57 protein-coding genes, 1 tRNA gene and 1 riboswitch (2 of these 59 only partly in view) are annotated in these 57213 nt (G+C 43.0%); of the genes, 9 read left to right on the forward strand and 49 right to left on the reverse strand.

Features of this window, described 5'->3' with window-relative positions:
- From rpsI to ACVC7S_RS07145, 9 genes are all read right to left on the reverse strand, one after another.
- Positions 1–54, reverse strand: partial view of a 30S ribosomal protein S9 gene (gene rpsI / locus ACVC7S_RS07105; protein ID WP_000075973.1) — the start only. Its footprint begins 339 nt before the window's first position; 54 of the gene's 393 nt are visible here — the first part of the coding sequence; the start codon lies at positions 52–54; its stop codon lies off the left edge, out of view.
- 18 nt (positions 55–72) lie between these two features.
- Positions 73–519, reverse strand: a complete 447-nt coding sequence (gene rplM / locus ACVC7S_RS07110; RefSeq protein ID WP_001044624.1) for a 50S ribosomal protein L13 — start codon at positions 517–519, stop codon at positions 73–75.
- Between the two features lie 214 nt (positions 520–733).
- Positions 734–1933 carry an ABC transporter permease gene (locus ACVC7S_RS07115; RefSeq protein WP_447266663.1) on the reverse strand — a complete coding sequence of 400 codons (1200 nt, stop codon included), beginning with the start codon at positions 1931–1933 and terminating at the stop codon, positions 734–736.
- Positions 1930–2823, reverse strand: coding sequence for an ABC transporter ATP-binding protein (locus ACVC7S_RS07120; RefSeq protein ID WP_447266664.1), 894 nt, complete (start codon positions 2821–2823; stop codon positions 1930–1932). Before ACVC7S_RS07120 ends, ACVC7S_RS07115 begins: the two co-directional genes overlap by 4 nt.
- Before the next feature lie 251 nt (positions 2824–3074).
- Positions 3075–5480, reverse strand: coding sequence for a phenylalanine--tRNA ligase subunit beta (gene pheT, locus ACVC7S_RS07125; protein WP_447266665.1), 2406 nt, complete (start codon positions 5478–5480; stop codon positions 3075–3077).
- A gap of 119 nt (positions 5481–5599) precedes the next feature.
- Positions 5600–6646: a phenylalanine--tRNA ligase subunit alpha gene (pheS, locus tag ACVC7S_RS07130; protein ID WP_447266666.1), complete on the reverse strand. Its 1047-nt coding sequence runs from the start codon at positions 6644–6646 to the stop codon at positions 5600–5602.
- 273 nt (positions 6647–6919) lie between these two features.
- Positions 6920–7570 carry a phosphatase PAP2 family protein gene (locus ACVC7S_RS07135; RefSeq protein WP_447266667.1) on the reverse strand — a complete coding sequence of 217 codons (651 nt, stop codon included), beginning with the start codon at positions 7568–7570 and terminating at the stop codon, positions 6920–6922.
- Positions 7560–8123, reverse strand: coding sequence for an ECF transporter S component (locus ACVC7S_RS07140; RefSeq protein ID WP_447266668.1), 564 nt, complete (start codon positions 8121–8123; stop codon positions 7560–7562). Before ACVC7S_RS07140 ends, ACVC7S_RS07135 begins: the two co-directional genes overlap by 11 nt.
- A gap of 153 nt (positions 8124–8276) precedes the next feature.
- Positions 8277–8495, reverse strand: a riboswitch (FMN riboswitch).
- A gap of 40 nt (positions 8496–8535) precedes the next feature.
- Positions 8536–9039, reverse strand: a complete 504-nt coding sequence (locus tag ACVC7S_RS07145; RefSeq protein WP_242747135.1) for a tRNA (cytidine(34)-2'-O)-methyltransferase — start codon at positions 9037–9039, stop codon at positions 8536–8538.
- Positions 9040–9439: 400 nt separating this feature from the next.
- On the opposite strand from ACVC7S_RS07145, the gene trkA reads away from it, so the two are divergent.
- Positions 9440–10786 (forward strand): Trk system potassium transporter TrkA, encoded by a 1347-nt coding sequence (trkA, locus tag ACVC7S_RS07150; protein ID WP_447266669.1) that lies wholly within the window; start codon positions 9440–9442, stop codon positions 10784–10786.
- Positions 10787–10789: 3 nt separating this feature from the next.
- Positions 10790–12229, forward strand: a complete 1440-nt coding sequence (locus tag ACVC7S_RS07155; RefSeq protein ID WP_447266670.1) for a TrkH family potassium uptake protein — start codon at positions 10790–10792, stop codon at positions 12227–12229.
- 88 nt (positions 12230–12317) lie between these two features.
- On the opposite strand, the gene ACVC7S_RS07160 is transcribed toward ACVC7S_RS07155, so the two are convergent.
- From ACVC7S_RS07160 to ACVC7S_RS07180, 5 genes are all read right to left on the reverse strand, one after another.
- Positions 12318–13247 carry an ATP-binding cassette domain-containing protein gene (locus ACVC7S_RS07160; RefSeq protein WP_001291306.1) on the reverse strand — a complete coding sequence of 310 codons (930 nt, stop codon included), beginning with the start codon at positions 13245–13247 and terminating at the stop codon, positions 12318–12320.
- Positions 13248–13257: 10 nt separating this feature from the next.
- On the reverse strand, positions 13258–14325 hold the full coding sequence (locus ACVC7S_RS07165; RefSeq protein WP_045593583.1) for an ABC transporter ATP-binding protein: 1068 nt from the start codon (positions 14323–14325) through the stop codon (positions 13258–13260).
- A gap of 8 nt (positions 14326–14333) precedes the next feature.
- Positions 14334–15260, reverse strand: a complete 927-nt coding sequence (gene oppC, locus ACVC7S_RS07170; protein WP_084948444.1) for an oligopeptide ABC transporter permease OppC — start codon at positions 15258–15260, stop codon at positions 14334–14336.
- Positions 15260–16756 carry an ABC transporter permease gene (locus ACVC7S_RS07175; protein ID WP_049484569.1) on the reverse strand — a complete coding sequence of 499 codons (1497 nt, stop codon included), beginning with the start codon at positions 16754–16756 and terminating at the stop codon, positions 15260–15262. The genes oppC and ACVC7S_RS07175 overlap by 1 nt, the downstream gene beginning before the upstream one ends.
- A 66-nt stretch (positions 16757–16822) precedes the next feature.
- Complete coding sequence (locus tag ACVC7S_RS07180; protein WP_447266671.1) at positions 16823–18802, reverse strand: peptide ABC transporter substrate-binding protein; 1980 nt, start codon at positions 18800–18802, stop codon at positions 16823–16825.
- A gap of 308 nt (positions 18803–19110) precedes the next feature.
- Here ACVC7S_RS07180 and ACVC7S_RS07185 point away from each other — a divergent pair.
- Positions 19111–19181, forward strand: a tRNA-Cys gene (locus ACVC7S_RS07185).
- Between the two features lie 80 nt (positions 19182–19261).
- Here ACVC7S_RS07185 and ACVC7S_RS07190 read toward each other — a convergent pair.
- From ACVC7S_RS07190 to ACVC7S_RS07240, 11 genes are all read right to left on the reverse strand, one after another.
- Positions 19262–20593, reverse strand: coding sequence for a hemolysin family protein (locus ACVC7S_RS07190; protein WP_000390004.1), 1332 nt, complete (start codon positions 20591–20593; stop codon positions 19262–19264).
- 140 nt (positions 20594–20733) lie between these two features.
- Positions 20734–21558: a DNA/RNA non-specific endonuclease gene (locus ACVC7S_RS07195; RefSeq protein WP_447266672.1), complete on the reverse strand. Its 825-nt coding sequence runs from the start codon at positions 21556–21558 to the stop codon at positions 20734–20736.
- 40 nt (positions 21559–21598) lie between these two features.
- A complete protein-coding gene (locus tag ACVC7S_RS07200) occupies positions 21599–21793 on the reverse strand; it encodes a DNA-directed RNA polymerase subunit beta (protein WP_000739700.1) in 195 nt (64 codons plus the stop codon).
- A complete protein-coding gene (gene murA, locus ACVC7S_RS07205) occupies positions 21780–23063 on the reverse strand; it encodes a UDP-N-acetylglucosamine 1-carboxyvinyltransferase (RefSeq protein ID WP_447266673.1) in 1284 nt (427 codons plus the stop codon). Before murA ends, ACVC7S_RS07200 begins: the two co-directional genes overlap by 14 nt.
- A gap of 23 nt (positions 23064–23086) precedes the next feature.
- Entirely contained in the window at positions 23087–23317 is a 231-nt protein-coding gene (locus ACVC7S_RS07210; RefSeq protein ID WP_002892633.1) for a DUF1146 family protein, read from the reverse strand.
- Between the two features lie 55 nt (positions 23318–23372).
- Complete coding sequence (locus ACVC7S_RS07215; RefSeq protein WP_447266674.1) at positions 23373–24410, reverse strand: SepM family pheromone-processing serine protease; 1038 nt, start codon at positions 24408–24410, stop codon at positions 23373–23375.
- Positions 24394–24882 carry a pantetheine-phosphate adenylyltransferase gene (gene coaD, locus ACVC7S_RS07220; RefSeq protein WP_447266675.1) on the reverse strand — a complete coding sequence of 163 codons (489 nt, stop codon included), beginning with the start codon at positions 24880–24882 and terminating at the stop codon, positions 24394–24396. Before coaD ends, ACVC7S_RS07215 begins: the two co-directional genes overlap by 17 nt.
- A complete protein-coding gene (gene rsmD / locus ACVC7S_RS07225; protein ID WP_447266676.1) occupies positions 24872–25411 on the reverse strand; it encodes a 16S rRNA (guanine(966)-N(2))-methyltransferase RsmD in 540 nt (179 codons plus the stop codon). The genes coaD and rsmD overlap by 11 nt, the downstream gene beginning before the upstream one ends.
- A 64-nt stretch (positions 25412–25475) precedes the next feature.
- A complete protein-coding gene (asnA, locus tag ACVC7S_RS07230) occupies positions 25476–26468 on the reverse strand; it encodes an aspartate--ammonia ligase (RefSeq protein ID WP_000748000.1) in 993 nt (330 codons plus the stop codon).
- 109 nt (positions 26469–26577) lie between these two features.
- On the reverse strand, positions 26578–27261 hold the full coding sequence (locus ACVC7S_RS07235) for a Bax inhibitor-1/YccA family protein (protein WP_001076870.1): 684 nt from the start codon (positions 27259–27261) through the stop codon (positions 26578–26580).
- 54 nt (positions 27262–27315) lie between these two features.
- Positions 27316–28056 carry a TrmH family RNA methyltransferase gene (locus tag ACVC7S_RS07240; RefSeq protein ID WP_447266677.1) on the reverse strand — a complete coding sequence of 247 codons (741 nt, stop codon included), beginning with the start codon at positions 28054–28056 and terminating at the stop codon, positions 27316–27318.
- A gap of 33 nt (positions 28057–28089) precedes the next feature.
- On the opposite strand from ACVC7S_RS07240, the gene ACVC7S_RS07245 reads away from it, so the two are divergent.
- On the forward strand, positions 28090–28368 hold the full coding sequence (locus ACVC7S_RS07245; RefSeq protein ID WP_001174609.1) for an acylphosphatase: 279 nt from the start codon (positions 28090–28092) through the stop codon (positions 28366–28368).
- 77 nt (positions 28369–28445) lie between these two features.
- Positions 28446–29375 carry a membrane protein insertase YidC gene (gene yidC / locus ACVC7S_RS07250; protein WP_447266708.1) on the forward strand — a complete coding sequence of 310 codons (930 nt, stop codon included), beginning with the start codon at positions 28446–28448 and terminating at the stop codon, positions 29373–29375.
- 71 nt (positions 29376–29446) lie between these two features.
- On the opposite strand, the gene pflA is transcribed toward yidC, so the two are convergent.
- From pflA to ACVC7S_RS07310, 12 genes are all read right to left on the reverse strand, one after another.
- Complete coding sequence (gene pflA / locus ACVC7S_RS07255) at positions 29447–30241, reverse strand: pyruvate formate-lyase-activating protein (protein WP_001288281.1); 795 nt, start codon at positions 30239–30241, stop codon at positions 29447–29449.
- A gap of 120 nt (positions 30242–30361) precedes the next feature.
- The gene (locus ACVC7S_RS07260; protein ID WP_447266678.1) at positions 30362–31618 is read right to left on the reverse strand and encodes a diaminopimelate decarboxylase; all 1257 of its coding nucleotides are present in this window, start codon (positions 31616–31618) and stop codon (positions 30362–30364) included.
- Positions 31619–31684: 66 nt separating this feature from the next.
- Positions 31685–32512, reverse strand: a complete 828-nt coding sequence (gene purR / locus ACVC7S_RS07265; RefSeq protein ID WP_002874197.1) for a pur operon repressor — start codon at positions 32510–32512, stop codon at positions 31685–31687.
- Between the two features lie 104 nt (positions 32513–32616).
- Positions 32617–33558 (reverse strand): 3'-5' exoribonuclease YhaM family protein, encoded by a 942-nt coding sequence (locus tag ACVC7S_RS07270; protein WP_447266679.1) that lies wholly within the window; start codon positions 33556–33558, stop codon positions 32617–32619.
- Entirely contained in the window at positions 33548–34804 is a 1257-nt protein-coding gene (gene rmuC / locus ACVC7S_RS07275; protein WP_447266680.1) for a DNA recombination protein RmuC, read from the reverse strand. Before rmuC ends, ACVC7S_RS07270 begins: the two co-directional genes overlap by 11 nt.
- Position 34805: 1 nt before the next feature.
- Entirely contained in the window at positions 34806–35468 is a 663-nt protein-coding gene (locus tag ACVC7S_RS07280; RefSeq protein WP_447266681.1) for a thiamine diphosphokinase, read from the reverse strand.
- Entirely contained in the window at positions 35431–36087 is a 657-nt protein-coding gene (gene rpe, locus ACVC7S_RS07285) for a ribulose-phosphate 3-epimerase (protein WP_447266682.1), read from the reverse strand. The genes ACVC7S_RS07280 and rpe overlap by 38 nt, the downstream gene beginning before the upstream one ends.
- 10 nt (positions 36088–36097) lie before the next feature.
- Positions 36098–36976 carry a ribosome small subunit-dependent GTPase A gene (gene rsgA / locus ACVC7S_RS07290; protein WP_447266683.1) on the reverse strand — a complete coding sequence of 293 codons (879 nt, stop codon included), beginning with the start codon at positions 36974–36976 and terminating at the stop codon, positions 36098–36100.
- Between the two features lies 1 nt (position 36977).
- Positions 36978–37850 (reverse strand): 16S rRNA (adenine(1518)-N(6)/adenine(1519)-N(6))-dimethyltransferase RsmA, encoded by an 873-nt coding sequence (gene rsmA, locus ACVC7S_RS07295; protein ID WP_447266684.1) that lies wholly within the window; start codon positions 37848–37850, stop codon positions 36978–36980.
- Positions 37847–38179, reverse strand: coding sequence for a hypothetical protein (locus ACVC7S_RS07300; RefSeq protein ID WP_447266685.1), 333 nt, complete (start codon positions 38177–38179; stop codon positions 37847–37849). Before ACVC7S_RS07300 ends, rsmA begins: the two co-directional genes overlap by 4 nt.
- Positions 38180–38286: 107 nt before the next feature.
- Positions 38287–38853 carry a ribonuclease M5 gene (rnmV, locus tag ACVC7S_RS07305; RefSeq protein ID WP_447266686.1) on the reverse strand — a complete coding sequence of 189 codons (567 nt, stop codon included), beginning with the start codon at positions 38851–38853 and terminating at the stop codon, positions 38287–38289.
- Positions 38853–39626: a TatD family hydrolase gene (locus ACVC7S_RS07310; protein WP_447266687.1), complete on the reverse strand. Its 774-nt coding sequence runs from the start codon at positions 39624–39626 to the stop codon at positions 38853–38855. Before ACVC7S_RS07310 ends, rnmV begins: the two co-directional genes overlap by 1 nt.
- Positions 39627–39783: 157 nt before the next feature.
- Here ACVC7S_RS07310 and ACVC7S_RS07315 point away from each other — a divergent pair, with 157 nt between their 5' ends.
- Complete coding sequence (locus tag ACVC7S_RS07315; protein ID WP_447266688.1) at positions 39784–41628, forward strand: APC family permease; 1845 nt, start codon at positions 39784–39786, stop codon at positions 41626–41628.
- 242 nt (positions 41629–41870) lie between these two features.
- Here ACVC7S_RS07315 and ACVC7S_RS07320 read toward each other — a convergent pair whose 3' ends face one another.
- From ACVC7S_RS07320 to ACVC7S_RS07330, 3 genes are all read right to left on the reverse strand, one after another.
- On the reverse strand, positions 41871–43835 hold the full coding sequence (locus tag ACVC7S_RS07320; RefSeq protein WP_447266689.1) for a peptide ABC transporter substrate-binding protein: 1965 nt from the start codon (positions 43833–43835) through the stop codon (positions 41871–41873).
- A gap of 143 nt (positions 43836–43978) precedes the next feature.
- Positions 43979–44113, reverse strand: a complete 135-nt coding sequence (gene rpmH, locus ACVC7S_RS07325) for a 50S ribosomal protein L34 (RefSeq protein WP_000831905.1) — start codon at positions 44111–44113, stop codon at positions 43979–43981.
- Between the two features lie 145 nt (positions 44114–44258).
- Positions 44259–45473, reverse strand: a complete 1215-nt coding sequence (locus ACVC7S_RS07330) for a pyridoxal phosphate-dependent aminotransferase (protein ID WP_447266690.1) — start codon at positions 45471–45473, stop codon at positions 44259–44261.
- 341 nt (positions 45474–45814) lie between these two features.
- Between ACVC7S_RS07330 and ACVC7S_RS07335 the strand changes: the two genes are divergently transcribed.
- A complete protein-coding gene (locus ACVC7S_RS07335; protein WP_000079162.1) occupies positions 45815–46267 on the forward strand; it encodes a universal stress protein in 453 nt (150 codons plus the stop codon).
- A 37-nt stretch (positions 46268–46304) separates the two neighbouring features.
- Here the strand turns inward: ACVC7S_RS07335 and ACVC7S_RS07340 are convergent, their stop codons facing one another.
- On the reverse strand, positions 46305–47690 hold the full coding sequence (locus ACVC7S_RS07340; RefSeq protein WP_000453132.1) for a Cof-type HAD-IIB family hydrolase: 1386 nt from the start codon (positions 47688–47690) through the stop codon (positions 46305–46307).
- 65 nt (positions 47691–47755) lie between these two features.
- Here ACVC7S_RS07340 and ACVC7S_RS07345 point away from each other — a divergent pair, with 65 nt between their 5' ends.
- Positions 47756–48718: an asparaginase gene (locus ACVC7S_RS07345; protein WP_447266691.1), complete on the forward strand. Its 963-nt coding sequence runs from the start codon at positions 47756–47758 to the stop codon at positions 48716–48718.
- A gap of 249 nt (positions 48719–48967) precedes the next feature.
- Here ACVC7S_RS07345 and ccpA read toward each other — a convergent pair whose 3' ends face one another.
- Positions 48968–49978, reverse strand: coding sequence for a catabolite control protein A (gene ccpA / locus ACVC7S_RS07350; RefSeq protein WP_001090640.1), 1011 nt, complete (start codon positions 49976–49978; stop codon positions 48968–48970).
- 204 nt (positions 49979–50182) lie between these two features.
- Here ccpA and ACVC7S_RS07355 point away from each other — a divergent pair, with 204 nt between their 5' ends.
- Positions 50183–50500, forward strand: a complete 318-nt coding sequence (locus tag ACVC7S_RS07355) for a DUF960 domain-containing protein (protein WP_000886038.1) — start codon at positions 50183–50185, stop codon at positions 50498–50500.
- A 50-nt stretch (positions 50501–50550) separates the two neighbouring features.
- On the opposite strand, the gene ACVC7S_RS07360 is transcribed toward ACVC7S_RS07355, so the two are convergent.
- From ACVC7S_RS07360 to ACVC7S_RS07390, 7 genes are all read right to left on the reverse strand, one after another.
- A complete protein-coding gene (locus tag ACVC7S_RS07360) occupies positions 50551–51834 on the reverse strand; it encodes a DUF308 domain-containing protein (protein WP_447266692.1) in 1284 nt (427 codons plus the stop codon).
- Positions 51827–52648 (reverse strand): 2-amino-4-hydroxy-6-hydroxymethyldihydropteridine diphosphokinase, encoded by an 822-nt coding sequence (gene folK, locus ACVC7S_RS07365; RefSeq protein ID WP_447266693.1) that lies wholly within the window; start codon positions 52646–52648, stop codon positions 51827–51829. The genes ACVC7S_RS07360 and folK overlap by 8 nt, the downstream gene beginning before the upstream one ends.
- 158 nt (positions 52649–52806) lie before the next feature.
- Entirely contained in the window at positions 52807–53361 is a 555-nt protein-coding gene (gene folE / locus ACVC7S_RS07370) for a GTP cyclohydrolase I FolE (RefSeq protein WP_000380916.1), read from the reverse strand.
- A 3-nt stretch (positions 53362–53364) separates the two neighbouring features.
- Entirely contained in the window at positions 53365–54666 is a 1302-nt protein-coding gene (locus ACVC7S_RS07375) for a bifunctional folylpolyglutamate synthase/dihydrofolate synthase (protein ID WP_447266694.1), read from the reverse strand.
- Position 54667: 1 nt separating this feature from the next.
- A complete protein-coding gene (gene folP, locus ACVC7S_RS07380) occupies positions 54668–55612 on the reverse strand; it encodes a dihydropteroate synthase (protein ID WP_447266695.1) in 945 nt (314 codons plus the stop codon).
- 109 nt (positions 55613–55721) lie between these two features.
- Complete coding sequence (locus ACVC7S_RS07385; RefSeq protein ID WP_447266696.1) at positions 55722–56423, reverse strand: CPBP family intramembrane glutamic endopeptidase; 702 nt, start codon at positions 56421–56423, stop codon at positions 55722–55724.
- A gap of 53 nt (positions 56424–56476) precedes the next feature.
- Positions 56477–57213, reverse strand: the 3' portion of a protein-coding gene (locus ACVC7S_RS07390) for an NCS2 family permease (RefSeq protein WP_125425106.1). Its footprint extends 682 nt past the window's final position; 737 of the gene's 1419 nt are visible here — the last part of the coding sequence; its start codon lies beyond the right edge, outside the window; it ends in the stop codon at positions 56477–56479.

A 57213-nucleotide genomic window follows, 5' to 3' on the forward strand; every position in this document is an offset into this window, starting at 1 on the left:
GCGTGCAACAGCGTTTTTACGACGTCCAGTACCTGCATATTGTGCTTGTGACATACTTTATTGTTCCTTTCCTTAGATAAGTCCTGAAATATCAAGAACTTCTGGTTGTTGTGCAGCGTGAGTGTGCTCAGCTCCAACGAATACTTTCAATTTCATACCTTGAGCGCGTCCAAGAGTATTGTGTGGAAGCATACCTTTAACTGATTTCTCGATTAAACGAACTGCGTTTTTAGAACGAAGTTCACCAGCAGAGATTTGTTTCAATCCACCTGGGTGGTTTGAGTGAGTGTAGTAGATCTTATCAGTTGCTTTTTTACCAGTCAATTTAACTTTTTCAGCATTGATAACGATTACGAAGTCACCTGTATCAGTGTGTGGTGTGAATGTTGGTTTGTTTTTTCCGCGAAGTACGCTAGCAACAACAGCTGAAAGGCGTCCAAGAGGTACATCAGTTGCGTCAACAACGTACCATTTGCGTTCTACTTGGCCTGGTTTAGCCATGAATGTAGTTTTGTTCATGATTTCTCCTATATGAATATCGTTTTTGTTTACTGGGCGGATGTTCCGGTCCGCGGGGTATTTGAAAGGTTCCGGGGCCTTACAAATGGGGTAAACAATACCGTCTACTATCATACCAAATTTTACTACTAAAAGTCAATAGATATGAAAAATAATTTTCCTGATTTGACTTTTAAAATATCACAAAAACCTCGTGAAAACGAGGTTTCTATTGCTATTTGTAAGCCAAGGCACGTTTAAAGCTTTTCCATAGACCTAAGTCATCTGTCTGAAGGACTAGGCTGGCATACATACGCCCGATAAAGGCTGTTGCAGTGACTGCAAAAACGACTGTAATCGCTAGTGAAATCCAAGCTTCTAAATCACTTGCATAACCATTGATGGCTCTAAATGGCATAAAGAAAGTCGAGATGAAAGGAATATAGGAACCAATTTTCAGAACTAAATTGTCCCCTGCAGCACCTAGAGAGGTCACACCGACAAATCCTGCTATAATCAAGATCATCAATGGTGACAAGGCCTTTCCTGAATCCTCAGGGCGAGAAACCATAGATCCTAGGAAGGCTGCTAAAACAACGTACATAAAGAGGCTAACCAAGACAAACAATAAGGTATTGAGCGAGAAGGCCTCTCCTATATGGTTTAAAATTCCAGATTGTGCCAAGATTGGTAGGTCTTTAAAGAGCAGAATGGCAGCCAAACCACCCACGACGTAAATGCCAATATGGGTCAAAATCACAAGAAGTAGAGCCAGCATGCGAGCGTAGAAATAATGACTTGCTCGGATACTAGAGAAGACCACCTCCATGATTTTGGTTCCTTTCTCGCTAGCTACTTCCTGAGCAGTGACACTAGCATAGGTAATCAAAATCATATAAAGGAAGAAACCAAGCCCCGCAGCCGCAATGGTTTGGACCATCTTTTTGTTTTCCTTAGATTCGTCAATCTTCTCAGTAAAGTCAACAGTTTGAGCCAGCCGTTTTTCCTGCTCTTGGGATAAATTAGCCGCTGAGCGATTGAGTTGGTATTGCAGTTCGTTTAGTTTATTGGTTACTGCTAGCTTGATGCCTGTTTCAAGAGAAGTTTCACCATGATAGACGGCCTTGAGGACACTGTCCTCTTGGTCAATGGTTAGGTAACCCTTGATTTTTTCATCCTTGATAGCAGCTTGGGCACTGGCTTCATCCTTATAATCAAAGTTGATACCATTGGTACCCTTGAGCCCTTCTTCCACAGATGATACAGTTGTTACTACTGCTATCTTACTATTCTTGGCCATAGAAGACCCTTGGAGAAAACCGATTCCTACAGATAAGGCTAAAAAGAGGAACGGCGAAATCACCATAAAGAAGAAACTCCATGACTTAACATGTCGAAGATAGGTTTCCTTCATTACAACCCACATATTTCTCATACTTCCACCCCTGATTCTAGTTTAAAGATTTCATCGATTGTTGGAGCTTGTTGGTCAAAGGTCGCGATGTATTGACCTTGAGTGAGGATTGGGAAGAGTTCTCTTCCAGCGCTCTCATCATCTAGGATCAATTTCCAACTACCTTGCTTGGTTAAGCTCACCTGTTTGACATGAGGAAGTTTTTCCAGTTCTTCCTTGCTTCGTTCACTTGAAACAAAAAGACGTGTTTTTCCGTATTGATTGCGAACTTCTTGGACCGGTCCATGCAAGACTACACGCCCATCTCGAATCATCAGAATATCATCGCAAAGCTCCTCGACATTGGTCATGACATGGTCTGAAAAGATAATGGTCGCACCACGCTCTTTCTCTTTCAAGATGACCTGCTTGAGCAGTTCAGTATTGACTGGATCCAGTCCACTAAAAGGCTCATCCAGAATAATCAAGTCTGGTTCATGGATTAGAGTAATAATCAGTTGGATTTTCTGCTGATTCCCTTTTGAGAGACTCTTGATTTTGTCGGTCAACTTGCCCTTCACTTCCAATTTTTCCATCCATTGAGGGAGTTTTTCCTTGACCTCCTTGGCATCCATGCCCTTTAGAGTCGCCAAGTAGCGAACTTGTTCAAGGACCGTCAGCTTGGGCATGAGGCTGCGTTCCTCAGGCAGATAGCCAATCCGAGCATAGGTTTCCTGACGAATCTCCTGCCCATCCAGACTGATCTCTCCTTGATACTCTAAAAATTTCAACATACTGTGGAAAATCGTTGTTTTCCCAGCACCATTTTTCCCGACCAAGCCCAGAATCCTTCCTGGACTTGCCTGAAAATCGACACCAAACAAGACTTGCTTGGAACCGAAACTTTTCTCTAGATTTCTTACTTCTAACATTTTCCACCTCCGAGATATGTTGCACTTATTATACTCCTTTTTGACAGCCTTTACAACGATTTATGTCTATTTTCAACATGATAATTTATAGTAAATAATATCGTCTCTAAGGGTTTTAGGTACTTCAGTGATAGCTTTAGTATAACCCATTAAAGACTATCTGGGAGGACTTTTTCCTCAACTGTCGCTTTTTATTCCTGAACGGGCATTTTAAGAATTTAAAAATCCACCCCGAAGGATGGATTGATGAGTTAACGTACTTCTGCATTCACTTTTTCTTCAAGTGATGCTTGGATTTTTTCCATATAGCGTGCGACTTCTTCGTCCGTTAAGCTGTCTTCTGGATTTTGGAAGGTTAAGCTATAGGCCATTGACTTCATGCCAACTCCCAGTTTTTCGCCTGAGAAGACGTCAAAGAGTTTGATATCTGTCAAACGTTTCACGCCTGTAGCTTGGATAGCGTCTACAACTTCTTGGTGAGTGACTTCTGCCTTGAGGAGTAGAGCCACGTCACGGCTGACTGCTGGGAATTTGGTGATTTCCACAAATGGAGCAGCTGGCTGAAGCGCTGCTTCGATGGCTGAAAGGTTGAGCTCCGCTACATAAGTTTCTGGGATATCGTAAGCCTTGGCAGTAACTGGATGCACTTGGCCAAGGAAACCAAGAACTTGGTCACCGAGTGAAATCACGGCTGTACGTCCTGGGTGAAGGCTAGCAATCTCAGCTGTTGCTGTATAAGTTACTTGGAGTCCCAAACGAGCAAAGAGGGATTCAAGGATTCCCTTAGCATAGAAGAAATCAACTGGAACCGCTGCTGTTTGGAAGTCTTTTTCAGCAACCAAGCCTGTCAAGGCAAAGGCAAAGCTGTTGATCTCGTTTGGTAGGTCTTCTTTGGGATTGCCTGTTTGTTCAAAGACTTTTCCAATCTCATAAAGAGCCAAGTTTTTGTTCTTACGCGCTACGTTGTAGGAAACTGTATCAAGGATACCAGAAACCATATTTTGACGGAGAACTGAACGATCCACGGTCATTGGCCACATGAGCTCTGTAAGGTTACTTGGTTGAACCGTAAACTCAACTGCTTTTTCAGGAGTTGTCAGAGCGTAGGTGATGATTTCTGTCAAACCTGCCCCTTCAGCGATGGTACGAACTTGACGGCGCAATTTTTGTGTAGCTGTTAATTCACCTGCTGTACCATCGTCTTTTGGAAGACTGGTTGGCAAACGGTCATATCCATAGATACGAGCGATTTCTTCAAAGAGGTCTGCTTCGATAGTAATATCCCAACGACGACGTGGAACGCTGACAGTGAAAGCTTCCGCATTTCCAGAAAGCCCAAAGCCAAGACGACGGAAAACGTCTTCTACATCTGCGTATGAAAGCTCTGTACCAAGGACACGGTTAACGTCTGCAAGGGTTGAAGAAACTTCTACATCAGAAGTATCAAGCTCACCTGCTGAAACAATACCCTTACGCACCGTCGCACCTGCAAGTTCTGCAATCATACTAGCTGCCGCATCAAGGGCTTCGTTAACAGTTGCCACATTGATCCCTTTTTCAAAGCGAGAAGATGACTCAGAACGAAGATTCAAGCGACCGCTAGTCTTGCGGATAGATTTGCCATTAAAGACTGCAGCTTCAAGGACAACGCGACTAGATTTTTCAGAGATTTCTGTTGCTTGACCTCCCATGACACCTGCAAGGGCTACTGGCTTGTCTGCAACAGTGATGACTAAGTCATTTGTTTCCAAGTCACGTTCTTCACCGTCCAAGGTCACCAATCTTTCACCCGAACGCGCTTCACGTACGCGGATATCAGTCCCTTCAAAGGTATCCAAGTCAAAGGCATGCATCGGTTGCCCAAAGTAAAGCAGGATGTAGTTTGTCACGTCCACTACGTTATTGATTGGACGGATGCCTTCGTTCATAAGAATGTTTTGCAACCATTGTGGACTTGGTACGATGGTCACATTGTCCAAGATACGGGCAGCATAGTAAGGCGCCTTGTCTGTCTCAATGCCTACAGAAAGGGCATCTGCTGCAACTTCATTGGTTTCTGTTAAACTGAATTCTTTAAAGTTGACTGCCTTGTCATAGATGGCTGCTACTTCGTGAGCTACGCCACGCATAGATAGAGCGTCTGCACGGTTTGGCGTGATAGAAAGTTCGATGATTTCATCATCCAAGTCTAGATATGAGAAGACTTCCTCACCTGGTACTGCATCTTGAGGCAAGATTTGAATACCATCTGCGAATTCCTTCGGTACAACCGAGTCAGAAATACCTAATTCACCAAGCGAACAGATCATTCCAAGTGACTCCAAGCCACGGATTTTCCCTTTTTTAATCTTGTAATTATCAGCAATACGAGCTCCCGGAAGTGCCACCATGACCTTGATACCAGCACGCACATTTGGGGCACCACAAACGATTTGACGGGCTTCTTCTTCGCCAACGTTAACCTGACAGACATGCAAGTGAGTTTCTGGCACATCTTCGCAAGACAAAACCTCACCGACGACAATTTTTGAGAGACCGGCAGCCAGTGATTCGACACCTTCGACCTCAATCCCTGTAGTTGACATTTTTTCAGCCAACTCTTGTGATGGCACATCAATGTCCACCAATTCTTTTAACCATTTATAAGATACAAGCATAATTCTGATTGTAAGATCCCACCAAGTGGGACCTTTTCAATTCCTTTCTTTTTCTTCGAGTCAGTCCTCACCATTCTCATCGAGAGAAAATGACTAGGACTGTATTTCAGGTTCCAATCTTATTTAAACTGTTCTGAGAAGCGGACATCTCCTTGGTAGAATCCACGGATATCGTTAATTCCGTAACGGAGCATGGCTACACGCTCTTGACCAAGACCAAAGGCAAAGCCAGAGTAAATAGTCGCATCGATTCCACTCATTTCAAGGACACGTGGGTGAACCATACCGGCACCCATAATCTCGATCCAACCTGTTTTCTTACATACGTTACATCCTTCTCCACCACACTTGAAGCAAGAAACATCCACCTCAACAGATGGCTCTGTGAATGGGAAATAAGATGGACGCAAACGAATTTGACGCTCTTCACCGAACATCTTTTGCACAATCAACTGAAGCGTTCCTTGAAGGTCTGCCATAGAGATGTTTTTCCCAACAACCAAACCTTCGATTTGGTGGAATTGGTGACTGTGGGTCGCATCGTCTGTGTCACGACGGAACACACGCCCTGGTGAGATCATTTTCAAAGGACCTTTAGAAAAATCATGAGCATCCATAGCACGCGCCTGAACTGGAGACGTGTGAGTACGAAGCAAGATTTCTTCTGTGATGTAGAAAGTATCCTGCATATCGCGAGCTGGGTGATCTTTTGGAAGATTCATACGCTCAAAGTTGTAGTAGTCTTGCTCCACTTCAAAACCATCCACGACTTGGTAACCCATCCCGATGAAAATATCTTCGATTTCTTCACTGGTTTGTGTAAGAACGTGACGATGACCAACCGCAACTGGACGACCTGGAAGAGTCACATCGATGCTCTCACTTGCTAGTTGAGCTTCTACTTTCTTTTCTTCCAAGAGCTTAGCTGTTTCTTCAAAGGCTGCCGTCAAGACATCACGAGCTTCATTGACGTGTTTCCCGATGATTGGGCGCATCTCAGCAGAGACATCTTTCATCCCTTTGAGGATTTCCGTAAGCGACCCTTTTTTACCAAGGACAGAGACACGCAAATCTTGCATCTCTTTTTCATTTTCAGCAGTAATCTGCTGCAAGCTAGCCAGCGTTTCTTCGCGAAGCGCTTTTAATTGTTCTTCAATAGTTGACATAATTCCTCCATCAGTCACTTAACAGATAAAAAGAAAACCACATGCCAAAAACTCCACTCGGAGCGTTGACACGCGGTACCATCCGTTTTCATCTGACAAGTCAGACCTTCATTTCTAAATCCATGCGCAAGTGAATCCACCCAGCTTTCGTATAGAGAGCTTGCAGTCACGGCTCTCCTCCCTAATATACTTCCCTTGAGTTACTAGTCTTGCGGATTTCTATTCAATTACTACTTAGTTTATCAGATTTTTACCATTCTTGCAAGACCTATCTCACTTCTGCTTGCCTTTAAATCGCCATTGGAAGCGGAGCTTGTCATAGAAGGGAAATTCAATAAACAGGACTCCCAAACCCACACAGAGACTGGCAAGAACATCTGATGGGTAGTGAACTCCCAGATAGACCCGAGATAGCAGCACACTGACTAGGTAGAGACCTAGCACGATTTGTACGATTTTTCTCCAAACCGGATCTTTCATCCGTTGACTGAGAATGACAATCAAAGTCCCTACCATCAGCGTTACTGCAAGAGAATGCCCACTTGGAAAAGAAAATCCTTTTTCCTCTACCAGATGTAAGATAGCTGGTCGTGGGCGCTGGTAAATGTTTTTAAAGGTCACGATTAAAAGACCGGCTAAGGCCAGATTGCCCGCCATAAAGTAGCTTTCTATCTTCCACTGCTTACGATAAAAGATAACGGCTGCAATGGCAACCCAGGTGATAATCACCGGGATATCAATCAAATGCGTAAGGGCTCGGAACAGAACTGTCAAATAATCTGGCAAGTCCCCACGAATAGCTGTCTGAAGCGGTTGGTCAAAACCGACCAGCATTTCGGGGTAAAATTTGACCATATAGCCAAGAAGAACGAAAAGTAAAAGGGCAAAACTGCCCTTCATTAAAAATGTTTGTTTATCTCTCATAATGTTTTAAGGTTGGTTTCAAGAGGACGTATAACAACCAGAATGAAACGGCAAAGATTACACCCTCAATCAAGTTAAAAGGTAATACCATAGTCATTAGGTAGTTGGAAAGTCCCAAAATTTTTCCAATATCAAAGTTGGCAAACTGCGCGTAAAAAGGAACAGCATAGACATAGTTAAGAACCAACATAGCCGCAGTCAATCCAATAGTTCCCGCTAGAGATGCTAGTAGAAAACGAAGGGTGCTGCGTTCCTTTTTCCAAATCAAACCAAAAGCGATCACAAAAACTCCCAAGGCTACGATATTCATTGGCAAGCCAATGTAAGTATTCACTCCCTGGCTATTGAGAAGCAACTTCAAGAGTGATCGCAGCAAGAGAATCCCGAGAGCAGCAGGCAAATCCATGACCACCAAGCCCACAAGGACTGGCAAGATACTAAACTCGATCTTGAGGAAGGTCGCCGCTGGCAAGAGCGGAAAGTCAAAGTACATCAGCACAAATGAAATGGCTGATAAAATCGCAATGGTCGAAAGTCGACGTGTGTTTGTCATAACAGGTTCCTCCAATTTTCTATAAAATCAGAAGAAGTTGGAAAGGATTCCTCTATCTATTCTCACTTTTTATATCCCAAAAGTCCCCCCTCACTCTTTTGAGCAAGCGGTTGCAATTTATCTATAAACTCATCAGAACAGACAAAGCTATTCTTTCGTCTTCTCCCATCCAGACTATACTGTCGGTTGTGGAATCGCACCACATCAGCTTGCGCTCGCGGACTTATTTGGCTAAGATATTTTAGATTTACCTAGGCGTCGCAGTCGAAGATAATACTTAAAGTATATCGAGACAAGACAACGACGAGAAAGCTAAAATAGCTAGTCAAATTTACCGCCGGTCGGGAATCTCACCCTGCCCTGAAGACCCTTTAATCATAACAAAAAACGCTTGCAAGTGCAAGCATTTTGTTTATTTCAATTTATCCGCTTCATAGGTGTGAACGAGCTCTAAACCAGCAAAATGTTGCTGACGGAGGGCTTCATAAACAATCATACAGACCGTATTGGAAACATTGAGACTGCGGACATGTTCATCGTTCATAGGAATACGGAGAGCTTTCTCAGGATGTTCACGCATAAAATCCTCTGGTAAACCCTTGTCTTCACGTCCGAAGAGAAAATACTGATCTTCACCACTTGCCAAATTTGCCTCAGAATAGACCTTTTCTGCAAATTTCGAAATCAGATAGACTTGCCCTTTCATCTGAGACATAAAGTCTGCCAAGTTATCATAAAAATGAATCTCTAACTTATCCCAATAATCCAAACCAGCCCGCTTCATCTTGCGATCATCAATGGGAAAACCCATTGGTTTGATGATGTGGAGGGGAGAATTGGTCGCAGCGCAAGTACGCGCGATGTTGCCAGTATTTTGTGGAATCTGAGGTTCAAATAAAACAATGTGATTTGTCATAATTGGCTTCCTTTTATCATTGCAAAAAAATAGCCACACTGCCCGGAGTCAAGCTCAGCAAACAGCGTGGTTAAGGCGTCGTTAACTTACCTCACAACAGGTTTGAAGTAAATCAGCGAAACTACTTTCTTAGTATAACACTTTCAGAACCAATGTCAATAGAAACGACTTGAATTTTTTACTTTTTTTAATGATATTTTCATACTCGGACATTCACTTTCAGAATAGTCTTATCAAGAGAGGTTAATCACTTCATCCGAGAGACATTTTTATAGAAGATAAGCATATTTATCTTCAAAAACGTGAAAAAGTTCTTTCTTCCTGCAAAAATCGGTTTGGCAAGTGCATTTTTTGTTAAAAAAGGGTATGATAGTTACATCATGAAAAAGTAGGTTTTTATATGAAAATTGTCCTTGTTGGTGGAGGGAAAGTTGGTTTTGCCCTCTGTCGTTCACTAGTTGCGGAAAACCATGATGTTGTCCTCATCGAGCAAAATGAAGCTGTACTGAACCATATTGTCAGTCGCTTTGACATCATGGGCCTCCTTGGAAATGGTGCCGACTTTACTATCTTAGAGCAAGCCGGTGTTCAAGAGTGTGATATCTTTATCGCACTAACCGAACACGATGAAGTGAACATGATTTCAGCAGTTCTTGCCAAAAAAATGGGAGCTAAAGAAACCATCGTTCGGGTTCGAAATCCAGAGTACTCCAACTCCTATTTTAAGGAAAAAAATATTCTTGGATTTTCCCTCATTGTCAACCCTGAGCTTCTGGCTGCCCGTGCAATTGGAAATATTATCGATTTCCCAAGTGCCCTTTCAGTCGAACGTTTTGCTGGAGGTCGAGTTAGCTTGATGGAGTTTGTTGTCAAAGATGCTAGTGGTCTTTGCCAGATGCCCATTTCTGAATTTCGGAAAAAGTTTGATGTGATTGTGTGTGCTTTGGAGCGCAACCATGAGTTGATCATTCCAGGTGGTGAGATGACCCTTCAAGATAAGGATCGCATCTTTGTTACAGGAAATCGGGTCGATATGATGCGCCTGCACAATCATTTTAAAGCTCGGACTGTTAAGAGCTTTCTGATTATCGGAGCAGGAAAAATTGCCTACTATCTCGTCGGTATCTTGAAAGACAGCCGGATTGACACCAAGGTTATCGAAATCAATCCTGAAAGAGCCCGTTTCTTTAGTGAAAAATTCCCAAATCTCTATATCGTTCAGGGAGATGGGACAGCCAAAGATATCTTACTAGAAGAAAGTGCTCCTCACTACGATGCGGTCGCAACCTTGACTGGAGTTGATGAGGAAAATATCATCACCTCCATGTTCCTTGACCGTGTTGGCGTCCAGAAAAACATCACCAAGGTCAACCGGACCAGTCTCCTAGAAATTATCCATGCACCTGATTTTTCAAGTATCATCACGCCAAAAATCATCGCAGTGGATACCATTATGCACTTTATCCGAGGACGGGTTAACGCCCAATACTCAGACCTTCAAGCCATGCACCATCTTGCAAACGGCCAGATTGAAACCCTACAATTCCATATCAAGGAAGCTAATAAAATGACTGCCAAGCCTCTTTCTCATCTGAAATTGAAGAAGGGTATTCTCATCGCAGCCATTATTCGAAAAGGAAAAACAATCTTCCCGACCGGAGAGGATACGCTAGAGGTCGGAGACCAATTACTGGTAACCACCCTGCTACCAAATATCACCAAAATTTATGATTTGATTGAGAGGTAAGAAATGAATAAAAGTATGATTCGTTACCTCCTCTCCAAACTGCTCTTAATTGAGGCTGTTCTCCTCCTAGTTCCTGTCAGCGTAGCGACCTATTACCGAGAATCTAGCCAAGTATTTACAGCTCTTTTTACTACGATTGGAATTTTAGTCCTTCTCGGTGGGTTGGGAGTCCTACGAAAACCAAAGAATCAACGGATTTATGCCAAGGAGGGTGTCTTAATCGTTGCCCTCTGTTGGATACTCTGGTCTTTCTTTGGTGGCTTACCCTTTGTCTTTTCAGGACAAATTCCCAGCATCATCGATGCATTTTTCGAGATCAGCTCTGGTTTTACAACGACTGGTGCTACTATCCTAACAGATGTTTCCGTTCTCAGTCGTTCCCTCCTCTTCTGGCGAAGTTTCACCCACTTGATAGGAGGGATGGGGGTGCTTGTTTTCGCACTTGCTATTATGGACAATGCTAAGAATAGTCACTTAGAGGTGATGAAAGCAGAGGTCCCTGGTCCTGTCTTTGGTAAAGTTGTATCCAAACTGAAAAATACTGCCCAGATCCTCTATCTCCTTTACCTAGGACTCTTCTCCCTCTTTGTTGTCATCTACTATCTAGCAGGTATGCCCTTGTTTGATAGCTTTGTCATCGCTATGGGAACAGCAGGAACGGGGGGATTCACCGTCTACAATGATGGAATCGCCCACTACGGCAGTTCCCTGATTACCTATCTTGTCAGTTTTGGCGTTCTGGTTTTCGGTGTCAATTTTAACCTCTATTACTTTCTCATGCTCCGTCGGGTCAAGGCCTTCTTTGGAGATGAGGAACTGCGGGCTTATGTCATTATTGTTCTGGTGTCTACCGGTTTGATCACCCTCAACACCCTCCACCTTTACCAAGATGTCTCTAAAAGTTTTGAGATGGCTCTCTTCCAAGTATCCAATATCATTACGACAACGGGATTTGGTTACGGAGATATTACCAACTGGCCCCTCTTCTCCCAGTTTATCCTCCTCTTCCTCATGGCAATCGGTGGCTCAGCTGGGTCAACAGCAGGTGGTCTCAAAATTATCCGTGGACTGATCCTCACAAAAATTGCTAAAAATCAAATTTTGTCCATCTTATCCCCTCACCGTGTCTTGACTCTCCATGTCAATAAAACGGTGATTGATAAGGATACTCAACACAAGATTCTCAAGTATTTTGTGATCTATGCTATGATTTTATTGTCACTCATCTTTATCATCAGCCTAGACAGCAATGATTTTCTAGTCGTGACCAGTGCGGTCTTCAGCTGTTTTAACAATATCGGACCAATTCTAGGTACAACATCGAGCTTTGCCATCTTCAGTCCCATCTCTAAAATCCTGCTCTCTTTTGCAATGATTGCAGGTCGCTTAGAGATTTACCCAATTTTGCTACTCTTTATGAAACGTACCTGGTCTAAACGTTAATTACAATACAAACCCCCTTTTACTTGCTTGTAAAAGGGGATTTTTTCTATTAAAAATGAGAAGACCTTTTGGTCCTCTCCGAATCTAATTATTTTTTAAGAGCTTCCTTGTAACGAGCAAGTTCTGCTTGATTTGCCCAAACATAGTGACCTGGACGAATTTCTACCATAGATGGCTTATCTGTCTCATAGTCATGTTGGTCAGGATCGTAAACTTTCAAGACCTTCTTGCGTTCCAAGATTGGATCTGGAATCGGTACAGCAGATAGAAGCGCTTGAGTGTATGGGTGGACAGGATTGTTAAACAACTCCTCTGTCTCAGCCACCTCGACGATAACTCCCTTATAGATAACCGCGATACGATCTGAGATAAAGCGAACAACTGACAAGTCATGCGCGATAAAGAGATAGGTCAAGCCCAACTCTTTTTGGAACTTCTTGAGCAAGTTCAAGACTTGCGCACGCACTGATACGTCCAAGGCTGAAATTGGCTCATCCGCAATAACGAAATCAGGTTCCATCACAAGGGCACGGGCAATCCCGATACGCTGACGTTGCCCACCAGAAAACTCGTGTGGGTAACGGGTCAAGTGTTCTTTCAAAAGTCCAACTTCATGGATCATCTTTTGAACTTTTTCTTTTCGATCCTCTTCATCTTTAAACAAATGGTAGTTGTAAAGACCTTCAGAGATGATATAGTCAACTGTCGCACGCTCATTCAAGCTGGCTGCAGGGTCCTGAAAAATCATCTGGATACGACGGATCAAGTCTGAGGATTCCTTATGAGATTTTTTTCCATTGATCTTATGACCATCAAAGATGATCTCACCTTTACTGGTATTATTTAGACCAATAATAGCACGACCAATCGTTGTTTTCCCACTACCAGACTCTCCTACAAGAGAGAAAGTTTCTCCCTTGTTGATAAAGAAGTTGGCGTTTTTAACCGCGACAAACTTCTTACTTCCTTCACCGAAGGAAATTTCTAAATCTTTAATTTCTACTAATTTTTCAGACATTTCCTTCCTCCTAGTCTTCTAGATGAGCAAAGCCCATTTTATCACGAATCTTGTCATGCAAATCTGCGATGACCCCAGGTTTTTCAACTTTAGGAGCATTCTCATGAAGCAACCAAGTCTTAGCCCAGTGGGTATCACTAACTGAAAACTGAGGTGCTTTTTGTTCAAAGTCAATTTGCATAGCATAATCTGAACGAAGGGCAAAGGCATCACCTTTCAACTCAGTATAAAGAGACGGTGGAGTTCCTGGGATAGAGTACAATTCCCCTTTATCATCAGCAAGCTGAGGCAAGCTAGACAAGAGACTCCAAGTATATGGATGACGTGGATCGTAGAAAACTTCCTCAACAGTACCGTATTCTACAATTTCACCAGCATACATAACCGCTACCTTATCGGCAATACTTGCTACCACACCAAGGTCATGGGTGATAAAGATAATGGTAAAGTGGTACTCATTTTGCAAGGTTTTAAGCAAATCAATGATTTGGGCTTGAATGGTAACGTCAAGGGCCGTTGTTGGCTCGTCACAGATCAAGATATCTGGACGACAGGCAAGGGCAATTGCAATAACGATACGTTGGCGCATCCCTCCAGAATATTGGAAAGGATACTCGTCAAAACGTTTTTCAGCGTCTGGAATTCCGACCTTGTTCATATAGTCGATTGCCATCTCTTTGGCTTCCTTGGCTGTTTTTCCTTGGTGTTTAACGATAACTTCAGTAATTTGGCTACCAATTGTATTGATTGGGTCCAAACTTGTCATAGGATCTTGGAAGATGGTCGCAATTTTAGCACCACGAATCTTCTCCCATTCCTTGTTAGAAGTAAGAGCTGTCAAGTCTTGTCCACGATAGTCAATACTTCCTTGAGCAATACGTCCATTGTCTTCTAACATCCCTGTAAAGGTTTTTGTTAATACAGATTTACCAGAACCTGACTCACCTACCAGGGCAAGAACTTCCCCTTCAATCAGGTCTAAAGAAACTCCTCGGATAGCTGTCAGAACTTTGTCACGAACGTCAAATTCCACGACAATATCACGAGCAGTCAAAATTACATTACTTTCTTTTGTCATGTCTACTCCTATCTATGTGTACGTGGATCACTAGCATCCGCTAGGTTTTGACCAACAACGAAGAGAGAGAGGGACACCAAGATCAGGGTTGTCAACGGAATCCAGAACAAGTAAGCGTTGGTCGTAACGTTTTGTGAGTAATCTGAGATCAAACGTCCCAGACTTGGCACTGTTACAGGCAATCCCAATCCAAAGAAGGAAAGGAAGGCTTCATAAGAGATGAAGCTTGGCAACATCAAGGTCATCGTAGAAACAATAACAGATACCAATTGTGGCATGATGTTTTTAACGATGATTTTAAAGGTTGGTGTTCCAAGTGTTTGAGAGGCAAGGTTGTATTCCAAGTCACGGTAACGCATGATTTGGATACGAATCATATAAGCAATCCCAATCCAAGTTGTCACACTCATGGCAAAAATCAAATTCCAGAAACCAGCACCAATTGAGTAAGTCAAGACAATGACAATCAAGAGAGATGGAATGTTTGAAATAATGTTATAAACTTCCATCATGACACGGTCAACAGATTTTGAAATTCCCCAGATTCCACCAACAATAACCCCAATTACAAGGTTGATAAAAGTTGCAATGACAGAGATGAGGATAGAGTTACGCGCACCAAACCAAACCCCGTCAAACAAGGATTTACCATTACTATCTGTACCAAACCAATGTTCAGCATTGGGTTTGATAAAACGAGCAGAAAAGTCATTGACCTTACTTACATCGTTGAAGTCAAAATCTGAGAACATTGGGTAAATAAAGCTCATCAAGATAATGGCAACCAAAATCCCCAACATAACGACTGTTGATTTTTTCTTTAGAAATTGTCTAAATACAGAACCCCAGTATGAATAGGCAGGGGCGTCAATTGTTTCAGAGGCAAAATCGTCACGTTTTACGAACTGAAATTTTTCTTTTCCGATTGTTGACATTATTTGCCTCCTTTCTCTGTCAATTTAATACGTGGGTCAAGCATGGTCATCCAGATATCTCCTACAAAGAGTGAGAAGATAGAAATACATGTGAAGATGAAGACGAGACCAACTACCATTGAGTTGTTGGATGCCTTAACAGAGTCGATCAACATTTTACCCATACCTGGGAAGGCAAAGACTGTTTCTGTCAATGTTGCACCACCAATAACTCCGATTACGGCACCAGGAATACCTGAAACCAAAGGAACCATGGCATTTTTAAAGATGTGTTTATTTGAAATTTCTTTTTCAGACAAACCTTTGGCGCGAGCAAAACGTACGAAGTCTTGAGATTGCAAGTCGATCATGTAACGACGAATCCAGATAGCTGTACTTGGCGCACCCAACAAACCTAGAATAACTGCTGGTAAGACATAAGAACGCCAATCTCCAGCTCCCAAGATAGGGAATGAATCAGGCAGACCGATAGATGATCCAATCAAGCGCACAATATATACCAAGGCAATCGTTGGAAGGGCAAGCAAGAAGGTCAGAGCACCTGTCGAGAAGCTGTCAATCCAAGTATTCTTGTGGCGAGCCATAGCAGATCCAAGTGGAATAGCGATAGCATACGAGATAATCAAACCAATCAAACCAGCAACAGCTGAACTTGCAATCATTGATGGGTATTGGTAATTGCTTTCTGTAGCTGTATATGGATCGTCCTTACCATAGTTGGCTACCTCACGCGCGTCTGCTTGACTTGGTGATTTGTAGGTACGAGAGTAGATATCTACAGATGAAGTCTTTTTACCTGTAGGGAATTGAACTTCTGATGTCTTAGTTTGTCCTTGACCCTGTGTGATAACTTGAAGCACTGGTGTGTTTGCATAAGTTGGGTAAGAATCACCTAAGTTAACGTTCACAAAGTTTTGGTGTACAAATGGGAATTGGTTGTTGAAATACAAAAGATACTTATGTTTTGTACCTGAACCAACCAATGACCAACCGATAGCAGGGTCATTTTCAAAACGAAGATAGCGTTGCAAGTTTGGATTTTCAGGGTCTTGAATCTTGTTTGTATGATCAATATCAATCAAGTTGGCATAGAATTTGAAAACACGTTCAAAAATCGGAATTTCACGCGTAGCATAGAATTGACCACTTTCTGAGAATACACCTAGTGTCCAACCATTGCCTAGTTGGTTGATGTATTTTTCGTAGATTGCCTTGTTGGTATCATTTGCATCTACTGTTACAGATGAGTCCATCGTGCTCGCTTTTTCTTGCAACTCCTTGGTATCGTAGTACTCGATATAGCCCATCCGCTCATAAACGGTATTTTCATAATTGTCTCGTTTATCTGGCGTCGTTGCAATCTTGTTATAGTTGGTATCCTGCTTGAAAATCAATTTCCGAGGAACCATCGTATAGATAATTGTGTAGGTCAAGGTTGTCACCAAGAAAATAGACAACAATGAACGCAATACACGCATAAAAATATATTTCTTCATATCGTTTCCTTTTAAAATCCCAAAAGAACCTTCTCCTCATGGAGAGAAAGTTCTCTTGAGAGTTATTTATTTAACGTGATTAGCCAATTCTTTTTGAACTTTTTCGTTTGATTCTTTTTTCTCTTTGAGCCATTTTTCACGAGCTTGTTCATAGTCAGCTTTAGTTACAACCTTGTCTTGTAACTGAATATGCTTGAAGTATACGTCTGATCCCTTATCTCCAGATTGGCTGTATGATGCAGAGAATGGTACAACACGAGAAATGATTGGTGCAGCACCACTTGATGCCATAGCTGGCAAGAAGAGTGAGCTGTCTGTCAACCAAGCTTGAGCTGCTGCGTATTTTTCATAACGAACATTCAAGTCATTGGTTTCTTTTGCAGCTTCATCAACTAGCTTATCGTATTCTTTCAAACCAACTTGAGCTGCTGCAGCATTATCTGCACCTTCGTAACCCATGTATGTTTTTGTTTGTTCAGCATTCGTTGTCTTCAAGATATCAAGATAAGTTGATGGATCTTCGTAGTCAGGGTTCCATCCAACTGCTCCTGAGAGGTCCCAATCTTCTGCCGCAGCGTTTGCAGCATAGTAAGTGATATTGTTCAACTCATCTTTAGAAATTTGTTGGATATCGATAACCACATTATCTTCACCAAGTACTGTTTCAACAGATTGTTTGAAGGATTGGATACGTGCAATATAGGCTTTAGAAGTTTGGTCTACTGGGATATCCAAGTGGATAGGGAATTTCACACCTTCTGCTTCCAATGCAGTTTTAGCTTTGGCAAATTCTGCTTTAGCTTTATCGGCGTTGAAGAGTCCATCTTGACCATCCGCAAAGTTTACGTTCTTCCATTCATCACCATAAGCAGCCATCTTATCAGTCACCAAGTCACCGAAAGTTTTTTCGCCTGCTGAGACAAAGGTAGGTTTCACAAAGAGGTTACGAACTGCAAGAGGAGCGCCTTCTTTACCATTAATTTGTGCTGAGTAAGAAGTACGGTCAAAGGCAAAGTTCAAAGCCTGACGGAAATCTTTGTTAAGAAGGGCTTTCTTAGTAGAAGTCTTCTCTTCATCAGTTGTCTTAGAAGTGTATTTGTATCCTTGACGGTCAATATTCACACCCAAACCACCAATACCAGGTCCTGATGGATTGTAGTAGATATTTTCCTTGTAGCTTTCTGCTACCTTAGAGTAGTTTGAACTTGTAGGGAAGAGACGGGCATAGCTATAAGCTCCGCTTGTAAAGTTACGCTCAAGCGACTCTTGGTCTGATCCATCATAGAAAGCAAGAGTAACTTTATCGAGATGAACATTGTCTTTATCCCAGTATTGTTCATTTTTAGCGAACTCGATAGAAGACTTAGCAGTCAACCCTTTCAGCAAGAATGGACCATTGTAAAGCAAGGATGTAGGGTCTGTTGCTTTAGCAAAGTCAGCTCCTTTTGATTTTTCAAAATCTTCGTTCAATGGCCAGAAGATTGAATAAGCCATCTTAGAGTTCCAGTATGGTTCTGGCTGATTCAAGGTATACTCAAGCGTATAATCATCAACTGCTTTCACACCTACTGAAGAAAAGTCTTTTGAATTGCCTGATAAATAATCAGACAAACCTTTAACAGAAGATTCTGCTAGGTAAAGAGCTTCTGACTTGTTATCAGCTGCGTGTTTCAAACCATTTACAAAGTCTTTGGCAGTAACTTCTGCGTACTCTTCTCCGTCAGATGTAAACCATTTGACTCCTTTACGAATCTTGTAAGTATAAGTCAAACCATCTTTTGAAACTGACCAGTCTTCTGCAACTGCAGGAACTAGGTTCCCATACTTGTCGTTTGTGAAAAGACCATCGATACCATTTGAAGTGGCAACCTTAGTACTTTGTTTCCCTGAAATGAGGTAATCCAACGTTTCTGGATCAGCTGTATAAACATAACCATAATTTTTTGGCGCTGTTGAATCAGATGATTTTGAAGAACCACAAGCAGCTAAAACGCCAGTTGCTAATAGGGCAATTCCTGCTGCGACAAATACTCTACTTTTTTTCATATTGTTAACTCCTCTTTGAAAAATTTAGGCTTATTGTCAATTATATCATATATTATCTAAAAAGTAAACGAATTTTCAGAATATTTAGGCGTATACCCTCAAAAAACTTTCATTTGTCAAATTTCTACACTCTTTGTTTGCTATCTAGGTGATTAGATGGCAATTTTACAGCCTGTGAAGACTGATTCCCAGACTTTCTCTCTCGGTTTTTAAGCCTGCCAAAATAAAGGGAAAGTTTCCTAAATTGGATTTTCGGTTAAGAAACTATTGACGTAGAATCATTTTCAAGGTATAATAATAAACGTTGAGGCGGTATAGCCAAGTGGTAAGGCACGGCTCTGCAAAAGCTTGATCGTCGGTTCAAATCCGTCTACCGCCTTATAGTAAACCAAAAGACTCCTCGTGAGTCTTTTTTCTTATAAATGGGAGCTTGAGCACCTGATGGTGACTCAAGCTCCTTTATTCTGTTTCTTCTTCATTTTCTATTTCAGTGATTTGAACTTTTACCTTGGTAACACGTCCGTTTTTCACCTTGTCGTTGGTCAGGACGACTTGCTTGTTTTGACTGACCAGTTGGTAACTGATTTTCTCAGTGGTTGGAATCGTTCCAACACCCGTCAAATAATAACCAGCGATGGTATCCACATCATCGCTTTCTAGTTCGACACCAAAGTAGTTATTGAAGTCGTTAAGATTCATGGTTCCCTGTGCAATATAGGTGTCCTCACCGATTTGATGGACTTCAATTTCTGCTCGGTCTGTCTCGTCGTCGATTTCTCCGACAATCTCCTCCAGCAGGTCCTCCAGTGTGACCAGACCAGCCATACCACCATATTCATCGAGCAAAATGGCCATCTGTCTCTGGGTATTTCGCAGTTCTTTTAGCAAGTCATCCACAAAAATGGTTTCCGGGACAAAGAGTGGATCTTGTAAAATCCTCTTCCAGACAATATTGTCAAAACCATCCACAAAGGCCGCATTAAGAAGACTCTTGGTGTGAATAATCCCAATCACATTGTCCTTATCCCCATCATAAACTGGGATACGGGAAAAGTTTTGTTTTAAAATACTTTGGATAATGGTTTGACTATCATCCTGAATATCCACCATAAAGGCATCTGTCCGAGGAACCATAACCTCTCTCGCCATCAGTTCATCTAGAGAGAAAATCCCTTGTAACATCTCGATTTCGTCTGCATCCAAAGTTTCCTCACTCTTGGTCAACATGTACTCAATTTCATCTCGAGTCATTTTTTCATCCGCATCATCAAAGGTCATTGGTGTTAAACGACTCAAGAGATTGGTTGAAGCAGATAACAACCAGACAAAGGGACTGACAATCTTCCCAAGTCCAATAATTATCGGAACAGAGCGAATGGCTAAGGCATCTTTGAGATTGAGGGCAATCCGTTTAGGATAGAGTTCACCAAAAACAATAGAGATGTAGGTCAAGAATGCCAAAGAGAGGAAACTTGCAATGGCATAAGCTGTTTCTCCATTCCCCATCCAAGAGGCAATTACTTGTCCAAGTGTATCTGCCAATTTTGCCCCTGACAAGATCGTGATCAAGGTGATACCGACTTGAATGGTTGATAAAAAGTGATTAGGGTTTTCAAGCACCTTTAGCAAACGGATATAGCGTTTATCGCCTTCTTCTGCTTTTTGCTCTACTCGGGCACGATTTAGTGACACCATAGCCATTTCTGTAGCTGAGAAAAAGGCATTTAAAAAGGTCAATACAACTAAAAGTACAAATTGCAGTAACAAATCCTGACTGCTCGGGTCTTCCATGGTCTTTCTCCTAAAATAGTATCTTGTGTTCCATTATATCATAAATCGGCCTAGGAATCACATTATTTTCTAATTTATACAATCGCTCCCTTATCAATGACGGACAAGGGAGCAATTTTTATTCCTTTAATAGATTGGCTCTAGTTTGTCACCGTGACCTGACCTGTTCGGTAATCAAGCTGGATACCCTTTTGAACATTTGGAATCAGGACGTTAAATTCCAATTCCCCATCCGAAGACTTGGCTTCAATTTGTGAAGCGGATGGAACCAAATCCTCATTCGTAGCATAGTGGAGAGTTACCCGATAACGGACTCTCTTATTCTGGTCTAAAGCTTTCCTAACCAGACTCTCATAGTAGTTCTGGCCTGTCGAATCTTCCGCCTGAGCCTGGTTGGCCCAAGCCGTCTGAACTGCAATATTCTTGGGATTACTAGTAGAAGCATCAAAGCCATCTAATCCACCTATCAAGGCATAACCCAACAAGTGCCCCCTATCTACTGCGTGCGTATAGGTTCCCTTTAGATTTTTAACCTGATGCCATCCCGGCGGTGTCCAAGAGGTTGAGCCGTTGCCTGTTTCTTCACGATTTTTATACTGCCGAGTCGCTTTGGATAAGATGGCATTGGCAACCGTTGGGACGGTCTCTTTCCCGACTGGTTTTGTTTTATTATCCGCGTAGGGTTTGCTAGAAACTTTGGCATCTAGATTGGTTTTATTGCCATTGACGACAAAGGCACCTGCCCCATTCCATTCTAGACCACCTTTTATTTGGTTCTTGATCGACTCGGTTAAGACACTTTCTGCCAACTCCTGACTAGGAGCTTCTGAAGCTTGTCTTTTCTGGCTAACCTTAGTTTTAGGGGTGTTTGGCGCTGACTGCATCTGCTTGATGTAATAACTACCAGCAGATAATAGTAAGAATATGAGTAGCCCTATCAGAGCCTGTCTTGTTTTCTTGTCCATATCTCTCCTTATATCTCTAGAAAAAGACTGGTCTCCCAGCCTAATTTCCTGTAAATTTACTAATCAATTCTTGCCATTTCGCTGGAGACAAAATCGCCCATGGATCCTGTCCCTTTCCTAGAATCCCGTAGCCAATCATCAAGCCGATTCCTAAGGCAAGGAATCCCAGCAAGAGTACAATAAAAATCAACAGTAAGCGACGGAGTACATAACGTATATTTTTATTCTTCTTCATCATTTGCCTCAATCCGTTGAATCTTCGCTCCTAGCTGAGCCAACTTCTCATGGAAGCGGTAGTAACCTCTGTCAAGGTGGACTAATTTACCAACAACTGTCTCCCCTTGCGCTACCAAACCTGTCAGAATCAAGGCCGCACTAGCACGAAGGTCTGTTGATAGAACTTCTGCTCCCTGCAAGACTTGTCCTCCTACGATACGGGCTGTATCACGGATAATCTCCGAATGCAAGCCCATCCGACGCATTTCCTCCAGATGTTGGAACCGATTCTCAAATACAGTTTCTACCATGGTGGATTCCCCTTTTGCGACAGTCATTAAGGCTGTAAATTGAGCCTGCATATCTGTCGGAAATCCCGGATGTGGCAAGGTTTTTACATGAACAGCTTTGAGATTTTCCAGTTGAGAACGGACACGAATGCCTTCCGACTCCTCCGTCACCTCAACTCCCATTTCAAGGAGTTTAGCAATCAAGGGACGATTATGCTCCCAGACTGCATCTCGAATCAGGACATCACCGCCAGTCATGGCTGCCGCCACCATAAAGGTTCCAGCTTCAATACGGTCCTGTACCACATTATGAGTTGTTCCATGGAGTTCCTCGACACCAGTCACTGTGATTGTTTCAGTACCAGCTCCCTTGACCTTGGCTCCCATTTCATTAAGAAGGATAGCAAGATCAACAATTTCCGGCTCACGCGCAGCATTTTCAATAACAGTCACACCATCAGCTAACGTCGCTGCCATCATCAGGTTTTGTGTCGCGCCGACACTAGGGAAGTCCATATAGATATGAGCGCCATGCAAGCGTTCTGCCTTGGCTTCGATGTAACCAGCTGTCTGGCTAATCTTAGCTCCCATAGCTTCCAAGCCCTTAAGGTGGAGATCGATTGGACGACTCCCAATGGTGCAACCACCTGGCATGGATACCTTGGCATGTCCTACACGAGCAAGGATTGGTCCCAAGACAACGATCGATGCACGCATCTTGCTGACATACTTGTAAGGAGCCTCCTCTGTGATGTCACCAGTCGCATCGACTTCGACAAGATGAGCTTCCTCATTAAAGTCAACCTTGGCATTCAGACCACGAACTACTTGATTCATGGTGAAAACATCTGACAAGATCGGGACATTCTGCAAGACTGTCTTACCCTTGCTTGCTAGAATAGTCGCTGCCAACAAGGGCAAGACGGCATTCTTTGCCCCCTCGATGGTCACACTCCCGACCAGACGATTATCACCGCCTTGAACCACAATTTTTTCCATAGTTGTTTCCTTTACTTTTGATTTTATAATAATCCTCTAAGTGCTTCTTGCCACAATTGATATAAACTGATAAAGAATGAACTCAATATGTAGCCCATTACAATACTAAAGAAGCCTACCAACAAACGAACCTTTTTTGTGTTCGTAGCGGTCACTTTTAAAACCTTTTCCCATCTCACAAGATCCTTCAAAAGGTAAAAACTCAAATAAATAAAGAGTATATGACTACTTAGAGTGAATAATAATTGAACCATTTGACTATTATACCATCTTATCCGCTTGCGCGCTAGTTTTCGATTTTTCTACGAATTAGGGGTTGTTTTTAAGGTAATCAATCGCATCCTGCAAGGTTTTAACGGGAACGATTTTCATCTCTGTCTTGATCGTTTTGGCAGCTTCTAGGGCTGTTTCATAGTTGCTTTTCGCATTGGGATCTGCTTTTTTTGCTTCCTCGGTGACTGGATTGTCAGGAGCAAAAAAGACGTTGGCTCCCTGACGAGAGGCTGCAACTACTTTTTTGTCAATTCCACCAATGTCGCCAACATTTCCGTCCCGATCAATGGTTCCCGTTCCCGCAACGATGCGGCCATTACGAAGACCTGGATCTGCTATCTGGGTGTAGATAGCTAGACTAAACATGAGACCTGCACTTGGACCGCCGATACCAGCTGTGGAGAAGCGAATGGGAACATCACTGGTCACTTCCGTACGGTCAATCAAACCAATCCCAATCCCGTTTTTCCCGTTTTCAAGAGTGATAATTTTACCTTCAGCAGTCTTAACTCTTCCGTCTTCTTCATAGGTCACCTTGACTAGATCTCCTAGTTTTTGAGAGTTGACATAATCAACCAAGTCCTTAGAACTATCAAAGGTCTTATCATTAACAGCCGTCACAGTATCTGCAATGTTCAGAATACCCTTAAAAGTTGAATTATCCGTCACAGTTAAGACATAAACTCCCAGATACTTGAGTTCGATATCCTTACCAGCCGTCTTCAAACCTTGATATTTGGCCATATTTTGAGAAGTTTGCATGTAGAACTGATTGATCCGCATAAACTCTGCATCAGTAGAGCCACCCGTAGTCTCCTTGGCACTTCTAATATCTGTGAAAGGTGTTAACCAAGCATAGACAAGATGCGACAGGGTTGCGTGTCGAATGCCGACTGTTACAAACTGGTAAGCTCCTGCTTCTGTGTCTTCTGTTTCATTGACTTTCAAAACGCGACGAATATCTTCCGCTCCACCTGGAACTTCTATGTAGTAGGGCAAAGGTACTACAAAGGCTAAAAAAGTCAATACTAGTGCTAGGATGACATATAAGGGCCATCTAGTTTTTTTCTTCATGTTCTAATTCCTCCACAACACTGTTTGGGACATATTGCTGAATCTCCTGACCAAACTTCAGAAGTTCTCTCACGGCCGAAGAGCTAATATAAAGATGCTCTGGGCGACTATATAGGTAAATGGTTTCGATTTCTGGAGCCAGTTGATGATTGTAGTAGTCAAAACTAGCCTCGTATTGCAAGTCTGTAGCATTCCGCAAGCCACGGACAAGAGTTTTAGCTCCCAGTCTTCTTGCAACATCAACAACTAATTGGTCGTGAGAAGCCAGCACCTCTACATTATCTAAATGCGCCACCGCTTTTTCGACTGCCCGTTTGCGGTTTTCAACAGGGAGAAAGCCTTGTTTGTGGGGATTGTAGAACACCCCGACATAGAGCTTATCAAAGAGTTTGCTTGCACGTTCAATCATATCCAGATGTCCATTTGTCATCGGATCAAATGAACCTGTAAATAATCCAATTTTATCTGACATAGACTGTCACCTTACTAATCCCATATATTTTTTCCTTCCAGATACCTAAGCAGGCGATTTCTTCTGGTAGTTCTACAGACTTATCGGTTTCACAGACAACCATGACCTCTTCGGAGAAAAGGTTTCTTTCTGCCATTTTTTCGATATCTGCAACGATTTGTTCCTTGGCATAGGGAGGGTCTAAAAAGACCAGGTCAAAGGGACCTTTAACTTGCTCCAAGGCTCGGTCAGCCTCCATCTTTAAGAGCTGAAATTTGGAAGCTTCCTTGGTCATTTGGATATTTTCAGCGATGACAGCTTGTGCCTTTCGATCCCGTTCCACTAAGACTGCATGGGACATCCCACGCGAGACTGCCTCGATGGATAAACCGCCACTGCCAGCATAGAGATCCAAGACACGACCACCCTCAAAATAGGGACCTATCATGTTAAAGATGGCTCCACGCACCTTATCCGATGTCGGCCTCGTCGTCTTGCCTTCTAGCGTCTTGAGGGGACGCCCTCCGTAGATTCCTGATACGATTTTCATACCGTTTATTATACCAAATTATGGGCAAAAAGAGAAAGAAAACCGAACCTTACGGTTCGATTTCCTACAAGATATTTTCATAAGTGTCGCGGACTTCTTGCGGCCAAACACTAGTCTGAACCTCTCCGATGTGTTTCTTACGAAGAAGGAACATGGCCATCCGAGACTGTCCAATCCCCCCACCGATTGTCAATGGGAAAAGACCGTTAAGCAAGGCTTTATGCCATTCCAACTCCAGACGATCTTCGTCTCCTGTAAGGGCAACTTGGCGACGAAGGGTATCTTCATCTACCCGAATCCCCATTGAGGAAAGCTCAAAGGCACAGCCAAGAGATTCGTTCCATACTAGGATATCTCCATTTAGTCCCTTGTAGCCATTCTCAGACTCTGTAGTCCAGTCATCGTAGTCAGGCGCACGTCCGTCATGCGGTTTCCCGTCAGGCAATTCCCCACCAATACCAATCAAGAAAACTGCTCCAAACTCTTTACAGATTGCATTTTCACGCTCTTTTGGTGTCAAGTCTGGGTAACGTTCTACCAACTCTTCTGTATGGATAAAGGTAATTTGTTTTGGCAAGATCGATTCGATATCATATCGAGCTTCTACGGCTAGCTCTGTTAGACGAATAGCCTTGTAAATCTTCTCAACGGTTTCTTTGAGATAAGCGATATTGCGTTGACCATTTGGAATCACTTTTTCCCAGTCCCACTGGTCGACATAAACTGAGTGGGTCGCATCTAGCGAATCTTCATCTGGGCGCAGAGCCTTCATGTGGACAAACAAGCCTTCCCCATCACCGAAACCAAAACGAGCCAAGGTGTGGCGTTTCCATTTAGCAAGTGAATGAACGACCTCATAGGTTTCATTCGGGATTTGCAAGACCTTCACAGATACTGGATTTTCAACACCTGAAAGGTTGTCCTGCATCCCATCGCCGACCTTGCTCAAGATAGGACCTTGAACCTCAACAACTTCTAACTTATCTTTCAAATACTGGGTAAAAGTGTTTTTGACAAAGGAAATTTCTTCTTGTTGATGAATAAAACTTTTCTTCATAAACAGCTCCTCAAAAATTAGTTAAAAGCATTATACACCTATTTCCAAGAAAAGAAAAGAGTAAATAAGAAAAAGTCAGTGCTCTTTTGAACACTGACTCTGTCATTCATTAATCGTTTCGACCAAAGATTCGTAAGATGCTAAGGAAGAGGTTGATAAAGTCTAGATAGATGCTAAGCGCCATTGAGATGACCCATCCTGTCGCTACTTGCCCTCGTGACTGCTCATAAACATAGCGAATCTTTTGGTTGTCCCAAGCAATCAAACCTGAGAAGACCAAGACCATGGCAATACTAATCATGTAGTCAAAGAAGCTATTGGCTAAAAATAGATTCACAACCATAGCAATGATGAGACCAACAAGCGCCGCCATCAAAGCTCGTCCCATTCCACTCAAATCTTTCTTAGTGAAAATTCCGATTGCCGCCATGACAAAGAAGAGAAGGGCACTGGATACAAAGGCTGATAAGACGGTCCCAGGTGTATAGAAGGCTACGACAAAGCTGAGCGTAAAGCCATTTAAAACAGAATAAACTAAAAATACTGGGAGAGCTGCTGGGCTATTTTTGGCAGCCATGCTACTTGCAACAAAGACTAGAGCAAGTTCTGCAAAAGTTGCAATCATCAACCAGAGACGGCCATGCATTAAAAAGTAGACCAATTGGGACTGAAAGACTGTCAACATCAAAGCTGACACGAGAGCTGATAGACCAATCCCCAGTCCCACAAAGGCGTATACCTTAGCGTAAAATTGATTGAGACCTGAACGTTCTTGAATAATCGTTTGATTCATTCTGATTCTCCTTTTTCTATAAATATGTCTTGATTATAACAAAGATTTTATAAATTAGCTAAAATAAAACATCAATATACCTGCTGCAACTGCCACGTTGAGACTTTCTGCTCGACCTTTCATACCAATATGAACCAGCTGATCAGCACTCTCAGCCATGACAGAACTAATCCCCTGTCCTTCATTTCCCATGACTAAAACAAAGTTCTCTAGTAAAGAAAGTTCACGATAATCCTTTGAATCTCTCGATAATGTCGTTGCTAGAATAGGCAAATTGCTCTTCTTTGCCTCTTCTACAAAGCTGGCAAGAGGCAGACGATAGATGGGCAAGTGAAAATGACTTCCTTGCATGGAACGCAGGGTCTTGAGACTGTAGATATCTGCTGACTTGTCTGAAACAATGACCCCTGTAAAACCTGCAGCGTCCGCAGTCCGAATCATGGTACCCACATTACCAGGATCTTGAACGTCTTCTAAAAATAGAAACTTACCCTGACTAAAATCAGGCAGTCCCACTTCTTCTTTTTGAATCACTGCAACAATGCCTTGAGGAGTTTGCGTATCTGCTAAATCCCGCAAAATATCCTCTGAAACCCAGACCGTTTGAGGAAAAGCAGCTAACTGATCTCGGTAACTTTCCAGAGCAAAAATCTTCTCAATCCTCACTCCAGCTTGAACAGCTTCTTCAAATAAGTGCCAACCTTCAATCAAATAGGCAGATTTTCGATATTTTTTTTGATGCAATTTCTTGGCATTTTTTACCACTGAATTGGCTTTTGAGGTTATAATAGTCATAGAAATATTATAACACAATCAAAGGGGTTTAGTATGCAAAAGGTTAGAATGATTGCCCAAGGCAGGGTACAGGGTGTTGGTTTTCGTTGGGGTGTTGTTACTCTAGCGCTTGAAATCGGTGGCATCACCGGTCGTGTCTGGAATAACGACGACGGCACAGTGGAAATTCTTGCTCAAGCAGACTCCTCTGCCACCATGGCAAAATTTATCCAAGAAATCCGAAAAGGTCCGACACCCTTTTCAAAAGTTACCTATCTAGATGTACAAATGAGCAACTTTTCATCCTATTCGGACTTCAAAGTCGCAAATTAGGTCTCTAGAACTATTGTATAATTTACAAAAAAACAGTAGAATAGAAAGGTACAATTTTTAAAGAAGGAATGAAAACATTGAAATCTATTAAACGTTTTGCCCTCTCTGCTATGGGAGTGGCTATGCTACTCGTCTTGACAGGCTGTGTCCAAGTAGACAAAGCAACAGGTAAGCCAGTTGGTCCCGTTTGGGATTTCTTGGGTGCTCCGATGGGAGAAGCTATCAAGTACTTCGCTACTGATAAAGGACTAGGCTTCGGGGTCGCTATCATCATCGTAACCATTATCGTACGTTTGATTATCCTGCCACTCGGTATCTACCAATCATGGAAAGCAACACTTCACTCAGAAAAGATGAACGCCCTCAAACACGTGCTTGAACCACATCAAACACGTCTTAAAGAAGCAACAACTCAGGAAGAAAAACTTGAGGCTCAACAAGCTCTCTTTGCTGCTCAGAAAGAACACGGTATTAGCATGTTAGGTGGTGTAGGTTGCTTCCCTATCCTCATTCAAATGCCATTCTTCTCTGCTATCTACTTTGCAGCCCAGCTCACTGAAGGGGTAGCTAGCTCTACCTTCTTGGGTATCGATCTTGGTTCACCAAGTATGATCCTCGTAGCCTTTGCTGGTGTCCTCTACTACCTCCAATCACTCCTCTCACTTCATGGCGTAGAAGATGAGATGCAAAGAGAACAGCTCAAGAAAATGATTTACATGAGCCCACTTATGATTGTCGTCTTCTCCTTCTTCTCACCAGCCAGTGTGACGCTTTACTGGGTTGTCGGTGGTTTCATGATGATTCTCCAACAGTTCATCGTTAACTATGTTGTTCGTCCAAAACTTCGCAAAAAAGTTCGTGAAGAATTTGCCAAAAATCCACCAAAAGCAAGCTCATTTTCAACTGGAGGCGGACGCAAAGATGTCACTCCAAACCAAGCAACTGCGATCATGACTAACAAGAAACATAAAAAACGCAATTCTGGAAAACAACATTCTAGAAAATAAGAAAAAGGCTTAGCTGAGAGGCTAAGTCTTTTTGCATCACAAAAGCCCGATGTCGCCATCAGGCTTCTTTTTTATCCATGAACACGTTTCATGTAGTCTTGGTAGCTTTCTGTATCCATCAATTCCTTGGCATTCTTGACACGGTCTGCTGTTGGAGGTTTGACCCCTTCGAGCGAATAAGGAATTCCAAGTTCACGCCACTTGAACTCACCCATCGTGTGATAAGGCAAGATTTCAAACTTGTCAACGTTTTTGAGGGTCTTGACAAACTTACCGAGTTCGATCAAGTCCTCATCTCTGTCCGTCAAACCTGGAACCAGCACGTGGCGAATCCAAACAGGCTTCCCAATATCTGATAGGTACTGGGCACAGGCCAAGATGTTTTTATTGGTTTGGCTGGTTACAATCTTATGCTGTTCTTCGTTGATTTCCTTGATATCCAGAAGAACCAAGTCTGTCACCGCCATGAGTTTATTAAACTTTTCGAGATAACGTGGCTTGTTACGGAATGGAAGGGCACAGGTGTCCAAGGTACAGTGGATTCCTTTTTCCTTGGCCTTGGTAAAGAGTGCAATTAGGAAATCAATCTGTAAGAGGGCTTCTCCTCCACTAACAGTGATTCCTCCCTTGTCTCCCCAGAAACCACGGTAGCGAAGGGCTTCTGTCAAGACATCGTCTACTGTCCGTTCGCGTGATTTATTGGTCTCCATAGCCCATGTGTCGGGGTTATGACAGTACTGGCAACGCATGTGACAACCCTGCAAAAAGACAATGAAACGAATCCCAGGGCCATCTACCGCCCCAAAACTCTCTGTCGAATGCACCATTCCTGTCACTTGTCCATAGTCAATTGTTTCTTCAGACATATCGTCACCTTCCTTGAAACCGTTTTATAGTTTTATTATATCACGAGTAAGGTGAAAAACAAGGTTTTTTGTCTATTTTTTAGAAAGCAATCTGTTTTTCACTTTCATTTTCAACTTCTTTTAATGATCTGGTTCAAAATCAAAACCATACAAGGTTGCGAAATAGTCCTCAGGGCGCTCTGCACGGCGGATTTGGCGGGCTTTGCCTTCTTCAGTATAGAGGATTTCTGCCGAGCGTAGTTTGGCATTGTACTGATAACCCATGGAGAATCCATGTGCACCTGTATCATGAATCACCAGCAAATCACCGATTTCTGTATGAGATAATTCGCGATTCACTGCAAATTTATCATTGTTTTCGCAGAGTGAACCGACCACATCTACCACCTCAACTGGTCCATCTGGATGGGTCAGATTGGTGACATGGTGGTAAGCTCCATACATGGCTGGGCGCATGAGGTTGACTGCTGAGGCATCCACACCTAGATAGGTACGGTAAGTTTTTTTCTTATGAGTGACTTTTGTGACGAGAACTCCGTGGGGTGCCAGCATAAAACGTCCCAATTCGGTAAAAATCTTAACCTGACCAAGACCTGCTGGCGTAAGGACTTCCTCATAAACCTTACGCACCCCCTCACCAATCATCGCAATATCATTTGGCTCCTGTTCTGGGCGATAGTTGACACCGATTCCGCCAGAAAGGTTAATAAAGTCCAGTGAAATGTCCAATTTTTCTTTGATTTCCACAGCTAATTCAAAGAGCTGGCGGGCTAACTCTGGATAGTAGAGATGGGTCACGGTATTGGATGCTAGGAAGGAATGAATCCCAAAAGTCTTAACTCCTTTTTCCTTCAAAACAGCAAAGGCTTCAAAGAGTTGATCCTTGGTCATGCCAAACTTGGCCTCCCCAGGATTGTCCATGATGTCTGTTCCTAATTCAAAGACTCCTCCTGGATTGTAACGACAAGAGATAGTTTTGGGAATGCCTACAGCTCGCTCCAGATGTTCAATGTCTTCAAAGGCATCCAAGTTAATGGTCGCACCTAATTCATGGGCATAAGCGTACTCTTGGTCTGGGGTATTGTTTGAAGAGAACATGATCTCAGAACCGGGAAAATCCAGTTTATGGCTCATCAAGAGCTCTACATAACTAGAACAGTCCACACCACAGCCTTCCTCTTTGAGGATTTTCAAGATGGCTGGTGTTGGGGTGGCCTTGACTGCAAAATATTCCTTAAAGCCCTCGTTCCAGGAAAAAGCTTTGTTGACCGCTCTTGCTTTTTCGCGAATTCCCTTCTCGTCATATAAGTGAAAGGGAGTCGGGAACTCTGCAACAATCGTTTCCAAATCTTCTCGGCTGATAAATGGTGTTTTCATAAGCATCCTTCTATTCTGTTTGCAAAGAAAGGCTGGGACAATCGTTCCAACCTTTAGTGCTATCTCTTATTTGTCTTCGTCAAAGATATTGCCAATCTCGACATCGATGGATTGGTTCTTGACATCAATATTGGTTACTTTCAAGAGTGACTTGTAATCAAACTGCTTTTCACGTTCTTCTTGGGCATTGTCTGCAAAGACTGCGACACCAGCCAACTCTGAATCAAACTCACGCAAGAGACTAATCATCCCGTTGACAGTTCCGCCACCTTTCAAGAAGTCATCCACGATCAAGACACGACTGCCTGCCTTGAGACTGCGTTTTGAAAGGAACATTTTCTCAATGCGGTCGCCACTTGATCCTGATACATAGTTGACGCTGACTGTTGAACCTTCAGTAATTTTCAAATCACGACGCACGATAACAAAAGGAACGTTGAGGACATTGGCAACTGCATTTGCAAGCGGAACACCCTTAGTCGCTACTGTCATAACCGCATCGATTTTTTGGTCCATAAAACTCTTGGCAATGATACGACCAATATTTTTCAAAATGGCAGGTGTACTGAGCAAATCAGATAGGTAGATGTAGCCACCTGGCAAGATACGGTCGCTTTCTGAAAGCTTATCACGCAAGTCTGCGATCATTTCTTTAGCTTCATGGCTAGAGATGGATGGTGTAAAGATAACGCCACCACCTGCTCCAGTCACTGTCTGGATATGGCCGATTTCGATTTCTTCAAAAGCACGCTTGATAATCACGATGTCCTCTGAGATAGATGATTTAGCTGATTCGTACTTTTCCGCAAAGGTATTGAGACTGGTTAGTTTGTATGGATTATTAATCAAATAGTTGGAAATGACAACCATTCGATCACTTCTTCTTAATTTCATTTTTATTTACCATTCCATTTAATTTTGATATTTTATCCATTATACCACATTCACATAAAAAAACGAACATTATTGTGTAAAAAATGCTCGTTTTTCTTAATTTATTAATCTAAATCTGGTTTATAGAAGGAACGATTGTCCATGGCGAAGATTTTGTTGGTCATTTCTCCTTTATCCACCAAAGCAAGAGCTGTTGTCATCATCATCATGCTGGCATCGAGATTATCGATCATATGAATGATTTCAGCTTCCATCACACGAGGACGAACAGGACTACCATACTCGAGTAATCCATGGTGACTGAGGATGACATGGCGTAGTAACACCACTTCTTCTCGAGTGTCATCGATGCCAAGCTCCATGACTGCCTTAGTGATTTCACTATCAATGAGGGAGATATGGCCGATAAGATTGCCTCGCACTGTGTACTCCGTCTGATCAGGACCGCTGAGTTCTAGAACCTTGGCCAAGTCGTGCAACATAATCCCGGCATAGAGCAAGCTCTTATTGAGCTGAGGATAGATATCGCTAATGGCATCTGCCAAGCGCACCATGGTTGCCGTGTGAAAAGCCAAACCCGTTTCAAAGGCATGGTGGTTGGTCTTTGCAGCTGGATAGGAGTAGAATTCCTTATCATACTTGGTGTAGAGACTGCGAACGATACGTTGCCAGACAGGATTTTCAATTTTGAAAATCATTTGCGACATGTAGTCACGGATTTCCTTGATATCGACTGGTGACTTGACCTTGAAATCAGCTGGATCGTTGGGTTCGCCAGGCTGAGGCAGGCGGAGAGTAATCTGATTGACTTGAGGAGTATTGTTGTAAACTTCTCTGCGCCCCTGCATGTGGACCACTTTCCCTGCGGTAAAGGCCTCAACGTTATGAGGCTGAGCATCCCAGAGTTTTCCTTCAATCTCGCCACTATCGTCTTGGAAGGTAAAGGCTAGGTAGTTTTTCCCAGCTCGTGTCTGTCTCAGGTCAGCTGATTTGATCAGGTAAAAGCCTTCAAACAGCTCATCTTTTTTCATGTGACTAATCTTCATATTCTTCCTCATCTTCTTGGAAATGGAGTAGATCAAGCGCAGGCTCACCTTCTGATAACTCAATGTGACGGAGCGTCCGCTCAATAGCTGTGGTGCGACGGTTTAATAATTCATCAATATTGCCAGAGGCATGTTGAAGATGCTTTTGTGCCTTGACCAGAATGCCTCCGAACTTACCAAACTCGGTCTTGACACTAGCTAGGGTCTTACTGATATGGTCGGCACTCTTTTGGATATTGAGAGTTTTGAAGCCAACCGATAGGGAGTTGAGCAGGGCTGATAGGGTACTTGGACCAGCAACAATAATCTGCTCTTCCCGTCTCAAATCATCAAAGAAGACCGGATTGCGGACGATTTCTGAATAAAGACCTTCTGTCGGAACAAACAAGACTCCAAAATTGGTCGTCCTAGGAGGAGATAGATACTTGCTCTTGATATCCTTTGCGAAACGCTTAACGCTTGCCAAGAGAGATTTGCGACAGCGTTCAATTTCGTCCTTATCACCTGCTTCATAGGCTTCTTCTAGACGGTAGTAATCCGCCAGTGGAAACTTGGAGTCAATTGGCAGGTAGACATATTCCTGGTCACCCTGTCCAGGCAACTTGATAGCGTACTCTACTCGCTCGCTAGAGTTTTCAACAGTTGCATATTCTCGTTCGTACTGGGCAGGAGTCATGATGTCTTCAATGATTTGCCCTAGTTGCAATTCGCCCAGAATCCCTCGCGTCTTGGTTCCAGAGAGAACCTTGTTGAGGGCACCGACATCACGGGCAACCGTCTGCATTTCTCCAAGGCCGCGATTGACAGATTCCAGCTGTTTGGAAACTGTCTCGAAGGATGCTTGCAGACGTGTCTGCAAGGTCTTTTCTAGCTTTTCCTCGACCGTTTGGCGCATTTGTTCTAGGCGTTGCTCATTTGATTCCTGCAAGGCTTGGAGACGTTGGTCGGTCTTGTCTCTGGTTTGGAGGAGATTATCTGTCATTTCTTGACGGACTTGAGTCAAGCCTTGATGCAATTCCATTCGTACTTCCTGCAAGCGGTCGCTGACAGCCACTTCCAAGTCTTTTTGATCTAGCTGGCTGGCTTGCCTGGCTTGTTCAAAGCGGTAATCTAATTGATCTGAAAGATTGTCTGCCTGGTCTTCCAAACTCTTGACTAGATATTTGTCTTGCTTATCCTGCTTCTGCCAAATGAGAAAGAGCCCAGCTAGATTGGCAATTAATAATAGTAGTAATACAGTCTCCATCCTACCTCCTGTCTTTGCTATGCAGCACGACGACATAGCCATCTGGGCAAGTCACCGAAACTTCCCTATCTATATATTCGTTAGAAGCGTACACTTTTTTAAAGAAAAAATTCTCCTCTGTCAATTCGTACTTGGCTCCGATAATGGTCAACTGGCTATCCCGAACTGGCATAAAAGCTAGATAGTCATAGTCTGAACGCGGTTGAAGCTGACTGGTTCCTTCTGGACAATAGATAAGCAAGTTTTGCCCATCCTCAATCGCTATCTGGCTCATGTAGGGTGCTAACTTGGGATTGCTAGGTAGAAAGACATTGGCCAACATATGGTCAATACGGCCACCCAAAGCACCGAAAATAGTAACCTGAGCCTGAGGATTTTGCTCAAAGACGGTTAAGAGAGCCAATTCCAAATCTGTGTCATCCTTTTCTGGCTGAGCTTGTACAAAGCGCAGGGCTCGTTTTTGAATCAACTGACGTTCGTCTGCAGTTACCGAATCAAAATCCCCAACTGCTAGAACGAGAGGCAGATCTTCTTCCAAGACCCAGAGTGAGCCTCGATCCACACCGACAAAGCAATCAAAATCCGTCCGATAATGACCGCGAGCTCCGCCTGCAAAAACGGCAACCCTAGTCCAATTGTTTTCTGAGAGTTTGCACTCGTTCATTGACATCTCCCTTAAAGACATAGGATCCTGCTACAAAAACGGTCGCACCAGCTTTTTTAGCCTGAGAAATGGTCTGGTCATCAATACCGCCATCGACCTCAATTTCAAAGTTCAAACCTTTTTCCTCACGATGGGCAACCAACTCACGAATCTTATCCATGGTTTCAGGTAGAAAGGCTTGCCCGCCGAAGCCAGGGTTAACCGTCATCACCAAGACTTGATCAACTAGATGAAGCACGTGCTTAATGGCTTCAACAGGTGTCCCGGGATTGATAACAACCGAAGGTTTAACACCAAGCGAACGAATTTTTTGGAGGGCTCCATGGATATGAGGCGTTGCTTCCACATGAATACTGATGATATCCGCTCCTGCACGCGCAAAATCTTCTAGATGATGCTCTGGATTAGCGACCATCAAGTGGCAGTCAAAGACCATCTTGCTATGAGGACGAAGAGCTTCGACCACACCTGCACCAAAACTGATTTGTGGCACAAAATGACCATCCATGATATCGATATGGGCATACTCTGCCCCAGTTGCTTCTAGGCGTTTGATTTCACGTTCAAAGTTGGCATAATCTGCTGCCAGAATTGACGGAGCAATCTTGTATTGAGACATAGGTTTCTCCTTATTTTGGAATTTTTTTGCTGACTTTTTTATAGGTTTCTCTTCGATTTTCAATCTCACTGAGGAATTGCAGGTAGTTGTCAAAACGGAAACTGGCAATGATACCCTCTTCTACTGCTGGCTTAACCGCACAGGAAGGCTCATGAGTATGAGTACAAGTACGGAACTTGCAATCTCGGCTAACAGAGGCAATTTCTGGGAAGGCCTGATTGAGGTCTTCAGCCGTTGTCACTTCATAATCCAGTGATGAAAAGCCTGGAGTATCTGCGATTTTACCACCATTGAGATTGTAAAAACTAACAGCACGAGTGGTATGGCGACCACGACCTAGACTGTCTGAAATTTCTCCTGTTTCAAGATTGAGGTCCGGTGCGATTTTATTGAGAAGGGTTGATTTTCCAACGCCTGTCTGCCCCATAAAGACTGTAGTCTTACCTGTTAACAAGGGCAGGAGTTCTTCCTTACTGGTCACAAAGTCATAGCCAATGGCACCGTAAGTCTGCTGGTAAAAATCCAGCTCTCCCCTATCTTCTAGCAAATCCATTTTAGAAATATAGACAACAGGATGGATGCCCTTGTGTTCCAAGAGAACCAAGAAGCGATCCAGCAAATTGCTATTAAAATCCGGCTCCTTAGCCGACATGATCACCACAGCTTGGTCAATATTGACAATAGGCGGACGGACCAGACTGTTTTTCCGTTCATGAATCTTGAGAATATAGCCTTCTGAGTTTTCCTCGGCAGAAAAGTCTACCCAGTCCCCAACATAGGGTGTATGACCTTTTTTACGGAAATTTCCGCGCGCACGCGTCTGGTAAACTTGACCCTCACTCTCCACATAGTAGAAGCCCGCCAAGGCTTTAATGATTTGTCCCTGCATCTTAGAATCCTTGTCCTTTAAGCGCATCTGCTAAGCTAGCAAATTCTGACAAGCTGAGAGCTTCTCCACGTACACTTGGTGACAAGCCCGCCTGATCTAAAGCCTTGGTCAACTTATCTTTGACTTCTTCGGTCTTGCCAAAGTAGCCTGTTAAATTGTTCCATAAGGTCTTGCGACGATGAGTGAAACTAGCCTTGGAAACCTTAAAGAAGAAATTCTCGTCTTCCACTGCTACAGCCGGCTCTGGACGGCGCACCATTTTCAGGATAGCCGAGTCCACGTTTGGCGCTGGCACAAAGACCGTCCGAGGTACGATAAAGGTCACCTTGGCTGTCATGTAATACTGAACCGCAATCGACAAGCTCCCGTAAGCCTTGGTATTTGGTTGAGCAGAGATACGATCCGCCACCTCTTTTTGCATCATGACCACAAACTCACTAAAAGGAATGCCACTCTCGATCAAGTGCATGAGAATAGGCGTCGTAATGTAGTAAGGCAAGTTGGCTACCACCTTAATGGGCAGGTCAGGATTTTTAAAATTCTGGATATGTTGCGCCAAATCGACTTTGAGAATGTCCTCGTTGACTACGGTCACATTGTCAAAATCACGCAAGGTATCTGCCAAAATCGGTACCAAACGGTGGTCGATCTCAAAGGCCATAACTTGAGCTGCACGCTCAGCCAAAAATTCCGTCAAGGCACCAATCCCTGGCCCGATTTCGATGACATTAACCTGGTCATCAATCTCAGCCGTATCCACGATTTTTTGTAGGATATTGGTATCCGTCAAGAAATTTTGCCCGAAGGACTTTTTAAAGGTAAAACCGTGACGCTCCAGCACTGCCTTGGTCACGCTATAATCTGCAATTCTCATTTATTCTCTTTTCTAATATAGTAAGCTTCTGGAGTATAATAGAGCAAAACAAATAAGGGGGGGCCATCAAATCCTTCCACCATCTCTTTTAGGAGTGCATCTGGATGAATGATTTCTCGTGTTTTGGTAAAATAAGCTCCGTGTTCTCCGTTTCGATTACGAAGTTCCCAAGCAACATTATTCCCTTGGACAGAAGGTAGATAACGCTCCATTTCTAGAAAATCAAAAAAGTCTTTCACCGTCATGTCTTCTGGAATTTCAAATTCTACCTCATGAGATAATACATCATCACCCATACAGACAGAATCTCTATCAACTCGTATTTTCATTTCGCTATTTCCTTGTAAACTTCTATTTAAATATTATCAAAGTGAAGCCACTGATATAAATCTACTTACTTCTATTGTAACACATTCCCCTTACATTTGGTGGCTGCTTAACTATTCTTATAAGATTTCATAGCTTCTTCCACTTCTGCCAAGGTTACTCCAAATAGTTCTAAGCGCTTGAGAAGTTGCTTGCCGTTGGAATAGCCGATTCGGAGAGCCTCTCCTAGATATTCTCTGCGCTTACGGCTGTCTGCTCCCGCTAGAAAACCAAGGCGAATCAAGTCGCTACGACTGATGTCAAACTGACTCTCATGTTCAAATTGTTCTGTAACCTGAGCTAGAGCCGTTTTCAGGTCTTCATAGCTAGCATGCTCAATCCCCAGAGAACCCCCCTTGGTCTTAGACTTGGGAACAGCTTCATCTCGTTTGAGGAAGGCATGCTGAACTGTTGGAATGGCCGTCATAATCATGCGGCGAATCCGCTCCCCATTAAAATCTGGGTCTGTAAAGACAATGACTCCATGACGTTGGTGCAAGCGCTGAATCCGCTCTAGATCATAGTCATTGATGGCAGAACCTCGGGTCTCATAGGTTTCTACATCGAAGTAACGTTTGAGATTGGCCGTATCATCACGACCTTCAACAACGATGACTTGGGAAATTTTCTCTTTCATTACTTGCTGTCCAATCCAAAAATTCGTTCTGCATTTGCAGTTGTTACCGCCGCTAGCTCTTCTGTCGTCATACCACGCAAGTCGGCGATAAAGTCCACTACATAGCGAGTGTAGGCTGTTTTATTTTCACGACCCCGCTTGGGTACAGGTGCTAAGTAAGGCGCATCTGTTTCCACCAAAATCTTGTCCAAAGGTAACTCTTTAGCTGCTTCTTGGATGACAGTTGCCTTCTTAAAAGTCACCACTCCTGAGAAGGAAATAGTCATGCCAAGCGCGACAAACTTCTCTGCCCACTCAAGCGTCCCTGAAAATGAGTGCATAATCCCACCACGAGGACCAACGCCCTCACTTTTAATAATCTCATAGGTATCTTCCAGCGCATCCCGGGTATGGACCACAAAAGGCAAATCCAAGTCCTTAGACAACTGAATCTGACGACGAAAAACCTGCCCCTGCACTTCCTTAGGTGCGGTCATCCAATGGTAGTCCAGACCAATCTCACCCAAAGCAACAACCTTGGGATGCTTAAGCTTTTCAAGCAAGTAAGCCTCGACCTCGTCAGTATATGCACCTGCTTCAGTCGGATGCCAGCCAATAGTCGCGTAGAGTTGCTCATACTCATCTGCCAACTCTAGGGCACGTTCAATGGTTGGCTTGTCAAAACCAACAATATTCATCTGTGTCACATCCATCTCAGCAGCCAAGGAGATTTCTTCTGCCTCACGTCCTGCAAATTCCTCTACATTTAAATGTGTGTGTGTATCAAAAATCATCACTTCTAACCTCGTTTTCTATCTACTATTATAGCAAAAAAACTGACCTCTCTCCTCATCTGTACAAAATATTCTAAAATCCATCGTCCTCTCTTGACGCTATTTTCCCAAAGCAGTATAATAGCACTTATTGAAATTTTCAGAAAAGGAAAATACCATGTTTACAAAATTAAAACAGACTTTTATCGGTCGTCCTCTTAAGTCCTTAACAGAAGGCGAGGGAGGTCTGCTGGGAAAAATGCAGGCCTTGGCCATGTTGTCAAGCGACGCTCTATCTTCCATTGCCTATGGACCTGAACAAGTTATTCTCGTTTTAGTTAGCCTCTCTCCTCTCGCTATTTGGTGGAGCCTCCCTATCGGTATTTTTGTCCTCTTACTCCTCGCTAGTTTGACCATTTCCTATCGTCAAATCATACACGCCTATCCTCAAGGTGGAGGGGCTTATATGGTCACTCGGGAAAACCTCTCTCCCGAACTAGGCTTGATTGCTGGTGGTAGCCTCCTTGTTGACTATATGCTGACCGTAGCCGTATCCGTCGCTTCTGGAGCTGATGCTATTACAGCAGCCATACCTGCCCTCCATCCTTATAATCTTCATATCTCTATTTTCCTAGTCTGCCTGCTCATGCTCTTGAATTTAAGAGGATTGAAAGAAGCTGCCAGCTCACTAATGATTCCTGTCTATCTCTTTATCATCAGCACTGTCTTTCTCTTGCTCTATGGAATCTTTCAACTAGTGACAGGTGCTCTCAGCTATCAGGCAACTTCACCTATTGGGCATGCTGTTCCGAGCCTGTCTATCGTTCTCATTCTAAGAGCTTTTACCAGCGGATCAGCCTCTCTCACTGGGGTTGAAGCTATTTCAAATGCCGTTCCCTTTTTCAAGGCTCCAAAAGAAAAGAATGCCGCTCAAACCTTGACCATTATGTCACTGATTTTAGGTTTTCTTTTTGCAGGCATTACCTTCCTAAACTACTGGATGGGGATTATGCCTCAACACGGAGAAACTATTCTTTCACAGATGGCTCAAGGCATCCTTGGTAATTCCTTCTTAGGTCACCTTGGCTATTATATCTTCCAATTCTCCACAGCCTTGATTTTAGCCGTAGCTGCAAATACTGGCTTTTCAGCCTTCCCTATGCTAGCTTACAATATGGCTAAAAACAAGTACATGCCCCATCTCTTTATGGAAAAGGGGGATCGTCTCGGCTACTCCAACGGTATCCTAACTTTGGCCTTTGGGGCTATGATCCTTCTTCTCATTTTTAATGGCAATACCGAACGTTTGATTCCCCTTTATACTATCGGGGTCTTCGTTCCCTTTGCCCTTTCTCAGACTGGGATGATTCGCCATTGGAAAAAAGAAAAAGGGGCAAATTTCTTAAAACCTGCCCTTGCCAATATCCTTGGAGCTATCATTTGCTACGCGATTGTACTAATCCTGCTCTTTTTCCGTCTCAGTGATATCTGGCCTTTCTTCCCGATTATTCTCGTACTCACCCTACTCTTCTTGGCAATTCACAGTCATTACCAAAAAGTAGCCCAACAACTGCGACTCTATGAAGGAATCGAAAAACGCACCTACGATGGCAATCTGGTTCTCGTCCTAGTAGGAAATGTCACCCGCGTCAGCGTCGGAGCCATTAACTACGCTCAAAGTATCGGTGACGAAGTCCTAGCCATGCATATTTCTACCAAGGAAACAGCAGAAAAAGACCAAGAAATTCTCCAAGAATTTGCCGATTACTTCCCAACCATTACTCTAAAAAACATCGAGACCAGCTACCGCGACATCATCACCCCTACTGTCAAGTATGTCAAACGGATTTCCGAGGAAGCCCAGAAAAAGAACTATACAGTCACTGTTCTGGTACCCCAGTTTATCCCTAATAAACCTTGGCAAAATATTCTACACAATCAGATGAGTCTCAAACTCAAATACGCCCTTCGTTGGCACCAAGACGTCGTTGTCGCTAGCTACTCTTATCACTTAAAAGAATAAAGAAAAGGCCCTACCAGAACCAATAAGTATCTGGTAAGGCCTTTTTCTGAATCCAGTCACTATGCTTATACTCAATGAAAATCAAAGAGCAAACTAGGAAGCTAGCCGCAGGCTGCTCAAAGCAGTGCTTTGAGGTCGTAGATGAAACTGACGAAGTCAGTAATATACCTACGGCAAGGTGAAGCTGACGTGGTTTGAAGAGATTTTCGAAGAGTATTAACTGAAAAGCATGACTAGGAATATCATTGAATATGGTTAGCTAAATCTTCTTGAGCTTTTTTGTTGGACTCAGCTTTTTCTTTTTGCCATTTTTCATAAAGCTCTTGATACTGTTTCACAGTTACGGGCTCCTTTTGCAACTCAACATACTTGTAGTTGTCCGCATCCCCTTTATGTCCGACAAATGAGAAGGCTCCTGTAAATGGTACAGTCTTACGGAAGATTGGATTGGCTCCACCACTTTGAACGGGTAGGAAAAGAGCACTATCTGTTAGCCAAGCTTGAACTTCAGCAAATTTTTCATAGCGAGTCTGAGTATTTTCAACCTCATTCTCTGCCGCATCCAACAACTTCTTATAGGTAGATAGATCAATTTTTTCCTTGACATCATTGTCTTTTCCTGGGGTCAAACCAAGATTTTTTAACTGAGAACCAGATTCTGGATCCAAGAGGTCAAGATAGGTCTTAGGATCAGAGTAATCTCCGCTCCAGCCTGAGATGTCGATGTCATAGTCCTTTTGTTCAGCTGTATCAGCAAAGAAGGTTGCATTGTCTTTCTCGTCTGGAGACAATTGAATCACATCGATAACAATATTGTCTGATCCAAGTGTTTCTTCAACTGTCTGCTTGAAAGAACTTGCTTGCTGTACGTCTAACTTAGCAGTCTGGTCAACCAACATATCTAAATGGATAGGGAAGGTAACACCTTCTGCCTGCAAACTTTCTTTGGCTTTAGCGAATTCTGCCTTGGCTTTATCAGCATTCAAGAAGGCAGGTTGCGCGTCGTTCAGATTGATATTTGACCACTCTGTACCATAGTTGACTATCTTTTCATTGACAGCATCCCCGAAGTTTTTGCTACCGATTTGAACAAAGTTGCTTGGTGTGACTGTGTTTCGAAGAATACGGTCAGCTCCATCTTCTCCATTTGTCTGCGCAGCGTAGGCATGACGGTCAAAGGCAAAGTTAATCGCCTGACGGAAATCTTTATTTTGCATAGCTAGACGTGAATCCGTCTTTTCTTTATCCGTCTGTTTCATGGTTTGATTGTAACTTTGACGGTTGACATTGAAAAGATAATAGAAGGTCACAGCGTTTTGAGGGGTATAAGTAATCTTATCCTCATTCCCTTTTTTCAGCTGGTCAAAGACAGAACTTGTCGGGAAGATACGTCCGTCTGTGTAGTTACCTTCTAAGAATCCTCGAGCCAAACTATCTTGGTCTGAACCATCATAGAAGGAAAGTTTTACCTTCTCAATCTTCACATTGTCCTTATCCCAGTAATTAGGGTTCTTTTCAAACTCAATTAAAGATTTTGATGTGAAAGACTTGAACAAGTATGGCCCATTGGACAGGATGCTAGATGGGGTAACACTTCCAAAATCATCTCCCTTAGATTTCAAAAAGGCTTCATTCACAGGGCTCAAAATCCCCCCGGTTGTCTTCGAATTCCAATAAGACTCTGGCTTGTTCAAAGTGTATTGAAGAGTATAATCATCCACAGCCTTGACTCCAACAGTCTCAAAGTCAGATGTTTTCCCCTCAACATAATCTGCCAAACCTTTGATTGAGTCTTGGACCAAGTACAAGTTTTCAGCCTTTTTATCAGCTGCATACTTCAGACCGGTCACAAAGTCATGAGCTGTCACTTCAGCATATTCTTCTCCCTCAGAGGTATACCACTTAGCTCCTTGGCGGATTTTGTAGGTATAGGTCAAACCATCTTTTGATACTGTCCATGACTCTGCCATAGAAGGGACGAGGTTCCCGTACTTATCATTTTCCAACAAACCATCGATCAAGTTTGTCGTAATACTAGAGGTCGAACCACGTGTTGAAGTGATATAGTCTAATGTATCTGGGTTACTTGCAAATACATATGAGTAAGTTTTATCTGCAGCATTTGACTGCGTTGAGCCACAAGCTGCCATCAAAAAGCTTGCACTCAAAATTCCAGCCCCTAGTAGAAGGGCTTGTGATTTCTTCATATCTGTTCTCCATTTTTATAGTATATGAAATATTATACACTATTTCAGCAAAAATATAAAGCATTTACATACTGATATTATAGGAAAAAAGAAAAGCCAGTAGACTCGAGTTCCTACTGACTTCTTTGTTGAATTCGTTTGGATTAAGCAGCCAAAACTTTGCGTCCTTTACGACGACGAGCTGCCAATACGCGACGACCGTTTTTTGTTGACATACGGTTACGGAATCCGTGTTTGCGCGCACGACGAAGTTTACTTGGTTGATAAGTACGTTTCACGATGAATACCTCCTCATAGATTTTGTATTCGTTTAGCCGGCTATAAAGTGATCAGTTACTAAACATACTTTACTATTCTATCTGATTCTGCCACTTTTGTCAATAGCTCCAAGCAAATGTTTTCTAGCTTTTCCCTATGAAAGCCTTATCTACGATACTGACTCAAGAAACGTGTCATCTTTTCTTGGATTTGTGCCAATTCGTCCACACGAGGGAGGTAAACGATACGGAAATGGTCTGGTTCCTTCCAGTTAAAACCACGACCATGAACCAAGAGAACCTTTTCCTGCTTCAAGAAATCGAGTACAAACTGCTCATCATCATCGATGCGGTACATATTGCGGTCGATTTTCGGGAAGATATAAAGACCCGCCTTTGGTTTAACGGCAGACAAACCTGGAATATCTTGAATGGCATTGTAGATGAAGTTTCTTTGCTCGTAGATCCGTCCACCTGGCAGAAGCAATTCGTCCACCGACTGGTGACCTCCTAGAGAGGTTTGTACGACTTGCTGGGCCAAAACGTTGGAGCAAAGACGCATATTGGACAGCATATTGAGCCCTTCGATATAGCCTTTAACATGTGTCTTAGGTCCAGACAAGACCATCCAACCCACACGAAAACCTGCGATACGGTGAGATTTCGACAGACCGTTCATGCTGACGCAGAAGACATCTGGAGCCAGACTTGCTACAGGTGTATGCACATGTCCGTCCATCACCATGCGGTCATAAATCTCGTCCGCAAAGATGATCAAATCGTTTTGACGAGCAATCTCAATAATATCCAACAAGAGTTCTTTAGGATAGAGAGCTCCCGTCGGGTTATTTGGATTGATAAGGACAATGGCCTTGGTATTAGAGCTAATCTTAGATTTAATATCGTCCAGATCAGGATACCATTCTGCTTCTTCATCACAGATATAGTGAACAGCATTTCCTCCAGCCAAGCTGACAGCAGCCGTCCAGAGAGGATAGTCTGGCATAGGTACCAAGACTTCATCACCGTTATCCAAAAGCCCTTGCATAGACATAACAATCAACTCACTGACACCATTTCCAAGGTAGATATCATCAATATCCACATTGGGGAATTTCTTCAGTTGGCAATACTGCATGATGGCCTTGCGGGCTGAGAAAATCCCTTTGGAGTCAGAATACCCCTCACTATCACGCGCATTCATAATCAAATCATGAATGACCTCATCAGGTGCTGTAAAACCAAACTCAGCAGGATTCCCTGTATTTAGACGCAAAATCTTTTCACCATTTGCGCGCATCCGCATGGCTTCTTCCAAAACCGGACCACGAATATCATAAGCCACATGCTCTAACTTACTAGACTTGTTAAATTCTTTCATCTTTTTTCCTCAATTCATCGAGATAGTAACATTATACCACTAGACAGGCCATGCGACAAGTTTTCTGAAAGGTCTATAAATCCAAATTAGTAAAACCTTACTAAAAATCATACCAATGGAAGAAAAGCAGATCTAACAAAGTCTCATTTGTCCTAAAATAGATTATCCCGGGATAGAGGTAAATAATTTTTTATATTTCATAGACTCTATTTCCATAAAGTGACTCCATAAAGATTCAAGTTTAGCAAAGCCGAATCTTTTGAATGCGTTTATATTTTTTACTTTACTTCTTTGGTGAAAAGGGTTACAATAACAGTAAGAAAATTTCAGGAGGTTTCATTATGGCACAACGTTACCAAAATGTTATGGTCGCAATTGATGGTTCTAAAGAAGCGGACTTGGCTTTCGTCAAGGGTGTTTATACTGCTCTACGTAACGAATCCAAGCTCACCATTGCCCATGTTATTGACACACGCGCTCTTCAAAGCGTGTCTACCTTTGATGCTGAAGTTTACGAAGAACTCCAAGTCGACGCTGAAAGTCTGATGAAGGAGTACGAAAAGCGTGCAAGAGACGCTGGTGTGACTGATATTCACATCGTCATCGAAATGGGAAATCCAAAAACCCTCCTTGCCCGTACTATTCCAGACGCAGAAAATGTCGATCTGATACTCGTTGGTGCAACAGGGCTCAATGCCTTTGAACGCCTCTTGGTTGGCTCTTCATCTGAGTACATTCTCCGCCATGCCAAAGTCGACTTGCTGGTCGTGAGAGAAAGTGAAAAAACATTGTAATCATAAAAAAAGGAGCTCCGTGCTCCTTTTTTATGACTTATTTCTGTTTTTCTTTGTGGCGCTCATAGGCCTTCATCTGGCGTTGGATCTCTTTTCGAATCGCAGCTTCTGGGGCATAATGCTCATCCCAGTCATCTGGTTTTAAAATTTTATGTGTAACTGGATCAAAATGAGCTTTTCCATCAGGGAACATTTTCCCCATATTCGCCTCGTGAACAATATCAAAGATACGTTCCGGATCTACTCCCATCAAGACAAAGCTACCATAGGTAAAGTAGAGAGTATCGATCAAGGCATCAACTTGCCCAATCAAATCTTTTTGGGCCGGTGTCTTTTTCACCACTTTCTCTGCAGCCTTATCAATCGCCTCGTGCATACTTGCAAGCGACTGCTGGAATTCTTCCTCTGAAGAACTTGCTGCACGAACAAACTCTACTAATTCTTCAATTTTAAAGTCTGCACGGTGGGTTGCTCCTTCAACATCCCAGGCCCGTGGTTCTTCTTGGGTTCGTTCATCCATCATGTGGTGGAAGGTTTTGACTTTATTGAAGTGGTAGTCCCGACTAACAAATACCTTTTCTGCTGCTAAAACACCAAAATGTTCGAGTGCCTTGTGGATACCATCTTGTTGGTTACTTGCAGTGATGTGTTTGGCAACCTCTTTGACGCTGTTACTGCCATTTCCCATAGCCACAGACATGCCGACACCCGCCAACATTTCCAGGTCATTGTCTGAATCTCCGAAGGCCATGACTTGGTTGAGGTCGAAACCATATTCTTTCCCAATTAGGCGAATGCCTTCTAATTTTGAATTCCCTTGGTTGATGATATCTGCTGCGAAAGGATTGCTTCGAGTCAATTTCAAATCTTCAAAATCACTAGCAGCTTTCTCCGATTCTTCTGGGGTCATCAGCATTAACACTTGATAGATTGGCTCATTTATCAAACGAAGCAGGTCATCTTCCTTTTGAGGGACTGCCTTGCTAACCATTCGATTAAAGGAACGGCTAACGGTTCTTGTTAAGACAGTCGGGATAAAACGGCTAACCAGCTGTGAAAAGGATCCGAGACCAAAGGACATAATTTTAGAGCCAACAACTGCATGCTCCGTTCCAAGAGCGATTTCTTTACGCTCCTTTTTAGCATAAGCAATCAGTTGACGTAGACTTGACTTAGCAATCGGACTAGCAAAGAGCACTTTTTCTTTATTAAAAATGTATTGGCCGTTGTAGGTCACTGCAAAATCCAAGTCTAAATCTTCCATCAATTCCTTGACAAAGAAAGGCCCCCGTCCTGTCGCCACTCCAACAAGCACCCCTTGTTCTTTCACAATCCGAATTGCGTCCTTAGTGGATTTCAAAACACTCTTACGATCGTTGACTAGCGTTCCATCGATATCAAAAAAAACAGCTTTGACTTCCATCCTATCCCATTCTCCCCTTTTGTGTTACAATGATTATACCACATTTCAGAAAGAGTGAGTAATTCATGCCTAAGAAAATCCTTGTTTTACATACAGGTGGGACTATTTCCATGCAAGCAGACGCCTCTGGCGCAGTTGTGACCAGCCAGGACAATCCCATGAACCATGTCACCAATCCTCTTAAAGGGATAGAAGTCCATGCCCTAGACTTTTTTAACCTACCGAGCCCCCATATCAAACCCAAACACATGCTAGCCCTCTACCATAAGATTAAAGAGGAAGCAGACAACTACGATGGGGTTGTGATTACACATGGGACGGACACTTTGGAAGAAACAGCCTACTTTCTTGATACCATGAAAATCCCCAACATGCCCATCGTTCTAACAGGAGCTATGCGTAGTTCCAACGAACTCGGTAGCGATGGCGTTTATAACTATCTGAGCGCTTTACGAGTCGCCAGCGATGACAAGTCAGCTGATAAGGGGGTCCTGGTCGTCATGAACGATGAAATCCACGCAGCTAAGTACGTCACCAAAACCCATACCACCAACGTCGGGACCTTTCAAACCCCAACACATGGACCACTTGGCCTCATCATGAAGCAAGAAATCCTCTACTTCAAAACGGCTGAGCCACGAGTTCGCTTTGATCTTGATTGCATACAAGGTCTGGTGCCTATCATCTCCGCTTATGCAGGTATGACAGATGAACTGATCGACATGCTGGATTTAGAGCACCTAGATGGGCTAGTCATTCAAGCTTTTGGAGCTGGAAATGTTCCCAAAGAAACAGCCCAAAAATTAGAAACTCTCCTCCAAAAAGGAATTCCAGTCGCCTTGGTTTCACGTTGCTTTAATGGGATTGCCGAGCCCGTCTACGCCTACCAAGGGGGGGGAGTGCAGTTGCAAGAGTCTGGCGTTCTCTTTGTCAAAGAACTCAACGCCCAAAAAGCTCGCCTCAAATTATTGATTGCCATCAACGCAGGACTAAAAGGACAAGCCTTGAAAGACTATATGGAAGGCTAAACCTCTTCGAAAATAAAATTCAAACTACATTAGCGTCGCCTTACCGTATGTATGGTTACTGACTTCGTCAGTCCTATCCACAACCTCAAAACAGTGTTTTGAGCTGACTTCGTCAGTCCTATCCACAACCTCAAAGCAGTGCTTTGAGCAACCTGCGGCTAGCTTTCTAGTTTGCTCTTTGATTTTCATTGAGTATAATCCCTTCTCTAGAAAACAAAATCAGGAAATCTTCACGATTCCCTGATTTTTTTATTTGCGTTTTCGTGTAGAACGACGTTCTGTCAAACCATGAGGTAGGAGAACTTCGCGCTCTTCCAATTCTTCCTTATGCATAATCTTAGTCAACATACGCATGCTGATAGCCCCCAGATCATAAAGCGGTTGGGCAACTGTCGTCAAGTTTGGACGAGTGTATCGTGCAATTTGAGAGTCATCCGTCGTAATGATTTCAAACTCTTCTGGCACTGAGACACCATGATCTGATAAACCATTTAGCACACCTGCTGCCAATTCGTCACCAGTCACAACTGCAGCTGTAGCTTGTGATGAAACCAACCGTTCTGCCAAGGCATAACCATCATTATAGCTATATTTTGATTCAAAAACCAAGCCCTCGCTATAAGGGATTCCTGCTTTTTTCAAAGCTTCCTTATAACCAATCAAACGAACCTTGCCATTGATATCATCGACAAGCGGGCCACTCACAAAGGCAATTTTCTCATTTTCTTTAAGAAGATAGCTCACTGCGTCAATCGTGGCTTGTTTGTAGTCAATATTAACACTTGGAAGTTGGTGTTCTACATCCACCGTACCTGCAAGAACAACCGGCGTCCGTGAACGAGAGAATTCTGAACGAATCTTTTCAGTCAAGTGATAGCCCATAAAGATAATCCCATCGACTTGTTTTGAAAAGAGCGTGTTAACCACTGAAACTTCCTTTTCATCATCCTCATCACTATTTGCTAGGACAATGTTATACTTGTACATTTCAGCAATGTCATCAATCCCCTTAGCAAGTGTTGAGAAATAACCATTGGTAATGTTAGGAATCACAACTCCGACTGTCGTTGTTTTCTTACTAGCCAAACCACGAGCAACCGCATTGGGACGATAGTCCAAGCGTTCAATCACTTCGAGGACTTTTTTTCGAGTGTTCTCTTTAACATTCTTGTTGCCATTAACGACACGGCTAACTGTTGCCATTGAAACTCCTGCTTCACGGGCAACGTCATAAATCGTTACTGTATCATCTGTGTTCATTCCGTTTCCTTTCTATATTGAAAATTTCGCTTTCACGCATCTGCTTACTCCATTTTATCACTTATTGTAAACACTTTCAAGTATTTTTAAGAGAAACTTTGAAAAAATTTCACAGTCTATTCTCATTTTGAAAAAACAAGCAGGATTCCTTGATTTTTCAGCTTTTTTACTGTATGATAAGAAAAATAAAAGGAGGAAGGAAACATGGCTTTTACAAATACACAGAGACGTTCCGCCAGTTTTGGTGTTGTGACCAGTCTACCCGACGATGTTATTGACTCTTTATGGTTCATTATCGATCATTTTTTGAAAAATGTCTTTGAATTAGAAGAAGAACTCGAATTTCAGATTCTCAACAACGAGGGGACCATTACCTTCCATTTCTCTAGTCAAAACCTTCCGACTAGCATCGATTTTGATTTCAATCATCCTTTCGATCCCCTTTACCCTCCTAGGGTACTTGTTTTAGACACGGATGGTAAAGAAACCATCCTCCTTCCTGAAGAAAATGATCTATTTTAAAAACTCTAGTTTCTTAGCGTAAACTGCTGAGGAACTAGAGTTTTCTTTTTCTAATAAATGGAGCGACTAACAACTAGACCATTGGGTTTTGTGTACTCTAAATCAAGGTAATCCTGGTAAGTCCCCGGTACAATGAAACCTTGGGGACTTAATATATCCGTCCCAGCTTTTCCCACGATTGAGTCTGCCAGCAAGACACAATTGGTACTGAGAACAAAGTAGGTCTTAAACTCGGATGAGCTAAATTTATAGAGGGTCGCATCCGCTTCTTGCTTCAGTTGGTAAGAGTAGGTATGCTTGACCTCACCCTCTCTTCTTTTCATCAACTGAGAGCTCGGCTCCCAAGGAATTAACAAGTCTTCTATTTCTGCTAAACGAGCTTGGATAGCAGCTTTCTGTTGTTCTGTCAAACTCAGACCATAAGCAAATAAGGTCTTCTGACTTTCTCTCTTACAGAGCTCGATGTATTTCTCCCGATTGGCTTTAAACAAGACACCGTCTCCAACCATGCCGAATAAACTCTCCGAGTGAGGATCATACGAGCCATAGGAAATAACCGTCCCTTGATAGCAAATATCCACATGCCCCATGGCAAGGAAGAACGATGTTTCTGAGGTATGAATAAAAATTTCTAGATCAACCACCTGATCGTTTTTTCTTTCTGAATGAACTTCACCTTCCTGGCTTTCATGATTTGACAGCCACTCATTCAATTTACGCAAGGTGCTGATAGGGATTAGAGCCGTCACAAAAATCGGCAAGGTCATTCGCATTCGCCGCTTCAGCTTGGGATTGCTTTCTATCCTCTCAAAAAAGAAACCATCCCGAAGACTACTGGCTCCTAGCATAAGCAAGTAAAATCCAAGTAAGAGCAATTCAAAATTCGCCGCATCGTGAAAAGGAGAAATGCTATAAAGACCAAATCCTATCATCCATACAGCATCGAAGAGATGATGAATCCGAGGATGAATGGCATTTTTTCGATAAAGAGACCAGGTCACAAGACTAATGACGCCCGTAAACAGCTGGTAACTCGCAATGATAAACACCAGGAGGTAGAGGGTCAGGTCTTGTAAAATAATAGAATCAAATAAGAGAGCAGCAACCACCAGCTTGGCCAAGGTTACAAAGATGTTTTCCCTACGCTGTTTATCCTGAAACCAACGAGTTAACAAGTGCCAAACTGCTGACAAGGAAAAGTAAGTCATCAGCAACTGATAACCTATCCTTGGAATCACCTGTCCGAAATAAATCAAGAGAAAGCCTAAAAGAATAGCAAGTAGTCCCTCCCCTATACTCTTCCACTTGCTATAGCTATCGGAAAGTTTAGGCATCTCCTTGCTCCAACTGGTCAACCAAGCAACGAATTGATTGTTTTAAGTTCGGATGGATAAAATGGGGAGCTATTTCTTGCAGAGACTCAAGGACAAAGAGGCGTTCTGCTACATAAGGGTGAGGCAAGATGAGGTCGTCTGTATAAATGACTTGGTCCTCCACGAAGAGCAAGTCCAAATCAATCAAACGTGGTCCCCAATGCACTTCTCGAACCCGTCCCATCTCTGCCTCAATGCTTAACAAGTTCTCTAACAAGACTGGTGCTGGTAGCCAGGTTTCTACTTCAATCACCTGATTGGCAAAAGTATCTTGCTCCACACCACCCCAAGGTTCCGTCGTTAAGACACTGGATTCTTTGAGAATATGGATGCCGCAAGCTCGCAGTTTGTCGATAGCTTGTTCCAAGTTGGCTTGCTTATCGCCCATATTGCTTCCTAGGGCGATAAAGGCACGTTGCTTGCGACGGTGGATGGTTACCGAGCAGGTATCAAGTGGCAAGTGGACTGGAGCCCAAGGTTTTTTGAGTTCCAGTTCAATTTCTTGGACCAGAGGATAGGTCTCAAAGGTACGCTCTACTAGTTTGTAGGCTACCGTTTCAATCAAGTCCTCAGTGGTTTCCTGAAACCAAGTCGTCCACTGCTGACACAGTTCTCCGTAATGGACAGAGGCTGTTAAATCCAATTCTGTAGCCGCCTTGGTCATATCATAGGATAAGCGTGCGGAAATAACAAACTTTTGCCCCAATTCCTTCTCACTTGGAAAGAGTCCGTGATAAGCAAATATTTCCAAATCTTTAATCTTTAGCTGATCCATAACTAGTCCTTTCTAGAAAAATCCGCTTATAGCGGATTCTTTTTATACTCAATGAAAATCAAAGTGCAAACTAGGAAGCTAGCCGCAGGCTGCTCAAAACACTGTTTTGAGGTTGCAGATGGAAGCTGACGTGGTTTGAATTTGATTTTCGAAGAGTATTATAGTCCCATTAAACGATAAGCCTGATCTCTTAGGTCCTTATCTGTTTCAAATAGACCACGAGCTACTGTCGTCAAGGTTGCAGTGCCTGGTTTTCTGACACCACGCATGCTCATACACATATGTTCCGCCTCAATAACAACAAAGGCTCCCTTAGCCCCTAGATAGTCCATCAAGGCATCAGCCACTTCGATATTCAAACGTTCTTGAATCTGTGGTTTCTTAGAGTAGACTTCAACCGTACGAGCTAGCTTGGACAAACCTGCCACACGACCATCTGGAATATAGGCAATGTGCGCTCTCCCATAAAAGGGCAAGAAGTGGTGCTCACACATGGTGTGGAAAAAGATATCCTTCTCCACCACCATATTATCGTCGATAATCTCAAAGGATTTTGACAGGTGTTCCTCAGCAGTTTGGCCAAGACCTGAAAAAATTTCTTGGTACATACGGGCTACACGAGCAGGTGTCTCCTGCAAGCCCTCGCGGTTAGCGTCCTCACCAACAGCCTCGATAATCATTTTTACAGCTGCTTCAATCTTTTGTGTATCCATTCTCTAGTTATTCCTCTCCATTAGGTAGGCTCTCACCTGGCTCAAGAAATACAAAGAACCCGTGACAATCCTAACTGTTTGTTTCTCTTCATTTTTATCTGTCAATTTCTGCTCTAGAAAATCCTGCCAACTTTGGTAATTGAGATTTCTAGACTTGGCTATCTCTTTCAGCACGCTTTCATCCGTCGCCCGACTATCATCAAAATAAGTCAGAGTCAGTTGACTATCCGGCACCGTCTCTAGCAAATCCAACATATCCTCCAAAGCCTTGGTTTTGATACAAGTAAAGAGGATTTCCTTATGATAATCCGCAAAGCGTTCTTGTAAAGTAGTTAGCAAAGCCTTGATAGCGTGGGGATTATGAGCCCCATCCAAAATCATCATAGGTTCGCTAGACAGAACCTCCAAACGCCCTGGCCATCTGGTCTCTTTCAATGCTTGAGCAAGCAAGTCATTGCTAGCTAATTCTTGCCCAATCTCTTGGCAATAAATGTCTAGAAGAGCAAGTGCCATCCCTGCATTCTCGATCTGATGCAAACCAAGCAGACCTGTTTGAAAGCGACCTTGTCTGACAGGACTTGTATAGTCAAAGACCTCGCCTGTCACCACACTTTCTTGATGACCAACCTGATAATCTGTCCCATAGGCAATTCTCGGCGCATCTTTCCCTTCCGCAATGCGGTCAATAACAGCCAAGGCTTCTGGAGCAATGCGACCTGTCACCAAAGGAATGCCTTGTTTGATAATACCAGCCTTCTGTTCTGCTATGACCTCTACAGTATCACCAAGCAGGGCTACATGGTCCAAGCCAATAGTCGTAATTCCTGTCAGAATGGGCTGACAGACATTGGTGCTATCCAGAAGTCCACCCATGCCGACTTCCATGATGGCCACATCAACTTTTTCAGCGGCAAAATAATCATAGGCTAGGGCAGTGATAATCTCAAACTCGGTCGTTCCTTTTAAAACAGCGCTCTTCTCCCCCTCAAGCAAAGACTCATAGTCTGCCATCAGGGCTTCTAGTCTAGCTTCTGAGATGGATTTCCCGTTAATGCTAATCTGGTCTGTGTAATGAATGAGATAGGGTGAACTGAACACCCCTACTCTCAGACCTAGCTTTACGAGCATATTTTTCAAAAAAGCAATGGTCGATCCCTTGCCATTGGTCCCTCCAATATGGATGACCTTGAGTTTGAGATGGGGATTGCCTCTCAGTTCCAAGAGTTCCACCATTCTCTCCAAACCAAAATTTGGTTGGTCTGTTCGATAGTGGGCGATCCACTGATTGTTTTCAATTTCGTTCATCTTATTTGTATTGTTTTAAATCTAAATGTTCTGCATCATCTGCCAAACGAATAGCTGTCGCAATTTCAACTGCCATCCTGTGACTGGCTACATCATGCACGCGCACCACTTCTACACCCTGTCTCGCAGCGATAGTCGTTACATGAGCCGAAGCGGTGTCCCGATTTCGGAAACCGACTTCCGTCTCAGGATTGACTTCGAAGCCATTTTCCTCCAGGATATTGATAACAAACCGCTTGCGCGAAACACCAAGAAAGATTGGATAGCCCTGCTGATGCAATTTATCAAGGTCCCGTAGAAGAAGTAGATTCTCCTTCTTGGTGAGACCAAAACCAATCCCCGGATCCAACATGATCTTATCTTTTGCAATCCCAGCTTGATCCGCTCTTGTCAAAGCTCGTTCAAAGAAAGCTGTCATCAATTCTTCTACTGGTAGTTGTTCAAAGTCCGCCAAGTCTTCATTTGTAAAAGGCTCCCCAAAGCCAAAACGAGGAAATATGAGCGAACTGGGGTGTTGAGGTCGAGCCATGACTGGATTAAACATGATGACCACTTGCGCTCCCGCTTTGGCAACCACCTGAGCCATTTTCTCATCTCCCATGAGCCCAGTGATATCATTTACCAGATTGGCACCAGCTTCCAAAGCAGCCTCTGCCACCTGACTCTTCCATGTATCGATGGAAATGAGGACATCACTTTCCTTGCGAATAGCTTTGATAACTGGAACAACACGTTGGATCTCTTCTTCTATCTCAACATAGCTACTTCCAGGACGAGTCGATTCTCCTCCGATATCTAGCATACTCGCCCCTTCAGCTATCAATTTACGGGCTTGCTGAAGCGCCTGGTCAACAGCAAAAAACTGACCACCATCCGAAAAGGAATCTGGGGTTACATTGATAATTCCGCAAATGGCTGTTTTTGCCTGACTAACTTTATTGGACATAGGGTCACTCCTCAAGGTTTTTCACCACATTATTTCTCTATTTTACCATAAAAAGAAAAAGATGGATACGCAAGCATTCATCTTTTCCAAGTAGGCCAATAGTCTAGAATTATAGGCCCAGATTTCTACTAATCAATACCAATATAGCTATCAAACAAAAAGCTACACCATTGAGAATCATATGAAGCAGGATGGACATCTCTAAACGTTCTGTCTTATAGGCTGTCCAAGTTAGAACTGTTGACATCCCACCATAAATAATCACAGAAGGCAGATTGGTTGGAGTATGGAGTAAGGCAAAGACAATTGCCCCAACAACAAAGCCAAGTTTTTCCTTACCTCGGAAGATTTTTTTAGGAATAATCCCACGACACAAAATTTCCTCACAAATCGGCGCAATCAAGACTAGCATGAAAAAAGTGGCAATCAAGGAACTATTTTCAACCAGACTGTTAATAGTTGATTGATTGCTCGTTGTCGTCTCATTCGTCATGCGAAGCAAAGCTGCACCAAACAAATTGTTAGCAAAAATCACTAGGTAACTCAACACCAAACGAGCCAAGTCTTTGGCCTTAAAAAAGGACAGATTAAAAGTAGCAAGTTGTGTTTTTCGAGCACCTAAAATAAAGACAGCCAAAATAACAATGGATAGGGCACCGACTAAGAGCCCTGATTGTAAAAGTGGAAATTGATTAGAAGCTAACCAAAAAGATAGCCCTAAAGGAACTTGCGCTAGAATTAAAGCCACTAAAAGGATGAGGACCCACATTCCTCTGTTCAAAATCTCTTGCCAGATTGTCTTTTCTTTCATGATGTACCTCCTTATAATAAAAAGGGGAAATTCCCCTTTTTCTATTATACCATTTATAGTGCCATACTGATATAGTTAAGGATAAACAAGGCATCCAAAATCCAAATCATCACGTGCACATCCTTGGCTTGACCTTTGACAAGTTTTGTCAAGGTGTATGTCAAGAAACCAACTGCGATCCCTTGAGTGATTGAGTAGCTGAATCCCATAAAGATAGAAGTAAAGAAGGCAGGAACTGCTTCTGACATATCATCCCAAGGAATATTTTTAAGATTAGACAGCATCATAATTCCGACGATAATCAAAATTGGTGCTGTTGCTGCTGAAGGAACAATAGCAAGAAGTGGGCTAAAGAAGCTAGATAGGGCGAAACAGATAGCAACTACTAGAGCTGTCAAACCTGTACGTCCACCAGCACCAATACCTGCTGCTGACTCAATATAAGTTGTTACGTTTGAAGTACCTGCAATGGCACCTACCGAAGTTGCTACCAAATCAGAGTATAGAGCCTTGTCCAATTTAGCGGACTCATGGTTTTCTCCACTTGTCGCAACGATACCAACTTTTTCACCAGTACCGATAAGAGTACCGATTGTATCAAAAATATCCGTTAGTGAGAAGGCAAGAATAGCCATCAAGGTTTCTGGTAAACGCGAGGTGTTTGAAATCAAAGATCCTAAACCTTCTGAACCAAGAGCAGCACCAAACAAAGTTCCTAAATCATTAATCGCTGATGAAAGATTGTTGCTAGCAAAGTCAATCCCTGACAAATTCACAACACCCACAGCAA

Source organism: Streptococcus sp. Z556 (genome assembly GCF_053010225.1).

Coding starts and splice junctions, on each gene's coding strand:
- murA (WP_447266673.1), bottom strand. CDS start 23,063: ATGGAAAAAATTGTGGTTCAAGGCGGTGATAATCGTCTGGTCGGGAGT.
- ACVC7S_RS07315 (WP_447266688.1), top strand. CDS start 39,784: ATGTTTACAAAATTAAAACAGACTTTTATCGGTCGTCCTCTTAAGTCC.
- ACVC7S_RS07245 (WP_001174609.1), top strand. CDS start 28,090: ATGCAAAAGGTTAGAATGATTGCCCAAGGCAGGGTACAGGGTGTTGGT.
- ACVC7S_RS07165 (WP_045593583.1), bottom strand. CDS start 14,325: ATGACAAAAGAAAGTAATGTAATTTTGACTGCTCGTGATATTGTCGTG.
- asnA (WP_000748000.1), bottom strand. CDS start 26,468: ATGAAGAAAAGTTTTATTCATCAACAAGAAGAAATTTCCTTTGTCAAA.
- ACVC7S_RS07330 (WP_447266690.1), bottom strand. CDS start 45,473: ATGAAAGAATTTAACAAGTCTAGTAAGTTAGAGCATGTGGCTTATGAT.
- pheS (WP_447266666.1), bottom strand. CDS start 6,646: ATGTCAACTATTGAAGAACAATTAAAAGCGCTTCGCGAAGAAACGCTG.
- ACVC7S_RS07320 (WP_447266689.1), bottom strand. CDS start 43,835: ATGAAGAAATCACAAGCCCTTCTACTAGGGGCTGGAATTTTGAGTGCA.
- ACVC7S_RS07360 (WP_447266692.1), bottom strand. CDS start 51,834: ATGCCTAAACTTTCCGATAGCTATAGCAAGTGGAAGAGTATAGGGGAG.
- ACVC7S_RS07260 (WP_447266678.1), bottom strand. CDS start 31,618: ATGAAAACACCATTTATCAGCCGAGAAGATTTGGAAACGATTGTTGCA.
- ACVC7S_RS07340 (WP_000453132.1), bottom strand. CDS start 47,690: ATGGAAGTCAAAGCTGTTTTTTTTGATATCGATGGAACGCTAGTCAAC.
- coaD (WP_447266675.1), bottom strand. CDS start 24,882: ATGTCAGATAAAATTGGATTATTTACAGGTTCATTTGATCCGATGACA.
- ACVC7S_RS07345 (WP_447266691.1), top strand. CDS start 47,756: ATGCCTAAGAAAATCCTTGTTTTACATACAGGTGGGACTATTTCCATG.
- ACVC7S_RS07140 (WP_447266668.1), bottom strand. CDS start 8,123: ATGACAAACACACGTCGACTTTCGACCATTGCGATTTTATCAGCCATT.
- rmuC (WP_447266680.1), bottom strand. CDS start 34,804: ATGGAGACTGTATTACTACTATTATTAATTGCCAATCTAGCTGGGCTC.
- rplM (WP_001044624.1), bottom strand. CDS start 519: ATGAACAAAACTACATTCATGGCTAAACCAGGCCAAGTAGAACGCAAA.
- ACVC7S_RS07310 (WP_447266687.1), bottom strand. CDS start 39,626: ATGATTTTTGATACACACACACATTTAAATGTAGAGGAATTTGCAGGA.
- rsgA (WP_447266683.1), bottom strand. CDS start 36,976: ATGCAGGGACAAATCATTAAAGCCTTGGCGGGCTTCTACTATGTGGAG.
- folE (WP_000380916.1), bottom strand. CDS start 53,361: ATGGATACACAAAAGATTGAAGCAGCTGTAAAAATGATTATCGAGGCT.
- oppC (WP_084948444.1), bottom strand. CDS start 15,260: ATGTCAACAATCGGAAAAGAAAAATTTCAGTTCGTAAAACGTGACGAT.
- ACVC7S_RS07145 (WP_242747135.1), bottom strand. CDS start 9,039: ATGACAAATCACATTGTTTTATTTGAACCTCAGATTCCACAAAATACT.
- rnmV (WP_447266686.1), bottom strand. CDS start 38,853: ATGAAAGAGAAAATTTCCCAAGTCATCGTTGTTGAAGGTCGTGATGAT.
- ACVC7S_RS07190 (WP_000390004.1), bottom strand. CDS start 20,593: ATGGAAGACCCGAGCAGTCAGGATTTGTTACTGCAATTTGTACTTTTA.
- ACVC7S_RS07175 (WP_049484569.1), bottom strand. CDS start 16,756: ATGAAGAAATATATTTTTATGCGTGTATTGCGTTCATTGTTGTCTATT.
- pheT (WP_447266665.1), bottom strand. CDS start 5,480: ATGCTTGTATCTTATAAATGGTTAAAAGAATTGGTGGACATTGATGTG.
- ACVC7S_RS07160 (WP_001291306.1), bottom strand. CDS start 13,247: ATGTCTGAAAAATTAGTAGAAATTAAAGATTTAGAAATTTCCTTCGGT.
- ACVC7S_RS07200 (WP_000739700.1), bottom strand. CDS start 21,793: ATGAAGAAGAATAAAAATATACGTTATGTACTCCGTCGCTTACTGTTG.
- ACVC7S_RS07120 (WP_447266664.1), bottom strand. CDS start 2,823: ATGTTAGAAGTAAGAAATCTAGAGAAAAGTTTCGGTTCCAAGCAAGTC.
- rpe (WP_447266682.1), bottom strand. CDS start 36,087: ATGTCTCAATACAAGATTGCTCCGTCAATTCTGGCAGCAGATTATGCC.
- ACVC7S_RS07375 (WP_447266694.1), bottom strand. CDS start 54,666: ATGAACGAAATTGAAAACAATCAGTGGATCGCCCACTATCGAACAGAC.
- ACVC7S_RS07300 (WP_447266685.1), bottom strand. CDS start 38,179: ATGAAAATACGAGTTGATAGAGATTCTGTCTGTATGGGTGATGATGTA.
- ACVC7S_RS07115 (WP_447266663.1), bottom strand. CDS start 1,933: ATGAGAAATATGTGGGTTGTAATGAAGGAAACCTATCTTCGACATGTT.
- ACVC7S_RS07355 (WP_000886038.1), top strand. CDS start 50,183: ATGGCTTTTACAAATACACAGAGACGTTCCGCCAGTTTTGGTGTTGTG.
- ACVC7S_RS07235 (WP_001076870.1), bottom strand. CDS start 27,261: ATGAATCAAACGATTATTCAAGAACGTTCAGGTCTCAATCAATTTTAC.
- pflA (WP_001288281.1), bottom strand. CDS start 30,241: ATGTCTGAAGAAACAATTGACTATGGACAAGTGACAGGAATGGTGCAT.
- ACVC7S_RS07240 (WP_447266677.1), bottom strand. CDS start 28,056: ATGACTATTATAACCTCAAAAGCCAATTCAGTGGTAAAAAATGCCAAG.
- ACVC7S_RS07280 (WP_447266681.1), bottom strand. CDS start 35,468: ATGAACGAGTGCAAACTCTCAGAAAACAATTGGACTAGGGTTGCCGTT.
- rsmA (WP_447266684.1), bottom strand. CDS start 37,850: ATGAGAATTGCAGATTATAGCGTGACCAAGGCAGTGCTGGAGCGTCAC.
- purR (WP_002874197.1), bottom strand. CDS start 32,512: ATGAAATTAAGAAGAAGTGATCGAATGGTTGTCATTTCCAACTATTTG.
- ACVC7S_RS07155 (WP_447266670.1), top strand. CDS start 10,790: ATGAATAAAAGTATGATTCGTTACCTCCTCTCCAAACTGCTCTTAATT.
- ACVC7S_RS07335 (WP_000079162.1), top strand. CDS start 45,815: ATGGCACAACGTTACCAAAATGTTATGGTCGCAATTGATGGTTCTAAA.
- ACVC7S_RS07270 (WP_447266679.1), bottom strand. CDS start 33,558: ATGAAGATTAGTCACATGAAAAAAGATGAGCTGTTTGAAGGCTTTTAC.
- ACVC7S_RS07210 (WP_002892633.1), bottom strand. CDS start 23,317: ATGGTTCAATTATTATTCACTCTAAGTAGTCATATACTCTTTATTTAT.
- ACVC7S_RS07385 (WP_447266696.1), bottom strand. CDS start 56,423: ATGAAAGAAAAGACAATCTGGCAAGAGATTTTGAACAGAGGAATGTGG.
- rsmD (WP_447266676.1), bottom strand. CDS start 25,411: ATGAAAATCGTATCAGGAATCTACGGAGGGCGTCCCCTCAAGACGCTA.
- ACVC7S_RS07180 (WP_447266671.1), bottom strand. CDS start 18,802: ATGAAAAAAAGTAGAGTATTTGTCGCAGCAGGAATTGCCCTATTAGCA.
- folK (WP_447266693.1), bottom strand. CDS start 52,648: ATGGATCAGCTAAAGATTAAAGATTTGGAAATATTTGCTTATCACGGA.
- ccpA (WP_001090640.1), bottom strand. CDS start 49,978: ATGAACACAGATGATACAGTAACGATTTATGACGTTGCCCGTGAAGCA.
- ACVC7S_RS07195 (WP_447266672.1), bottom strand. CDS start 21,558: ATGGACAAGAAAACAAGACAGGCTCTGATAGGGCTACTCATATTCTTA.
- trkA (WP_447266669.1), top strand. CDS start 9,440: ATGAAAATTGTCCTTGTTGGTGGAGGGAAAGTTGGTTTTGCCCTCTGT.
- ACVC7S_RS07215 (WP_447266674.1), bottom strand. CDS start 24,410: ATGAAGAAAAAAACTAGATGGCCCTTATATGTCATCCTAGCACTAGTA.
- folP (WP_447266695.1), bottom strand. CDS start 55,612: ATGTCCAATAAAGTTAGTCAGGCAAAAACAGCCATTTGCGGAATTATC.
- ACVC7S_RS07135 (WP_447266667.1), bottom strand. CDS start 7,570: ATGAGAGATAAACAAACATTTTTAATGAAGGGCAGTTTTGCCCTTTTA.